At 40.3% G+C, this 43253-nt stretch carries 43 protein-coding genes (1 of these 43 cut by a window edge); 13 read left to right on the plus strand and 30 right to left on the minus strand.

Features of this window, described 5'->3' with window-relative positions:
• Positions 1 to 468 carry the 5' end (the start) of a hypothetical protein gene (locus AC1M87_RS10220; RefSeq protein WP_481593625.1) on the minus strand. The gene continues 564 nt to the left of window position 1, outside the view, so only the first 468 of its 1032 coding nucleotides appear in the window; its start codon is at positions 466 to 468; its stop codon lies off the left edge, out of view.
• 68 nt (positions 469 to 536) lie between these two features.
• On the opposite strand from AC1M87_RS10220, the gene AC1M87_RS10225 reads away from it, so the two are divergent.
• Both AC1M87_RS10225 and AC1M87_RS10230 read left to right on the plus strand, forming a co-directional pair.
• A complete protein-coding gene (locus AC1M87_RS10225) occupies positions 537 to 1508 on the plus strand; it encodes an MBL fold metallo-hydrolase (RefSeq protein WP_481593626.1) in 972 nt (323 codons plus the stop codon).
• A gap of 75 nt (positions 1509 to 1583) precedes the next feature.
• Complete coding sequence (locus AC1M87_RS10230; protein WP_035267298.1) at positions 1584 to 1940, plus strand: hypothetical protein; 357 nt, start codon at positions 1584 to 1586, stop codon at positions 1938 to 1940.
• Positions 1941 to 2001: 61 nt separating this feature from the next.
• Here the strand turns inward: AC1M87_RS10230 and AC1M87_RS10235 are convergent, their stop codons facing one another.
• The 3 genes from AC1M87_RS10235 to AC1M87_RS10245 all read right to left on the minus strand — a co-directional run bounded on the left by AC1M87_RS10235 (position 2002) and on the right by AC1M87_RS10245 (position 4260).
• A complete protein-coding gene (locus AC1M87_RS10235; RefSeq protein WP_481593627.1) occupies positions 2002 to 3120 on the minus strand; it encodes a DUF6670 family protein in 1119 nt (372 codons plus the stop codon).
• Between the two features lie 133 nt (positions 3121 to 3253).
• Positions 3254 to 3877: a LysE family translocator gene (locus AC1M87_RS10240; protein ID WP_481593628.1), complete on the minus strand. Its 624-nt coding sequence runs from the start codon at positions 3875 to 3877 to the stop codon at positions 3254 to 3256.
• A 188-nt stretch (positions 3878 to 4065) separates the two neighbouring features.
• Positions 4066 to 4260, minus strand: coding sequence for an NF038215 family lipoprotein (locus tag AC1M87_RS10245; RefSeq protein ID WP_481593629.1), 195 nt, complete (start codon positions 4258 to 4260; stop codon positions 4066 to 4068).
• A gap of 144 nt (positions 4261 to 4404) precedes the next feature.
• Between AC1M87_RS10245 and AC1M87_RS10250 the strand changes: the two genes are divergently transcribed.
• Both AC1M87_RS10250 and AC1M87_RS10255 read left to right on the plus strand, forming a co-directional pair.
• Complete coding sequence (locus AC1M87_RS10250) at positions 4405 to 5265, plus strand: 1-aminocyclopropane-1-carboxylate deaminase/D-cysteine desulfhydrase (protein WP_481593630.1); 861 nt, start codon at positions 4405 to 4407, stop codon at positions 5263 to 5265.
• A 102-nt stretch (positions 5266 to 5367) separates the two neighbouring features.
• Complete coding sequence (locus tag AC1M87_RS10255) at positions 5368 to 6567, plus strand: BaiN/RdsA family NAD(P)/FAD-dependent oxidoreductase (RefSeq protein WP_092766957.1); 1200 nt, start codon at positions 5368 to 5370, stop codon at positions 6565 to 6567.
• Between the two features lie 118 nt (positions 6568 to 6685).
• On the opposite strand, the gene AC1M87_RS10260 is transcribed toward AC1M87_RS10255, so the two are convergent.
• The 3 genes from AC1M87_RS10260 to AC1M87_RS10270 form a co-directional block, all read right to left on the minus strand.
• A complete protein-coding gene (locus tag AC1M87_RS10260) occupies positions 6686 to 6895 on the minus strand; it encodes a hypothetical protein (RefSeq protein ID WP_092766956.1) in 210 nt (69 codons plus the stop codon).
• A gap of 66 nt (positions 6896 to 6961) precedes the next feature.
• On the minus strand, positions 6962 to 8641 hold the full coding sequence (locus AC1M87_RS10265; RefSeq protein ID WP_481593631.1) for a mechanosensitive ion channel: 1680 nt from the start codon (positions 8639 to 8641) through the stop codon (positions 6962 to 6964).
• 201 nt (positions 8642 to 8842) lie between these two features.
• The gene (locus AC1M87_RS10270) at positions 8843 to 9094 is read right to left on the minus strand and encodes a hypothetical protein (RefSeq protein ID WP_092766954.1); all 252 of its coding nucleotides are present in this window, start codon (positions 9092 to 9094) and stop codon (positions 8843 to 8845) included.
• Positions 9095 to 9252: 158 nt separating this feature from the next.
• Here AC1M87_RS10270 and AC1M87_RS10275 point away from each other — a divergent pair, with 158 nt between their 5' ends.
• On the plus strand, positions 9253 to 9675 hold the full coding sequence (locus AC1M87_RS10275; protein WP_035267287.1) for a hypothetical protein: 423 nt from the start codon (positions 9253 to 9255) through the stop codon (positions 9673 to 9675).
• A gap of 102 nt (positions 9676 to 9777) precedes the next feature.
• On the opposite strand, the gene AC1M87_RS10280 is transcribed toward AC1M87_RS10275, so the two are convergent.
• Positions 9778 to 10539, minus strand: a complete 762-nt coding sequence (locus AC1M87_RS10280; protein ID WP_035267285.1) for a ferredoxin--NADP reductase — start codon at positions 10537 to 10539, stop codon at positions 9778 to 9780.
• Positions 10540 to 10623: 84 nt separating this feature from the next.
• On the opposite strand from AC1M87_RS10280, the gene gigC reads away from it, so the two are divergent.
• Positions 10624 to 11502, plus strand: coding sequence for a LysR family transcriptional regulator GigC (gigC, locus tag AC1M87_RS10285; protein WP_481593632.1), 879 nt, complete (start codon positions 10624 to 10626; stop codon positions 11500 to 11502).
• A 28-nt stretch (positions 11503 to 11530) separates the two neighbouring features.
• Here gigC and AC1M87_RS10290 read toward each other — a convergent pair whose 3' ends face one another.
• The 15 genes from AC1M87_RS10290 to ndhC form a co-directional block, all read right to left on the minus strand.
• Positions 11531 to 12520, minus strand: coding sequence for a hypothetical protein (locus AC1M87_RS10290; RefSeq protein ID WP_481593633.1), 990 nt, complete (start codon positions 12518 to 12520; stop codon positions 11531 to 11533).
• Positions 12521 to 12637: 117 nt separating this feature from the next.
• Complete coding sequence (upp, locus tag AC1M87_RS10295; protein ID WP_035267277.1) at positions 12638 to 13273, minus strand: uracil phosphoribosyltransferase; 636 nt, start codon at positions 13271 to 13273, stop codon at positions 12638 to 12640.
• 132 nt (positions 13274 to 13405) lie between these two features.
• Positions 13406 to 14962, minus strand: coding sequence for an NADH-quinone oxidoreductase subunit NuoN (gene nuoN / locus AC1M87_RS10300; RefSeq protein ID WP_035267275.1), 1557 nt, complete (start codon positions 14960 to 14962; stop codon positions 13406 to 13408).
• 3 nt (positions 14963 to 14965) lie between these two features.
• Positions 14966 to 16585 (minus strand): NADH-quinone oxidoreductase subunit M, encoded by a 1620-nt coding sequence (gene nuoM / locus AC1M87_RS10305; RefSeq protein ID WP_179999421.1) that lies wholly within the window; start codon positions 16583 to 16585, stop codon positions 14966 to 14968.
• A gap of 1 nt (position 16586) precedes the next feature.
• Positions 16587 to 18482, minus strand: coding sequence for an NADH-quinone oxidoreductase subunit L (nuoL, locus tag AC1M87_RS10310; protein ID WP_481593634.1), 1896 nt, complete (start codon positions 18480 to 18482; stop codon positions 16587 to 16589).
• Positions 18479 to 18787, minus strand: coding sequence for an NADH-quinone oxidoreductase subunit NuoK (gene nuoK, locus AC1M87_RS10315; RefSeq protein ID WP_004695395.1), 309 nt, complete (start codon positions 18785 to 18787; stop codon positions 18479 to 18481). Before nuoK ends, nuoL begins: the two co-directional genes overlap by 4 nt.
• Positions 18787 to 19305 carry an NADH-quinone oxidoreductase subunit J gene (gene nuoJ / locus AC1M87_RS10320; protein ID WP_171076777.1) on the minus strand — a complete coding sequence of 173 codons (519 nt, stop codon included), beginning with the start codon at positions 19303 to 19305 and terminating at the stop codon, positions 18787 to 18789. The genes nuoK and nuoJ overlap by 1 nt, the downstream gene beginning before the upstream one ends.
• On the minus strand, positions 19305 to 19847 hold the full coding sequence (nuoI, locus tag AC1M87_RS10325; RefSeq protein ID WP_035267267.1) for an NADH-quinone oxidoreductase subunit NuoI: 543 nt from the start codon (positions 19845 to 19847) through the stop codon (positions 19305 to 19307). Before nuoI ends, nuoJ begins: the two co-directional genes overlap by 1 nt.
• Positions 19848 to 19865: 18 nt before the next feature.
• A complete protein-coding gene (gene nuoH, locus AC1M87_RS10330) occupies positions 19866 to 20876 on the minus strand; it encodes an NADH-quinone oxidoreductase subunit NuoH (protein ID WP_035267266.1) in 1011 nt (336 codons plus the stop codon).
• Between the two features lie 3 nt (positions 20877 to 20879).
• Entirely contained in the window at positions 20880 to 23558 is a 2679-nt protein-coding gene (nuoG, locus tag AC1M87_RS10335) for an NADH-quinone oxidoreductase subunit NuoG (RefSeq protein ID WP_035267264.1), read from the minus strand.
• Between the two features lie 11 nt (positions 23559 to 23569).
• Complete coding sequence (gene nuoF, locus AC1M87_RS10340; RefSeq protein ID WP_481589066.1) at positions 23570 to 24901, minus strand: NADH-quinone oxidoreductase subunit NuoF; 1332 nt, start codon at positions 24899 to 24901, stop codon at positions 23570 to 23572.
• Complete coding sequence (gene nuoE / locus AC1M87_RS10345) at positions 24898 to 25407, minus strand: NADH-quinone oxidoreductase subunit NuoE (protein ID WP_035267260.1); 510 nt, start codon at positions 25405 to 25407, stop codon at positions 24898 to 24900. The genes nuoF and nuoE overlap by 4 nt, the downstream gene beginning before the upstream one ends.
• 12 nt (positions 25408 to 25419) lie before the next feature.
• Entirely contained in the window at positions 25420 to 27207 is a 1788-nt protein-coding gene (gene nuoC / locus AC1M87_RS10350; protein ID WP_035267259.1) for an NADH-quinone oxidoreductase subunit C/D, read from the minus strand.
• Positions 27208 to 27295: 88 nt separating this feature from the next.
• Positions 27296 to 27976, minus strand: a complete 681-nt coding sequence (locus AC1M87_RS10355) for a NuoB/complex I 20 kDa subunit family protein (RefSeq protein WP_035267257.1) — start codon at positions 27974 to 27976, stop codon at positions 27296 to 27298.
• A 6-nt stretch (positions 27977 to 27982) separates the two neighbouring features.
• A complete protein-coding gene (gene ndhC, locus AC1M87_RS10360; protein ID WP_035267255.1) occupies positions 27983 to 28531 on the minus strand; it encodes an NADH-quinone oxidoreductase subunit A in 549 nt (182 codons plus the stop codon).
• 469 nt (positions 28532 to 29000) lie between these two features.
• On the opposite strand from ndhC, the gene AC1M87_RS10365 reads away from it, so the two are divergent.
• Positions 29001 to 29357, plus strand: coding sequence for a hypothetical protein (locus AC1M87_RS10365; protein ID WP_035267254.1), 357 nt, complete (start codon positions 29001 to 29003; stop codon positions 29355 to 29357).
• Between the two features lie 55 nt (positions 29358 to 29412).
• On the opposite strand, the gene bfmS is transcribed toward AC1M87_RS10365, so the two are convergent.
• Both bfmS and bfmR read right to left on the minus strand, forming a co-directional pair.
• Entirely contained in the window at positions 29413 to 31062 is a 1650-nt protein-coding gene (gene bfmS, locus AC1M87_RS10370; RefSeq protein ID WP_481593635.1) for a sensor histidine kinase BfmS, read from the minus strand.
• Positions 31063 to 31109: 47 nt separating this feature from the next.
• Positions 31110 to 31826, minus strand: a complete 717-nt coding sequence (gene bfmR / locus AC1M87_RS10375; protein WP_035267251.1) for a response regulator transcription factor BfmR — start codon at positions 31824 to 31826, stop codon at positions 31110 to 31112.
• Positions 31827 to 32429: 603 nt separating this feature from the next.
• Between bfmR and AC1M87_RS10380 the strand changes: the two genes are divergently transcribed.
• The 4 genes from AC1M87_RS10380 to AC1M87_RS10395 all read left to right on the plus strand — a co-directional run bounded on the left by AC1M87_RS10380 (position 32430) and on the right by AC1M87_RS10395 (position 37313).
• Positions 32430 to 35255 (plus strand): ribonucleoside-diphosphate reductase subunit alpha, encoded by a 2826-nt coding sequence (locus tag AC1M87_RS10380; protein WP_092766945.1) that lies wholly within the window; start codon positions 32430 to 32432, stop codon positions 35253 to 35255.
• Between the two features lie 316 nt (positions 35256 to 35571).
• Positions 35572 to 35694: a hypothetical protein gene (locus tag AC1M87_RS10385; protein ID WP_481593636.1), complete on the plus strand. Its 123-nt coding sequence runs from the start codon at positions 35572 to 35574 to the stop codon at positions 35692 to 35694.
• A gap of 58 nt (positions 35695 to 35752) precedes the next feature.
• Entirely contained in the window at positions 35753 to 35884 is a 132-nt protein-coding gene (locus tag AC1M87_RS10390; RefSeq protein ID WP_481587302.1) for a preprotein translocase subunit YajC, read from the plus strand.
• Between the two features lie 145 nt (positions 35885 to 36029).
• Entirely contained in the window at positions 36030 to 37313 is a 1284-nt protein-coding gene (locus tag AC1M87_RS10395) for a ribonucleotide-diphosphate reductase subunit beta (protein WP_035267248.1), read from the plus strand.
• 714 nt (positions 37314 to 38027) lie between these two features.
• On the opposite strand, the gene AC1M87_RS10400 is transcribed toward AC1M87_RS10395, so the two are convergent.
• On the minus strand, positions 38028 to 38210 hold the full coding sequence (locus tag AC1M87_RS10400; RefSeq protein WP_481593637.1) for a transposase: 183 nt from the start codon (positions 38208 to 38210) through the stop codon (positions 38028 to 38030).
• 699 nt (positions 38211 to 38909) lie between these two features.
• On the opposite strand from AC1M87_RS10400, the gene AC1M87_RS10405 reads away from it, so the two are divergent.
• Positions 38910 to 39320 (plus strand): hypothetical protein, encoded by a 411-nt coding sequence (locus AC1M87_RS10405; RefSeq protein ID WP_481593638.1) that lies wholly within the window; start codon positions 38910 to 38912, stop codon positions 39318 to 39320.
• A 265-nt stretch (positions 39321 to 39585) separates the two neighbouring features.
• Positions 39586 to 40671: a GlxA family transcriptional regulator gene (locus tag AC1M87_RS10410; RefSeq protein WP_481593639.1), complete on the plus strand. Its 1086-nt coding sequence runs from the start codon at positions 39586 to 39588 to the stop codon at positions 40669 to 40671.
• A gap of 4 nt (positions 40672 to 40675) precedes the next feature.
• Here AC1M87_RS10410 and AC1M87_RS10415 read toward each other — a convergent pair whose 3' ends face one another.
• From AC1M87_RS10415 to AC1M87_RS10430, 4 genes are all read right to left on the minus strand, one after another.
• Positions 40676 to 41029: a RidA family protein gene (locus AC1M87_RS10415; protein WP_411686627.1), complete on the minus strand. Its 354-nt coding sequence runs from the start codon at positions 41027 to 41029 to the stop codon at positions 40676 to 40678.
• A 12-nt stretch (positions 41030 to 41041) separates the two neighbouring features.
• Positions 41042 to 41392 carry a cupin domain-containing protein gene (locus AC1M87_RS10420; protein ID WP_481593640.1) on the minus strand — a complete coding sequence of 117 codons (351 nt, stop codon included), beginning with the start codon at positions 41390 to 41392 and terminating at the stop codon, positions 41042 to 41044.
• Between the two features lie 22 nt (positions 41393 to 41414).
• Positions 41415 to 42527 (minus strand): MFS transporter, encoded by a 1113-nt coding sequence (locus tag AC1M87_RS10425; RefSeq protein ID WP_481593641.1) that lies wholly within the window; start codon positions 42525 to 42527, stop codon positions 41415 to 41417.
• 39 nt (positions 42528 to 42566) lie between these two features.
• Positions 42567 to 43253: IS5 family transposase (locus AC1M87_RS10430; protein ID WP_481593642.1), on the minus strand; the 687-nt coding region annotated here is incomplete at its 5' end.

The raw sequence follows: 43253 nt of genomic DNA on the forward strand, positions 1-43253 counted from the left end.
CTCTAGCACATTAGATATTTTTTTATTAATAAGTTCTATTGATATAGTACTCAAGTTGCTTAAATTTATGAGATCACTATATATAAATAATATGTTTTGATCTATTTTAAAGAGATATGGAATTTCTCCTCCGCTTTTTTTCCAATCTTTAAACTCCTCGGGAATATAAATAGCAAAACTACGGAAACAATTATTTAATCTATGAGTGGCATTTGAACTCATAGAGAAAAAAAAATTCTTAGAGTCCTCGCTTAGAGAGCTGATATTTTTTCTTAAAAAATCATCTTTTTCTTGTATTATTTTAAAATTTTCTTTAATTCTTTTACCAGTCTCCTCATGGCTAACAGGTATGTCATATTCATAATGTTTACTGAAAATTTCACCAATTTCAGTATTACTTTTGGTATCTAGATAACCATTAATACGCTGTATATTGCTACTAATCTGTTCTATATTTAATTGATTCATATTTTTTTATGAAATAGAAAATTAATTAAATTATATTTTATTAATTTTTAAATTTATAGGTGATCTGAATGAAAAATCTAAAACCAATCCTCCTTACAATAAGCCTTTTAACAGCATCATTTACACAAGCAGTGATTCCTGCATCATCACCCGCAGCCAAACCCCAAGTGGCAGGCTATTATCATTACGACTTTTATGGTCATCAGATCACTGCTTTATTAGATGGAACAAACTACCTCAATCCATCTATGTTTAAAGGCTTAAATGACAGTGAAAAAACTGAGATTCTTAAAAAATACGCAGCGATCAATGACAAAGGCATCCAAACCTCAGTCAATGCATTTTTGATTAATACAGGCAATCAGCTTTTAATGGTCGATAGCGGTGCGGCAAGCTGCTTTGGTACACATTTAGGCTCAATCTATAACAACCTCAAAGCATCAGGTTATCAGCCTACACAAGTGAATGGCATTTTCCTGACCCACTTACACCCTGACCATGTCTGTGGTATTTCAAACAATGGCGTGGCGAATTATCCAAATGCGATATTGCATATTTCAAAAACCGAATATGACTATTGGCTGAGTCCAAACACCGTAAAAAAACTGCCAAAAGATAAGCAAGCAGGCTTTTTAGGAACAGTTGAAAAAATCAAAGCAGCACTTGCGCCATATGAAAAAGCTAAAAAGATTAAAGTCTTTTCAGACAAATCTTTACGCTTCGGCGATGTCGAATTTAAACCATCCTTTGGTCATACCCCAGGACATTACAGTTTTAAACTGAAAGCTGATGGACAAGAAGTGGTGTTTATTGGTGACATCGTACATTCACATACCTTGCAGTTCGACAAACCTGAAACCGCGATTGAGTTCGATATCGATCCACAAACAGCAATCCAAACACGTTTAAAACATTTTGCTGAATATGCCAAAGAAGGTCAGCTTATTGCAGCACCACATTTACCATTCCCGGGGCTTGGGCACATTTATTCCAAAGATGGACAAAGCTATCAGTGGGTGCCAGTTCACTTTAAAGATTAAACTAAAGTCACGTAATGGTTGAAATTTCAAGTATTTTTATTTAAAGTTCCCTCGCTTAAAAACGGGGGTAAACTAATGAAAAAATTATTAATTTCAATTATCGCAGCAACTTCAGTATTGGCGACAGGCTGTTCAGTTCGTATGGCTGATATGACAGTTGCTTCAACTAAAAACTATAATCTCAACTCTAATCAGTTCGTGAAAGGTGAACGTGTAACAGGTGAAGATAAGGTCCCAGTTGTCTTGTTCCCTTTAGGGGTTCCAAACTTTAAAACTGCTGTAGATCGTGCTATTGAAAAAAACCGTTGCGCTGTGGCTCTTTCTGATGTGGTGATCACTCAATTGAATCAAGCATTCATTGTTGGTCAAATTGGTTATCGTGTAGAAGGTACACAAGTAATTGACCGTTCACAGCCTGAATGTAAGAAATAAGATTTTAAAAAAGCCTCTAATACGTTTAGAGGCTTTTTTATGGGCATATTTAAATCAAAAATTAGGTGTCTAAATTTACGTTCTGTCTTCGGTCGATATATTCAACATAACCTCGCCCCTTACGTTCAGTTCCATTCAGCAAACCACTCCACTGATAAGAACTCACATAACCTGCAGCTAAACCATAACAATATTCCGTATCTGCCACCGCAAGAATATCTAACACTTTCTCACCTTGATGATGTGCAATCCATCTGAAAGACTGAGGCACCTCCATTTCAAAACCGTCAGGTGTTATTTTCGGATCAGGCTTTAATGCGATCACTTGAAAAGCAACCTCACCATCATATTGAATAGAAGTACCATCAATATGGCGATAAGACACCGCGGTATAAGTAGGTTCACCTGCAAAACCGATATAGGCCAAGACCAATTGTGACTCATCATCTATGTTGATGACTTGATAACTAAAACTGTCTAAAGGCACCAATCCTGTGGTCGGTTTATTGGGAGTCGGCAACATTGAGCTTGAGACTGCTTTCCAATGTTCCAGTGTACATAACCCTTTAACTTCAACACGTTTTCCATGTTGGGTCAAATGACCGTCATATTGCATCAATACACTAAAGTGCTGATATAACATGCTATGTGCAAACCACGTAATGGCAGGCGTCGGGGTTAACCAAATATCAACTTGCAGATCATCACGTTCAGATACTAGATGATAACTCCCTTCAATTTCAGCAAGGAAAGATTCTCGACCAAACTCAACCTTAAATGGCTTTTGATGGAATACAATTTCGTCTTGAATATTATAAATGCGAAAGGCTTCTTCATCTGTCGATAAGGCTGTTCCATGAACCAAAGTAGCGGTATTTTCAGGACTAAGACCAGAAATCGACTTGGGTAAATGCGTTATCTTCGCACCAACATCACCAATGACAGAAGCATAGGACAGATATCGAAAAGGCTCAGGCAAATCTGGAATCATAACTCCATAATGCGTACTCGCGAATTGACGATGAAAAACATGCGCGTCTAAATTATATTCGCGTGGTAAAAGTGCTTGTTCTTCTGGCTCTACTGCACCCAAAAGGTTTTTGGCCATTTGACCCAATTGATAGTAGAACTTTTGTTGTAGACTTTTATTTTTTGAATGACTACTGAGGAGAGAATACATAACAAACTCACAAACAATGAGAGATGTTTACACCCTAAACAACCTCTCCTCAGTTCTTTATAGCTGATCAGGACTGGCAAATGTGAATTCAGGTCAGATCATAAAAATTGTTAGACAAGATTAAAAATGTGATCTACTTCACACCAAAAATCAACTTCAATCCGAGCACAGACATCACAATGCCCGCACCACGATCAAATACTTTCTTAAATTTTAAATACACCGCACGCGGTTTTTCCGCTGATAATGCAACCGCCACCAACGAGCACCAACCAGCATCGATAAAAAAGCACAGCATTGGTAACACAAAGTAAAAATACAACGGAATCTCTTTGGGTAATAAAGCTGTGAAAATACTGGCAAGTACAATCGCAATTTTAGGATTCGACAATTGAGTAATTAAGCCTGTGGTAAATGCACGTCGTAAACTCATCGGATGCAATGCAGAATGATCAGCTTCGATTGGATCTTTGGCATGTTTAATAATTTTATAAGCCAAAAACAATAAATATAATCCACCGCAGATTTTCAAAGCCAAATATGCTGAAGGCACTGCAACTAAGAATGCCTGTAAGCCTAATACTGCCAATAAACCAAAAATCGCAGCACCGAGACCAGTTCCCAGTGCAGTAAATAAACCATGTTTACGCGAAATAGCGATTGAATTTTTAGCGACATAGATTGAAGTCGGCCCCGGACTCATTGCGCCCAGTAAAAGTGCTGCTGCAATCGAACCTAAAATCCAAATTGATTCCACATTAATTCCATAGTAGATGATTGATTTATCGCGTTATTCTACTTGGAAGCCTTATGAATATTTCCCTAATTATTTGAGTGATTTTTTTAAATATTAAAATTATTCACTATTTATTTCATTATTTTTAGCGAATTAATTTACTGTATAAATTAAATACAATTGATTTTATAAAAAATATCCAAGTCATGCTAATCATCATCTGACAGTGCTTCATTATATGCAGTTTCATGTGGAGACAGACGATAGTCCCTTTCCTGTACAGGTACGCCAGCAATAACCATACTTCGAGCTTCTGTTTTAGGTTTGTTTAGAAAATCCTGCTCACAGCCTAAGGCCGTTAAAACGAACAAACCCAATAATAAAATGGATAGAGATTGCTTCATGCCACCCTCCCAAAATTCCGTTTTCTTTCAGATTAGCACTTCTGATTATTTTTTAAACATATTTTTTCACTGTTTTTCAATTTCTCCGAGTAAGAGCTAAGATTCGAAATCCGCTATACTCTTAAAAAACCAAATGCTCGCACTATGTTTGATACGATTGCCCAACAGGTTCAAGATCAGGAAATTTCTTTAAATGGTTTAAACATCACAGTTCGCCGTTTAGACCAAATTCATCCACATATCTCTGGAAATAAGTTTTATAAACTGAAATACAATTTTATTGAGGCAAAACGTCAAGGCTTTCAAAATGTAATGACCTTTGGTGGGGCTTATTCAAATCATATTGCCGCCACAGCGTTTGCTGCGCATCAATTTGGCTTTCAGTCTATTGGGATCATTCGTGGTGAGGAACTCAAAAACTCAGCCCGCAATCACACCCTCGCCACCGCAGAACGTTTTGGTATGGCGCTGCATTTTATCTCACGAGAAGCATATCGACACAAAAATGATCCTGAGTTTTTAGCTCACTTAGCGCAACGCTTTCCTGAAAGTTATTTAATTCCAGAAGGTGGCACCAACTCGCTTGCCATTCAGGGCACTCAAGAAATTTTAAAAGATGCTGATCAGACCTTTGACTTCATTTGTTGTGCTGTCGGAACAGGCGGTACGATTTCAGGATTGATTGAGCGCAGTTTAAACCGTCAAAGAATTATTGGATTTTCTGCATTAAAAGGCAATTTTCTGAATGATGAAGTAAAACTACTGACGGGTAAAAACAACTGGCATATCACTGATGATTATTGCTTCGGAGGCTATGCCAAAACCCGACCTGAACTGATTCAATTTATTGAAAAGTTTGAATATGAATACCGTATTCCACTTGAACAAGTCTATACCGGAAAAATGATGTTTGGCATTCATGATCTTATACAACAAAACTATTTCCCCAAAAACGCTAAAGTTTTAGTCATTCATTCGGGCGGGCTTCAAGGTCGAACGATTTAGTTGATCTTGCTTCTGCTTCTGTTCGCTTGAATTAATCCGATAATGCTCAGTTCATCGTAATTTACCGTTATAATTGCGCTGTTTCGTTTTTTGATTATTTTCATGTCTTCCAAGCAATACGATGTTTTAGTAATAGGTGCGGGTGCATCTGGTTTAATGACCGCATATATGGCTGCTCAACGTGGGCGTCGTGTCGTGGTGGTTGAAAAAGCCAATAAAGTGGGGAAAAAAATTCTCATGTCAGGTGGAGGTAAATGTAACTTTACCAATCTGTATGTTGAGCCTGACAACTATATTTCTCATAACCCGCATTTTGTTATCTCAGCACTCACCCGTTATACCAATTGGGATTTCATTGGCTTGGTCTGCGAATATGGCATTGAATACGAAGAACGTAAACACGGTCAGCTCTTTACCCTTAACGGCGCGAAAGAAATCTTAGCCATGTTACTTGCTGAGTGTGACAAAACTGGTCTAGTCGACATCAAAACCAGTTGCGAGGTGAAAGCCGTCAACGCCCTTGAGGAGCACGGTTTTCAGGTGGCAACCAATTTAGGTTTTTTTGAAGTTGAATCTGTCGTGGTCGCATCTGGTGGTCTCTCAATTCCGACGCTTGGTGGCTCAGGCATTGGCTATGAGATTGCTAAACAATTTGGACACTATGTTTATCCAACTCGTGCAGGTCTAGTCCCCTTTACTTTTTCTGATGGTTTCAAAGAAGTGACGACACGACTTAGTGGCAATGCTGTTGAAGTGACATTAAGCAATCATCTCAATAGCTTTACTGAAGCACTCTTGTTTACGCACCGTGGTTTAAGTGGTCCAAGTTCTTTACAGCTCTCAAACTATTGGGATGTGGGTCAAAGTTTTAAAGTCGACTTTTTACCAAGTATCGATCTCTTGAATTTTTTTAAAACTAAAAAACAAAATCAACCTAAAGTGTTACTTCGCACCTTACTCGCTGAACACTTACCGAAGAGTGTCGTAGTTGAATTACAACAGTTGATTTGGATGGATCAAGCTGAAATATCAATCGGGAATATCAGTGATGAGAAGCTAGAGGCGATTGCCCAGCGCCTTCACGCATTTGAAGTTAAACCTTCTGGGACTGAAGGTTACCGTACGGCTGAGGTGACTTTAGGTGGAGTTGATACCACTGAAGTTTCCTCAAAAACAATGGAAAGTAAAAAGCAAAAAGGGCTTTTCTTCGTCGGAGAAATACTCGATGTAACGGGCCATTTAGGTGGATTTAACTTTCAATGGGCTTGGTCATCTGCACATGCTGCATCTGAGTATGTCTAATTAACAACAAGTATTGTTCATTTTGTAATTAAAGGGGCATCCTTCGCCCTCTTTGACTATCATCCCTATTGATCAATCGAATGCTTCATTATTCATTTATCTTTTCTAAAAGCAGAATTTATGAGGGTCTTTGGGCATTGGTATCAGTTGAATCAAGCATTTGTGTGGTTGGATCTGTTACTGCATCATCAATAGATGGTGTATTGAGTCTGTTGTTTTCAGTAGCTTTTGAATTTGCAAAAACAAAGCGGTAAGCGCTTGCTAAAAAACCCACGGTGATACCTGCAATCACTATTGGGGCGAATAATTTATTAAATTTCTTACTCATAATTTTTACTCTTTTTCATGAGGATCAGCCAAACCATGCTGACTGATCCCGACACAAATTTACATGTTATTTAAGGTCATTTTTAGGCTGTGTATTTTGATCTGACTCTCCTGTAGATCCATAAGGATTATTCAATGGTTGAGTTGGCGCTTCTACATCAATTTGCGTTGGTGGAATATCTTCATCTTGATATTCTTCCGCAACAGTTGAAGCATCCATTTGCTCAGTAAGTGGTGGCGTGACTTGTTCAGGCTGATTTGGTCTTGGCTTATTCGCGTCAGATTTCGCTTTATCGATTAAGTCAGTCAACAATCGCTCTGCAGGTTGGCGACCACCTAGACCAAATGCAAGTGCAAAAGCGACAGCAACCGCTCCAAGTGTTAATCCAAAGGCTAAATTTACGATCGAGTCAGCGATTCCCATTGCACGCAAGCCCATTGCCACAACTAAACCAATGATCAGTACTCGGACAAGATTCGCTAACCAATGTGCGCTATTGGTCTCACCACGTTTCACCACATTGGCAACTAGATTTGCTAGCCAGAAACCAATGACGAGGATAACTGCACCTAAAAGTACATTCGCTCCGAAATAAATGAACATCGCAATCAAATCACTAATTTGATCGAAGCCCAAACGATTCGCAGCTTCAGACACCGCAAAGAGCATGGTGAAGAATACAATCAAATGACCGACAACTTTTGATATTTTGGTTTGACCCAAAAATCGTTGCATATCGAGCTTTTGAGGAATGTTATCAACACCTGTCCCAGCGATCACTTCAACCACAAGATTAGATACGAAACGTGAGACCACATAAGCAATGATCAGGATTAAACCTGCTGCGATGATATGTGGAATTGCATTCATGATTTCATACAACATAGCCGTTGCTGGTTGTGAAATCGCGTCTACACCCAAAGCCTCAAACGCAATAATCAGTGAAGTAATGATGACTAAGGCAAATACAAATGATCCTAATAGCTTAGGCAGATTAGAATTTTTAAAAACTCCGACTTTTTCAGCTTGCTGTTGGACATTCAAACTTGAAAGTAGCCCTTCGACAATACCGCGTACAATTTTTGCCAAAATGTAACCAACAAATAAAATCACACCTGCCATAAAGATATTCGGCAAGTAGGCAACGGCTTCAGTCACCATATTCTGAACTGGATATAACAAACCATTTAAGCCCAAAATAGACAGCACGATCGGTAAGAACAGCAATAAAATGAGCCAATAAACAATTTCACTGATATTTTGGCTAAATGAGCTCACACCAACGTCTTGACTGAGCTTTTCATCCAATTGTGTACGACTGAGTAGTCGAGTTAATCCAACTTTGACCAAATTGGCTACGATCCATCCAATAAAACCAACTGCTACTGCAGCCAATAATTGTGGGATAAATAGTAAGAATTGTTGAACCATATTACTAAAAGGACCACTCACACTGGTCAGGTTTAAAACGTTGAGTGAACCGATAACAGCAATAATGAGGATCAGCCAGAAAACGACTCTGGAGATGATATTTTCTATATTTGAGCGATGTCCTGTCGCGCTACTTAATTTTTGATTGGTATTTAATTTTGCAAGTACCTTCTTAACCCCTGCGGCAACGATTAAAGCGATGATCCATCCTATGAGTAAAATGGCCACTGCAGCAATAATTGGTTGGAATTGCTCCCAATAATACATTGCATCAAAGCCCCCAGTTCGAGTGAAGTCGTTATATTCATCATTCATTGGTTACGCCTCTTCTTATGTTAAGTGTTCTGAATTACGATTGATTTAATTCTTTTCCCTAGATCATTTTTCGATCGCGTCATCACACCATAAATTTCGAATATTTTTTAATCAACTCAAAGCATCATAAATACAACACATTGTTGCAAATCAAGAAAAAACCCAGCCGAAGCTGGGTTTAAACGTGAAAAGTGTAGTGGTTTATTGATCGTTTGCGACCGCAGTAACGGTATTATCCACTGCTGAATCTGTTGCCGTTGCTGTATCTGCATTATCTTGAGTTGCAGGAATAGTCGTATCAGCAGGAATTTGACCTGGTGTTGGATCACGATCAGCGAGCATATAGAAAATGAAGGCTGCTAAAAAAATACCAACGATAATCAGAATATACACTGGGATCTTACTTTTCTTCTTTTGATCATTATGGGTCGGATGATTGGATTGATCTACCATGATGCCCCTCTTATGTATTTTGATGATTTTTTATACTAGCAATCTATCATGTTGTTTTGTGTGAAAAAACATTATCAATTCGTACCGATCAAAGCACATGAGCTGTGATGCAAAATAGAGTATAATATGCACCCTCCTCATTTTTATTGTCGATCTGTATGACCTATCGCCGACAAAGTGTCTCTTTAGATTTAGACACAGATGTCACTCATGCCTGTTCTTTGCATCATACCCGTGATGGGCATTTGATTGGAATTATTGAGTTTACGAAACCAAGCTATGTGCTGAAGTGGGGTGACTTAGAGTATTTCCGCCGTCGCACTGAAGAATTTTCGGTGATGCCCTTTCCTGAATGTGTCAACGGCATGATCATCGACATTCGTAACATCGCTTGCTTCTTAGATAATGAAGTGCCCATTATTCCTTGGCGTTTACTCGAGGAAGAATGCCCAATTCGTTTAGTGGTTCCACACGATCGTTTGGAACATTATGCAGGTTTATTTGAACCGACTTGGCTCACGAGCGATGTCGATACTGCGATTCAAGAGATTCGTCAATTTATGGATATGTTTGTCCATTAAGTATGTCGCATAGTATTCCTATGTAATTTAGAAAAAAACCTCCGAGATGGAGGTTTTTTTGTGCCTCAATTCCCTCTCCTCGTAGGATAGGATGATTTGGACTTACCAATAGTTCTCTACCGCAATATTTCCTTCACCACGACGATTCATGGTCAGGCCACGTGCTTTCAGAGCCTCTTTTGTATCTTCAACCATTTGGGGATTCCCACACAGCATGATATGTGACGTTTGCGGATTAAAATCGACACCTACGGTTTTCTCTAACGCTCTATTTTCGATTAATACTGGCAATCGATCATGCAATGGCGCATTTGGATCACGTGTAATAATTGGCACAAATTTAAATCCTGTATGACCTTCACCAAAGGTATCCGCGACTTCCTGAATTCGGTCTACGTAAGCCAATTCGCTTGCTGTCCTCACACTGTAAACCAAATGAATATTTTTATATTTTTGCCATACTTCAAAGTCTTGCAACATAGAAATAAATGGTGCGAGCCCCGTGCCTGTCGCCAATAACCACAGGTCATTTGGCATAGGTAATTGGTAACGTGCTAAAGTCAAAAATCCATAAGGAATCTTTTCCAAATAAAGTTCATCGCCGACTTTGAGATGTTGTAAATTTGATGTAAAAGCACCATCTGGTACAACAATTGAAAAGAATTCTAAGGTTTCATCAAAAGGCGATGAAACGACAGAATACGCACGTACCACTAAATCATCGCCAACTTTCAAACCAATACGCGCGAACTGCCCTGCGGTAAATTTAAAATGTGCGGGACGCGTCATGGTAAAGCTAAATAAAGTGTTGGTCCAACGATGTACAGAAAGGACTTTTTCTACGCTAAATTTTTCAATTGACATAATTTCTACGTGGCATGACAGACTGCGCTCATGGTAGCATGACAATATAATTTATTAATATTTTTTCACATTAAGGCTTCATTCATGCGCATGACATTACGCCAACTGGCTGTTTTCGTAGCTGTCGCTCAAGAGGGTACAGTAACTAAAGCAAGTGATGCTGTACGACTCACACAAAGTGCTGCAAGTATGGCGTTAGCAGATCTTGAAGATGGTCTCGGTGCACCATTATTTGATCGCTTAGGAAAACGACTTCAACTGAATGACTTGGGTCGTTTTTTACTCCCACAGGCGCTTGAAATTTTAGGTCGATGTGAATCATTTGAACAAGCAGCTAAAGGCGAGCTTCAAAGTATTGATCTTCGTATTGGGGCGACTTTGACCATTAGCGATTATTTGATGCCTGATTTAATGGCTGATTTTCTTCAATTACAACCACAAGCACATTTGCAACTTCAAGTGGGCAATACGCGTCAAATGATTGAAGCTGTTAATCAGTTCCAACTTGATTTAGCACTTATCGAAGGTTCATGTCACTTACCTCAATTACAATCGATCCACTGGCGTGATGATGAGCTTGCTGTGTGTTGCTCACCAGATCATCCCTTGGCGAAATTAGACCGCCCTCTGACCATTGAAGACTTTAAACAGGCTGAATGGATTTTACGTGAAGAAGGTTCAGGGACTCGTGAAGTCTTTGACAACGCAATCCTGCAAGACTTACCGAATGCCAATATTCGTTTAACTTTGGGTCATAATGAAGCTATTTTGAAAATTGTTGCTGGTGGTTTAGGCATGTCATGTATTTCAAAATTAGCCATTGAACCATTAAGAGAAAAACAGCAACTGGTGATTTTAGAAACGCCGTTCTGGCAACTCACACGTCCTTTATTTATGTTAGTACACCGTCAAAAATATCAAGGACCTGGTTTAAAAGCCTTTATGAAATTCTGTAATGCTTAATAAAAAAAGCTCCTCATAGGAGCTTTTTTTATTTCTCAGCTTCTTTCTTTTGTTCTTTGATAATATGTTCTTGTTCTACCGCATAAATTTTTGCTTTTGCATCTTGCTCTTCTCTGTATTGCTCATATTTTTGAAATCCCCAAACACCCAGATTAATGAACACTAAAATAGGGACAATACTTGCAAATATCCATGGATTAAATTGCTTGTTTGGATCTTTTATCTTCTTGGCTTTTTTCTTGGATTTTTTATCAGTTCCGAATTCATCAACACGCGAACTCGTGATGAATTTTTGCGCATTAAACTTTAATTGAAAATGCGTTTTGACATCAGGGACTTCTTTACGTACAACTTTTGGTGGGCGCCCTTTTGCATGGGTTGGCTCGGGTAAATGATCATCTACGTTCTCTTCAGGCACAATCTCATTCAAAGGTTGAACTTTCGTGAGTGGTACGACAGCTGACTCATCTAAGACTGGCACACGGCGACTTGGCTTTGATTCGAGCATTTCTTTAATTTGCTCTTCCTCAAGAGGTTCACCTAAGGAAATTTTAGTTGCTGGATCTGAAACTTGATCTGCAAGATGTTCCGAGCTAGAACCATCTAGCACGATTGATTCTTTGCTCAACGTATTGAAATTTAGTTCAAAATCTTGGATTTGTTTTGGTGAGTCCAGCGTATTTCCCTGATCTGCAAGGCGCTTTTCGATCAGCTCATCTAGCTCTTGTTCAAACTTCTGAGACTTACCTTCTAAATCTTCGTGCGCACGATAAAAAAGTTGATTCAAGGGTTGCTCGACCCGTGCATGTTTATTGTCTAACCGCACGATAAATTTTGCATGACGTTGGTCGTCTTTATCGACCACGATACATTTCACACGCTCACCAATTTGAGGCGTGATACTGGAATTTGCCATGTCATTCAATACGAAATGTACATCAAAATCATGATCATTGATTTTGATAATTCCTGCTTTCAATGCAGGGTCGTACGAATGTAAAACACCCCTGTAAAACATGTTATTTCCCCAGCATAAAAAAGATTGATTCTTAGTAATTAGTTTTTTAAATTTATCGATGAATCAAAATCTTAATAAAAAAGGAGGCCTTAGCCTCCTCTATAATTTAATCAAATTTTAATCTTTTTGTACAGAACCAAAAATTTTATCGCCAGCATCTCCAAGACCCGGAACGATATAACCATTCTCGTTTAAACCGTTGTCTACAGCTGCGGTAAAAATGACAACATCAGGGTGTGCTTCTTCCACACGTTTAATGCCTTCTGGTGCTGCAACCAAAACCATCACTCGGATATCTTTACAACCACTCGCTTTAAGGACATCAATAGCAGCAACCAATGATGAACCAGTCGCAAGCATTGGATCAATAATCATCGCTATACGGTTTTGTACGTCAGGTACCAATTTCTTATAGTAAGTACGTGCTTCTAATGTTTCCTCATCACGCTCTAAACCAAGAACAGAAACTTTTGCACTAGGAATAAGATTTAAGAAACCATCAAGCATACCAATGCCAGCACGTAAAATTGGTACAACAGTAATTTTTTTACCTGCAATACGCTGTGTTGTCACCGGGCCATTCCAGCCATTAATTTCGTGATCTACAACAGGTAAATCTTTGGTTGCTTCGTAAGTCAGTAACATTGTGACTTCTTGCGCTAACTCACGGAAGTTCTTCGTGCTGATATCTGCACGGCGTAATAAACCTAATTTATGACGAATGAGCGGATGACGAATTTCTTGGATTGGCACGGGAGAACACCTGAAGCATAAATGTAAATTCTGTCTATTATAAATGTTTTTAATATAAGAAATAAGAAAAGCCCTCAATGAATGAGGGCTTTTTTTGTTAACAACAATAGTTTTTTTAGATTAATCGATCAACTATTGAAGAACGATATGTAATGGCGCGATCAATTGTGCTTGATTTGCCATCGCAATGACTGGATCTGGATATACACCGATTACAAGCACTGCAAGCGCAGCAAGCAATACCATAATACCACCCACTTTTTGCCCCCAATGTTTATCAGCATCAATACGTGGAGTGTCTGGTGGCGTCATATACATGACGATCATGACACGTAGGTAATAGTATAGACCAATACCAGAACCCACAATGATCATCGCAGCGAAGAACCAATGTGCTTCAGACACAACTGTCATGATCAGCATGAATTTACCGATGAAGCCTGCAGTTAACGGAATACCTGCAAGAGATAGCATCATCACAGTCAGTGTTGCCGTCAATACTGGACGACGCCAGAATAGACCACGGTAGTCTGCAAGTGATTCTGCTTCGTCATTGTTGTTGTATGGGCTAGACATCAATGCTACAGCACCAAACGCACCAATCGTCGTTAATACATACGTTAATACATATAAACTTACTGACGTTAAGCTTAAGAAAGATGTCGTAACAACAGCAAGGAATAAGTAACCAAAATGCGCAATTGACGAGTATGCCAAAATACGTTTTAAGTTCACTTGTTTCACTGCAAGCATGTTACCAATCAAGATTGATAACACTGCAATGACGATCAAAATCGTTTTGATCGATTCGATACCAATTACACCTGAAGACAGTAAGTAACGTACGAATAAACCAATCATTGCAACTTTAGCTACAGTAGCAAGGAATGTTGCAATTGGTGCTGGAGCACCTGCATACACATCTGGCGTCCATTTATGGAATGGCGCTAAAGACAATTTAAATGCAACAGCTGCGATGATTAAACCAAGACCTAAGATTCCAAATACAGTGGTAAGTTTCTCACCAAATTGAGGAATATAAGCTTGCAGCGCCATCATCAATTGAGGATCTTGAGACTTAGTTAACGCCCAGAACATATCATCCACTTGACCCGCAAATGATAATGAACCTAGAACTGAGTAAACATAAGCCATACCCATCAACAACATTGCAGAAGCAGTTGCTGAAAGTACAAGATATTTAATACCCGCTTCGAGTGACTTACCGCGTTGGTAGGTATAAGCAATCAGACCGTACACTGGAATCGACATTAACTCTAAGCTAATGAAGAATGATGCAAAGTGTGAACTTGTTACCATTAACATTGCCCCTGAAACAGAGATCAACATTAATAGATAAAGTTCTTCACGATTATCTTTATAGGTTTCGATATATGCATGTGACAGTGTGCAACAAGCCAATGCAGCAATCAAAATAATCACTTGATAGAACAGACCAAAAGCATCAACCATAAATAGGTTCATGACATTTGGTGAGATCTGAGAACCTGTAAACAACGTGAATAGAATATTCAACAATGCAAGGTTAAGACCGATAACAGAGACTGTCGCAATCAAATTATGATTACGTTTGATTGCAGTCAAAATCATTACGATGATTGCTGTTAAAGCAACAATCATCACAGGAGCTAATGGCATTAGCTCAGAAAATGATAGTGTGAAGTTCATGACTTATTGCATCTCCACATTTTCGAGTTGAGTTGTGGCTTGTTCAACCACTTCAACTACTTCTTGTACTGGAATGTAGCTATTCGCAATCCAAGCCAAACTTGATTCTGAAATATCAAGGAAGCTTTGTGGATACAAACCAAGCCATAACAGACCGAACGCACAAATTAACAAAATACCAAGCTCACGCGCATTAAGATCTTTTAATGGATTCGCATAGTGTTGTTTTTGCTCTTCGTTTGGCACACCAAATAACGCTTTATGAATCAGGATTAAACCATATAGACCCGCAAATACTAAGCTGATCGCAGCAATAATCGTGAATGTAGGGAATTGAGCAAATGCACCCATCAAGATGAGGAACTCACCAATGAAGTTACCTAAGCCAGGGATACCTACAAGCGCAGCAATAAAGAACATCAAGAAGAATGGTAAATACTGGAATTGACCACGAATACCACCCATCAAGCGTAAATCACGTGTGTGAAGACGCTCATACACTTGACCACACATAATGAATAATGCTGCTGACGATAAACCGTGAGCCAACATCATGACCATCAGACCTTGGAAGGTCAGGATGTTACCTGCGTAGATTGCAAGTAAAACAAAGCCCATGTGTGAAATCGACGTATACGCCAACAAACGTTTCATATCGGTTTGCTGGAAAGCACACCAAGCACCGTAGAAGATACCGATTAAACCGAAAATGATTGCTACATCAGCAAACTGCGCTGAAGCAACTGGGAAGAATGGAATGACGAAACGAAGTAAACCGTAAGCCGCTGTCTTAATTAAGATACCCGCAAGGTCTACAGAACCTGCTGTAGGTGCTTGTGCGTGCGCGTCTGGTAACCAACCATGCAATGGGAAAACAGGAAGTTTGACTGCAAAACCAATAAACAAACAAATCATAAATGCAAAGGCAATTGATGACGTTTGTGGGTTAGCATCCAATGTATTCGCAACAGCGAGTAAATGGTTATAACTGAAGCTGATTGTATCTGTCATCATGAAACCGTAGATCACAAGACCTAAGATACCAATCAACATGATCAGACCAGCCACCTGCGTGTAAATAAAGAATTTAGTCGCAGCGTAAACACGAGATTTACCAGAAGCACCTTTGTGGCCCCAGAGTGCAATCAAGAAGTAGATTGGAACGAGCATCATCTCCCAGAAGAAGAAGAACAAGAACAAATCAACAGCCAAGAATACACCGATCACGCCACCTAAAGACCATAAAAGGTTTAAGTGGAAGAAACCAACGTTCTTCTGAATTTCACCCCAAGAACAGCCAACCGCCAATACACCTAGTAAAGCAGTTAAACCGACCATGAGAAGTGAAAGACCATCCACCGCTAAGTGGATGTTAATGCCAAGGGTTTGAATCCAAGGTACATAGAACTCTGCAGACCAAGTCGGTACAGTTTCACCAATTTGGTAGCTGTAGGTACCGGATTGCCATAAAGCAACGGTGATGCCCAAAGTAATGAGCATACCCACAAGTGCGATATAACGTGGTAGGTGTTGATCTAATTTATCAACGACCCAACAAATAAAACCAGCAATGAACGGAATGAGGATCAGCGCGGGTAAATACCAGTTATTGATGTTTTCCATCTTATTTCCCCACGATCTGAGTCACGATCAGAATCATGATAATCACCACGATACCGAACGCCATGCTCGATGCGTACTCACGCAAAGAACCTGTTTGACGTGAACTAGTGAAGCTATGACCACCTTTAACAATCGCTGGCAATACAAGCCATACGCCATCAATCGGGTCACGACCAATCATTTTTGCAATAAATAAGTAAGGTTTTACAAACACGAGGTCATATAACGCATCGAAACCTAGCGCATTACGACAGATATTTGCAAGTCCAGCACCCAATGAAGTGCGAGCAAAACCTTGAACTGCTTTATAAGCAAAAGCAAATAAGACAACACCAACCGCTAAACCAGCAAGTGCGATTGCAATAGCGACATATTCTGCACCATGCGCACCAGCCTCTAGCGCTTCAGGAATAACAAATGCAGGAATTTGTGCTGCATCAAGAATACTCATGACTGGCGCTTTAAGTACGATTGCCAAACCTGTAGAAAGGACAGCAAGAATCGCTAAAGGAGCCCAGTAAGTTGCACCTTTGATTTCGTGATATGGCGTTTTCTCTTCGCCAAAGAACACAATCCAAATTAAACGGAACGTATAGACTGATGTTAAGAATGCACCAGCAACACCGACCCAATACAATGTATTGAATACAGGTAAACCTGCGATATGACTTTGTGTCCACACAGCCGCCAAGATTGCGTCTTTTGAGAAGAAACCAATCGTTAAGAATGGAATCGCTGCTAAGGCACCGCCACCGATCGCGAAACAAGCAAATAAGAATTTATTACGCTTGAACAAACCACCCATTTTGAAAATGTTTTGTTCGTGATGGTATGCAAGAATCACCGCACCTGATGACAAGAACAACAACGCTTTGAAGAATGCGTGAGTGAGCATGTGGAACAAGCCTGCTTGGTATGCTTCAGCACCTACAGCCATAAACATATAACCCAACTGACTCATGGTTGAGTAAGCAAGAATACGTTTGATGTCTGTTTGAACCAGTGCAGCAAAACCTGCAACTAATAATGTCACCGCACCTGTGATTGAGATAAACACCATGACTTCTGGTGCCATTTCAAATACAGAGAACATACGGCAGCATAGGTAAACACCTGCTGTTACCATTGTTGCAGCATGGATTAATGCAGATACTGGTGTAGGACCCGCCATCGCATCTGCTAACCATGTTTGTAATGGGATTTGCGCAGATTTACCTGCAGCACCCAAGAACAACATTAATGCAGTCCAAATGGTTAACGATGAGCTTTGTGTCATTACCACAGGCGCAGCAGCAACGATTTCAGCAATATTCAATGTTCCAAATTGTTGGAAAATTAAGAATAATGCAATGAGTAAGAAAACGTCACCAATACGTGTCACGGTGAATGCTTTAATTGCAGCAGCACCATTTGCTGGATTTTGGTAGTAATAACCAATCAGCAAGTATGAGCACAGACCAACACCTTCCCAACCTAAGAATAACAACGCAAGGTTATCACCCAACACAAGCAATAACATGCTTGCTACGAATAAGTTGAAGTAAGAGAAGAAACGTGCAAAGTCTTCTTCACCACGCATATACCATGATGCAAAGATATGAATTAAGAAACCCACACCCGTAATCATGCCAAGCATAAGTAAAGATAAACCATCTAAGTGCAAGCTAATACCTGGCTCAAAACCACCCACACTGAACCAAGTCCAAAGGTGAGTCACTTGAGATGTTTCACCGCTGTTGATGAAATTCATACCAGCCAATAATGCACATAGTGCTGAAAGACCAACTGAACCCACACCAATAATGGCAGCTACAATTTCAGGAAGCTTATTACGCCCTGCCGCTAAAAGGATAAAACCAATGAGCGGAAATAATATGGTTAATGCTAATAAACTCATCCGCGCATCTCACTAGCAGCATCTACATCCAAATGATGGAAGCGATGATAGAACTGAAGGACGATCGCAAGCCCGATACACGCCTCTGCCGCAGCAAGCGTTAAGATCAAGATAAACATGATCTGACCATCTGGTTGCACCCATGCACTACCAGCGAGGACGAATGCAAGCGCTGCTGCATTCATCATGATCTCAAGGCTCATTAACATAAATAGAAGGTTGCGTCGCACCATTACACCGTAGAAACCGAGTGCAAAAAGAATGGTTGCAACAATCAAACCATGCTCTAAAGGGATATTACCCATTATTCTTTTTCCTCTTCTGCACTTGGTTCACGTTTGCCTAAGTGGAATGCAGCGACTAACGCAGCAAGCAATAACATTGCGGCAACTTCAACCAATAATAAATATTGTGTAAAGAGTGCTTGACCAACTTCTTTAGGGCCTACAACTTCTGTACCCATTAAAGGACCAGAAATGCTGTGCTCTGAAGTCATTGTCCAAACTAAAACCAGACCCATTAAAAAGCTCATCAATGCAGGGTAAGCCCAAGCATCAGATGTTAACCATTTACGTTCTTGTTCAACAGTTTGAGAACCAAGGTTCAACATCATCACAACGAAGACGAAAAGAACCATAATGGCACCAGCGTAAACAATAATCTCAAGCGCACCTGCAAATGGTGCACCCACGATCATGAACATACCAGCAACTGCAAGTAACGAAACGATTAAGCTTAAAAGTGCGTGTACCGGATTCGCATTAGTCACAACACGAACCGTAGAAACGATGGCCACAAGTGCCATCAAATAAAATGGCCACATCATGGTAATAAGCTCCGTACATCGACAGGTGCGCTTTCACGCTGAGCCTGACCTTTGTCTTTACCAGCTACAGCCATACCCGTTACACGGTAGAAGTTATAGTCTGGATATTTACCAGGACCAGAAATGAGCAAGTTTTCTTTCTCATAAACTAAGTCTTGACGAACGTATTCACTGAGTTCGAAATCAGGTGTCATCTGAATAGCAGTTGTAGGACATGCTTCTTCACACATACCGCAGAAAATACAACGAGAGAAGTTGATACGGAAAAATTCCGGATACCAACGACCATCTTCTTTTTCAGCTTTCTGTAATGAAATACAGCCAACAGGGCAAGCTACAGCACACAAGTTACAAGCTACACAACGCTCTTCACCATCTGGGTCACGTGTCAATACGATACGGCCACGGAATCGTGGTGGAACGATTTCTTCAGCTTTAACTTCAGGGTATAAAATAGTGTCACGTTTACGTGTTGCGTGGCTAAATACCATCCACAACGAACGTACAATTGACCCAAACCCAGCTAGAATTTTATACATAATGTTCTCCCTGCTGTCCTAGGCCTGATTCATCAGAATCACAGCACCAGTCACCAACAAGTTGACCAACGCTAAAGGCAAACAAATCTTCCAACCAAAGTTCATCACTTGGTCATAACGTGGACGCATTAATGAACCACGTGCCAAGACAAACATCATCACAAAGAATGCTGTTTTAATCATGAACCAGAATGCTGGAGGTAGGAAATCTAGACCAAATGGTGCTAACCAACCACCGAAGAATAAGGTTACGATCAAAGCTGAGATCAGGACAACGTTGACGTATTCCGCAACGAAGAACATCCCCCACTTCATACCACCATATTCGACATGGTAACCTTCCGCCAATTCTTGTTCCGCTTCTGGTTGGTCAAATGGATGACGATGCGTTACCGCAACACCTGCGACCACGAAGATTAAGAAACCTAAGAACTGTGGAATAACAAACCATACATCTTTTTGAGCTTCTACGATTTCACGCATGTTGAATGAGCCTGCAATCGCAACCACACCCATCAAAGAAATACCTAAGAAGACTTCATAAGAAATCGTTTGCGCTGCTGAACGAAGACCACCGAGTAATGCATATTTGTTATTTGATGACCAACCACCAAATAAAACTGCATACACTGCAATACCCGCCATTGCCATAAAGAACAATAGACCGATACTCATGTCTGCAACACCTAAATAAGGTGATACAGGGATAACCATGAACGATAGCACCGCAGTTGCCATCGCAACTGCTGGAGCTAAACGGAAAGTCAATTTATCTGCAAACTTTGGTGTCCAGTCTTCTTTGAACATGATTTTCAGCATGTCGGCAACAATCTGGAACATCCCCCCAGGACCTACACGGTTTGGACCGTAACGGTCTTGCCACAAGCCAAGTAAACGACGCTCAATGAAAGACATCAACGCAGCAATCAAAACTACAACGAGCAAGATCACAATCGCTTGAACTACAGAGTAGGCAATTGGCCAGTTCTCAGCCCAAAGCGGCGTTTGACGGATTAATTCTTGTTCCATGAATTATGCTCCTACCGCGACTGATACAGGCTCAGCTAACGATACCGTTGGCGCGAGACCAATTGGGTAACCAATATAACCTGTAGGTAAATATTCAATGACTTGAACAGGAAGAACGATCGAAGCCTCACCTGCTTTCACAGTAATGTTTTGGCCGTCTTTCACATTCAAGCGCGCTGCATCTTGCTCACCCACTGCAAATACCGCTTCTGGAATACGAGACTCCATTGCAGGTGTTTTCACTGTGAATTCACCAGAACCAAAAATATGATGCATTGGAACAAGGCGGAAACTCTCAGCATTTACAAGAACTGGTGCTGGTGCAACGTATGTGCGTGCTGGTAATTTCGCAAGGCGATCAAATAAACGAATACCTGAATCACCACCTTTTAAAGAACCGCCCACTGATTCTTGGAACTTATTCCAAGCTTGTGGCGAGTTCCAACCTGCTGACCATGCAAATGGAACTAACGCTGACGGCGTTTGGTTCCCGACATAACCTTCCATAGAGAATGTTAATGCAGAGTCTTGATCAGTTGGTTGTTTAGGCTCATGGACAGATAACGGCGCACGAAGTGAAGTACGACCAGAGTAACGACGTGGTTCACGTGCCACTTTAAGACCATGGACACGGAATCCTGCATCTGGTGCTACATCTTGAATCGCTTCAAGCGCAGGTACATTCTTGGCAACTGATTCGATGACATCATCAAGCACAGTCCAAGAAATTGCTTTGCCTTTCACGCCAGTTTCAATGGCATGTAACCAACGCCAAGATTCTTTGATCGCAAGTTCTGGTTTGTAGTAACTTGGGTCATATACTTGATAGAAACGTTGTGCACGACCTTCTTGAGATACCACAGTACCATCACCTTCAGCAAAGCTCGCTGCAGAAAGAACGATATTCGCTCTTTTCACCGTTTCAGTTTCTGAATGGTCAAGCACGATCACGTCTTTACCAGACAAAGCAGCATCTACTTGCACTGCAGGTAAACGACGATAAAGGTCGTTTTCTACAATCACGACAGTGTCATAGTCTTGTGCAAATGCTTGCTCAAGGCTGTTACCGCCAAAGATTGCTAAGCCCATTGAGTTCACTTCAGGAACAGTCAAAGTTAGACCCGCATTACCCAGATTCTGTGCAACTTGTGCAGCAGCTTCCATAATTGCAGCTTCTTGCAAGCTTGTACCAGAGATAATCAATGGTTTTTTTGCAGCTTTTAAAGTGTCAGCAATGGTTTGAGCAAATGCTTTTGCATCTTCTTCTAAACCGGTAATACTTTCACCTTTCACCGCCGCAGCAACAGCAAAACCTAAACGTGCGATATCATTTGGAGAAGCAACGACTTCACCAGTAGCTACGTCAGATAAACGTGTTTGAGTCGCAGCCAAGATATAAATTGGTGATTTTTCGTCTTGAGCAATACGTTGTACTGGCTCAGCCAACCATTCTTGTGTACGGCGTTCTGCAGCCATTTCTTTGGCTTTGTTCTTCGCAGCTTGACGTACTGACAATGCCATACGTGGTGCAGTTTGTGTTAAATCTTCACCGAGAATTAAGACAGCATCATAGCTTTCAATTTCACGCATACCTGGGTTATATACACCCTCGGTTTGCATAATTGATGCAGCAAGTTCAACCAAGTTTTGCTCTTTTTGAGACATACCTGTTGAATAGTTTGCTTGTCCAACCAATTCACGAAGCGCAAAGTTAGACTCAAGAGATGCACGTGGAGAACCAATACCCAATACTTTTTTGCCTTGGATTTTCTCAATCACGGTGTCTAACGCTGTATCAACTGAAACAGTCTCTACATTGCTACCTGAACGGAATTGCGGTTGACGTGGACGGTCTTCACGGTTCACATAACCCGTACCGAAACGGCCTTTATCGCACAGGAAGTATTGGTTGACTTCACCGTTAAAACGGTTTTCTACACGGCGTAATTCACCATAACGCTCACCCGGAGAGATGTTACAACCTGAAGAACAGCCTTGGCAGACGCTTGGCGCATACTGCATGTCCCATTTACGGTTATAACGTGCAGAGTGTGTTTTGTCTGTGAATACGCCCGTCGGACATACTTCAGTTAAGTTACCCGAGAACTCAGACTCTAAAGTACCTGATTCTGGACGACCAAAATAAACACGTGAAGCGTTTGCATACACACCGAAGTCTGTACCACCTGCGTAGTCTTTATAGTAACGAACACAACGGTAACATGCGATACAACGGTTCATCTCGTGTGCAATGAACGAACCAAGTTCTTGGTTGTAATGTGTACGTTTCGTGAAACGGTAACGACGACGGTCATGTTGTGTCATCACCGTCATATCTTGAAGGTGACAGTGACCACCTTCCTCACAGACTGGACAGTCATGTGGGTGGTTCGTCATCAAGAATTCAACAATAGATGCACGGAAATCTTTTGCTTCTTTGTCTTCAATCGAGATGTAGGTATTGTCAGCTGCAGGTGTCATACATGACATAACTAAACGACCGCGAGTATCTTCTGGATTCGCGTATTGAGTTACAGCACATTGACGGCAAGAGCCGACAGAACCTAAGGATGGATGCCAACAAAAGTACGGGATATCAATACCCAAAGACAAGCATGCTTGAAGCAAGTTCTCTGAGCCATTGACTTCATACGATTTGCCATCGACATGAATTGTAGCCATAGTCGAATTCCTTAAGCTTGTTCTACGTTGCTAACTTGAGCAGCGGCATTCACCACTTTCGCTTCAAATTCGCCACGGAAATATTTGAGTGCACCCATGAGTGGTTCCATAGCACCAGGAGCGTGAGCACAGAAAGTCTTACCAATCCAAAGCTTACGTGTAAGCTCTTGCAAATGATCGATGTCTTCTTTCTTGCCTGTACCATCTTCAAGTGCTTTAAGCGCTTTCACCGCCCAAGGTAAACCATCACGACATGGTGTACAGAAACCACATGATTCACGCGCAAAGAATTCTTCTAAGTTACGTGTTGCTGAAACCATACATTGAGTTTCATCAACCACCATGAGCAAACACGTACCTAAACGCGAACCTGCTTTCATGATGCTTTCCGCATCCATTGGAAGATCGATGTGTTCAGCTGCTAAAAAGTCAGTTGATGCACCACCTGGTAACCATGCTTTAAGCTTTAAGCCATCACGCATACCACCCGCATGTTCTTCAATCACTTCACGTGCAGTTGTACCGAATGGAAGCTCCCAAAGACCAGGGAATTTCACTTTACCTGATGCACCATAAATTTTAGTGCCTGGATCTTTCGACTTACCTGCAGATAAATTGATATACCACTCAGGACCACGCAGCATAATTGCAGGTAAGTTATTGTAGGTCTCTACGTTGTTCACAATCGTAGGACGACCCCAAGCACCTGCAACTTGTGGGAATGGTGGTTTTGTACGTGGATTTGCACGGCGACCTTCAAGCGAGTTAATCAATGCAGTTTCTTCACCACAGATATAACGACCCGCACCAGTATGCACATGTAACTCAAAGTTCCAGCCAGAACCAAGGATGTTTTCACCCAAGTAGCCTTTGGCACGAATTTGTTCTAAAGCTTGGTTCAAATACTTCGCAGCTTCGATGTATTCACCACGGATAAAAATATAACCATGGGTTGCTTCAAGTGTATAACCTGCAATTAACATCCCTTCGATCAATTGATGAGGAAGCTTTTCCATCAACAAACGGTCTTTGAATGTACCTGGTTCCATCTCATCGGCATTACAAATCAAGTAACGAGGACCTGAATTGTCATTTGGCGCCATGAGCGACCATTTAATCCCTGCAGGGAAACCAGCACCACCACGACCTTTCACAGTCGCTGCTTTAATGATTTCCAATACATCTTTAGGCGGCATTGTGAGTGCTTTCTTGAAACCCTCATACCCGTCAAGAGATTCATAGTCTTCTACACTATGAACAAATTCTTGCTTGCTCAAACGCCATGTTAATGGGTGAGTTTCTGGGTTACCGTCGCCATAAATCGGTTTTGGTTCAGTATTCATACATACTTCTCCAATAACTGTTTCACTGAAGAAACTTCTACTAGGCCGTGAGTATCTTCATTAATCATCAAGGTTGGACCCTTATCACAGTTTCCTAAACAGCAAATCGGGAGCAAAGTAAAACGACCATCAGCAGTCGTTTGACCAAATGAAATCCCGAGTTCGCGTTGGAATGCTTCTGCTAAAGTTTCTGCACCCATCAAGAAGCAAGCTATAGAATCACAAAGCAAAATTACGTTGCGACCTACTGGCTGGCGGTAAATACGGTTATAGAATGTTGCCACACCTTCCAAATCAGCAAGGCTCATTGACAACATCTGCGCAATCGCATTCATTTGCGCATCATCCACCCAACCATTACGACGTTGAACGCATTTAAGCGCATCTAAACATGCCGCACGTGGGTATGGGTAATGACCAATGTGATGCTCGATTTCGTGGATTTCTTCCGCAGTTAAAATCCCTTCGACATTCACACGTGGCTTTTTATCAGTCAAAATCATCATAATGCGTACCCCTTAGCGATCCACGTCAGCCATTACGACATCAATCGTCGCTAAATAAATGATTAAGTCAGATACAAGACTGCCGTTAATTACAGAAGGAATTTGCTGTAAGTGCGTGAAGGTTGGTGTACGAATACGGGTACGGTAACTCATCGTTGACTTGTCTGAAGTCAAGTAGTAGTTCGATGCACCTTTTACCACTTCCGCCATAACAGATGCTTCACCTGCTGGCATGACAGGACCCCATGACACGCTTAAGAAGTGCGTAATCAAAGTTTCAATGTCTTGTAGTGTCTTATCTTTCGGTGGTGGAACAGCCAATGGGTGATCCGCTTTATAAGGACCAGATGGCATGTTATCCAAGCACTGTTTGATGATTTTTAAAGATTGTTCGATTTCACGGTAGTGAACGATCACACGTGCATATGCATCGCCTTCGTATTCTACAGGCACTTCGAAGTCGTAATTTTCATAACCGCTATATGGACGATATTTACGTACGTCAAAATCAATACCTGTTGCACGTAAACCTGTACCTGTTACACCCCATGCCAATGCAGATTTTGCATCGTATTGCGCAACATTACGGGTACGACCTTCAAATACCGAGTTTTTAAGTGCTGCAGTATGATATTCCTTCAAACGTTTAGGCATCCAATCCAAAATTTCACGGATCAAATGTTGCCAGTTGTTTGGAAGATCGTGTGCAGTACCACCGATACGGAACCATGCTGGGTGCATACGGTAACCAGTGATTGCTTCAATCGCGTCATAGATCTTTTGACGATCGGCGAACATATAGAATACTGGGGTCATACCGCCGGCATCCTGAATCGCTGTACCGATATAAAGCAAGTGGTTATTAATACGGAATAGTTCCGACATCATGACACGAATACATTGCGCACGTTCTGGCACAGTGATCCCTGCCATCTGCTCCACACCCATCACATAAGGCATGTTCTGCGCACAACCACCTAAGTAGTCAACGCGGTCAGTATACGGAATGAATGAATGCCAAGTTTGACGTTCAGCCATCTTTTCCACACCACGGTGGTGATAACCGATATCAGGCACACAGTCTTTCACTTCTTCGCCATCTAACTGCAAGATCACACGGAATGCACCATGCGCAGATGGATGGTTAGGACCCAAGTTCAAGAACATGAAGTCTTCATCAGCATTACCGCGTTTTAGACCCCAATCTTCAGGTACAAAACGTAAATGCTCTTGTTCGAAATCTTGTTTCGCTTGGTTCTGACGATAAGGTGTGTATTCAGTCGCACGTGCAGAATATTCTTTACGCAACGGATGACCTTCCCAATACGTTGGCAATAAAATACGACGGAGCATTGGATGCCCTTCGAAGTTAATGCCGAACATATCGTAAGCTTCACGTTCGTACCAGTTGGCATTTGGCCAAATGTTGGTTGCTGTTGGAATATTGAGATCAGACTCATTCAACGCAACTTTAATACGAATATCCGTATTACGCTCTAGTGACAACAAGTGATAGAACACAGTGAAGTCAGACGCAGGTAACCCATCGCGGTGAGTACGTAAACGCTCATCTACCGCTGACAAGTCAAACAACATCACGTAAGGACGTGACACTGTACGCAAGAACATTAATACGTCTTGTACACGTGAGCGCTCAACCCAGACTGTTGGAAAGTCTTCAAAAGTCGTTTGCACGTAGAAATTCTCACCAAACTTGGTTTTGAGCTCTTCTACAATTGCAAATGCTGGGCGTGAATCAACTGGAGTTGATTCTGGCATAGCAATGTCAGTTTCAGCCATTGGCTTGGCTTCCTATTTAATACAAATTCATTCAACCAAAACGACAATTACACCCAAGCGGGTGCATCAATATTATTTGCCGTTAAGATTATTTAATTTCATCCATAGAGCGTAAGTGTTTTACTGCAATACGTTCAGCATTCTTACGGTCACGTTCAGGCTGCATCTTTGGCTTATAAACTGGCTTAAGATCATCACCGATCACCGCAGAAAGCGGACGACGCTCTAATTGAATTTGGTCTTGCAATAACATCAACGCTTGGATTAATGCTTCAGGACGCGGTGGGCAACCTGGAATATACACATCCACTGGAATGATTTTATCGACACCTTGTACAACCGAGTAAATGTCATACATACCGCCAGAGTTTGCGCATGCACCCATTGAGATCACCCATTTAGGTTCTAACATTTGCTCATAAAGGCGTTGAATTACAGGTGCCATCTTCACGAAGCATGTACCCGCAACAATCATCAAGTCCGCTTGACGTGGTGAAGCACGAATTACTTCGGCACCAAAACGTGACAAGTCATGCACGCCTGTTAAAGTCGTTGCATACTCTACGTAGCAGCAAGATGTACCAAAGTTGAACGGCCAAACTGAGTTTTTACGACCCCAGTTTACTGCTGTATGCGCCAAATCCTCTAAACGAGTCATGAACACATTCTTATTCACTTCTTCTTGTAGAAGCGGATCTTCTACAACGATACGCTCTTGAAGTGGATACTGATCAGCATCCGGATTCGCACGGGTTAATGTATATTTCATCCCGTATTACTCCTTATCAGATGATGTAGTCGTTGGCGAAGCTTTTACACGACCAGATGATTGCGCTGGAATTTGACCTGTAGGGTCAACCACCAACTCCTCAATTGAGTTGAAGCGAGTAATTTCTGCGAGATCCATATTTGGCGAACCAATTTTAGGTTTAATCCCTGCTGCTTTACGCTTATCAGATGGCGCCCAATTTAATGCACCAGTAGACAACTCATAAATCAAGCCAACGAGTAAAACTAAAATAAATACAGCTGCTGCTGCAAAACCGATCCAACCCACTTCACGAACTGACGCAGCCCATGCATAGAGATAGAGCGCTTCTAAGTCAAACACAACGAAGAAGATTGCAACCAAATAGAATTTTGCAGATAGACGAATTCGTGCTCCACCAGCACTAACTACGCCTGACTCGAACTGCTCTTGCTTAGCACGTCCCCACGATTTACCCCCTAGGAGTAGCGGGACAGTGAGCATAAAGACGCATAAAAATGTAACGCCGATCACGAAGGCAATTATTGCCCAATCGTATGGAGTAATGGCACTCATGCGGGGATAACTCCTGGCAGGCCTATTTATTAACAAAGAATGTATGTATTGGCCTTCAAATACACCAAACACAAAATTAATCCCGCCAATTGTACCTGATTTATGATTTCTGTTGCTAGCCAATCCCTCTAAGTCTTTAGGATGAATTTTGCCCTTTTTCCAGATTTCATGGTGATTAAAGTCAATAAAACCTTATTTAATCGTAGAAAGTTATCAAGGTGATAAAACTGATTATTTTTTCCGAATAATCATTCAAAAAATTCAAGCGGCGTCAATCCACACACTATCACTTTTTTAGTTTTACCATTCGTGTTAGGTCAGCTTTTTTTGCACCAATATGGCTCAATTAATTTTGATTTATTCTATTTTAAAAGTTTTAAATTTTAATTGCTTACAATGTTTTAATTAACTTTATACAAATCGTGCTGATTTTCGTTATATGCTCAATTAAATAATAAGGAGAAGATCTATGAGTCTAGAATTCACACACAAACCTAACTATTTTTTATTTGCTCAGTTGATCGTCCATCATTTAGACAGCTATATCAAAAAACATCCTGATGCAACGAATGCTATTTTTGATTTACGCGATATTTATCAAATTTTCCGCCAAGACCTCGCCTCTACAACCACTAATCTTGATGCTATTCTCAACATCGCAGATGAATATACAGTTGAGACCATTCACGGCGATCAAAAACTGATTAGCAATTATCATGTTGATGCAACCAATAACAGTTTACTGATCGATTTCAATGCCGATGCCTTAAATGCACTTAAGGAAGGAAAACGCATCATTGAACCGAATGCCAATAATTACCAATAAAAGGCAATATAAATTATAAGAAAAGCGCTTAATCGCGCTTTTTTTAATTCTTGTTTTACTCTGATGTTTGACTGGTTTGAACAATCTTCTTCTTTTTAAATCTTTTGGCTGGCCACTGCATGGTGAATCTTGCACCACCCATTTTAGGACTTTGATCCACTTGAATCGTACCACCAAACCAATAGGCAATTCGACTTACAATAGACAAGCCCAAACCATATCCACCTGAGGCACGTGTACGACTATCATCCAAGCGAGCAAAAGCCTCGAACACGCGCTTACGATCCTCTTCTGGAATCCCCGGACCATCATCTTCAACTGAAATATACGCCATTCCCTGAGCATCAATTCCACCAGTGATCAGCACTGTATCATCGCAGTATCGGATCGCATTTCCGACTAAGTTTTGTACTACACGATGTAAATAACGGCGTTCCGCATCCACCACCAAAGCTTGTGATGGCAAGTGTAATTGAATATTTTTATTGGTTTTTAATGCTTTAGTTTCAATAGCGACTTGCTCAAGCACTTCGTATAGTCGAATTTCCTCAAAATCAATAGAGGGCATGCCTTGCTCAAGTTTAGCATAGGTCATAATTTCATCAATGAGCGTGTTTAAAGCCTCAATGTCTTTATCAATCATTTCTACTTGTTGCTGACGATACTCATAATCCTCTTCATCAACCAACATTTCCATACCAAAGCGAATACGTGCGACTGGCGTTCGCAGCTCATGTGATACAGCTCTCATTAACTCTCGCTGAGCTTCGATCAAACGCTGTATATGATCTGACATACTGTTATAGCTGGCTGCCAAATGTGCTAACTCATCATATCCTTCGACAGGAACGCGAACGGACATATCCCCTTTTTGCATAACATTTAAGGCTGAGTTAACTTGCTTCAACTTGCGTTGCATTGGGACAATCAGACCATACACACCAAGCGACAAAATAAACATACTCAGCAAAGTAATCCCTGCTGCCAATTGGAATGGCATCCAATTGAACATTGGTACTGGCCCCATCACCAAGACATCACCAGACGAATTCGTCATTGGAGAAATGACAGAAATCGTAGTACCACGAATGCTAGCGCTATCCTGATACAGGATAACCCCTTGATCCGCACGTAAACGACCAATTTGCTCGGAATCTAAATTGAGATCAGACAGATTTTGAATGCTTAAATCATAAGAAAAGTGTTGCTTAATTTTTGCAAGATATTCCCTTTCCTGCCCTGGATAATAAACCAAGTATTCCCATACAAAGATTGGTAAGGCCTTCATTTGACGCTCACCGATATTATCCACTTTTACATAAAGTAAATGCTCAGGGTCATCTATTAAACCAATAATGACATAAGCAATACTTTCTTTGGCGTCATACCGCACAACTGCTTTGCGCTTTTCTAAACGATATTTTTCGGTGCGTGAAAGTTCGACTTTATCAGATTCTAGATAATAGATTGGAAGTTCGAGCAAATCAGATGCATCTGATATCCAATCCATTCTTTGTTGCATGGTTTGTTGTCTTGAAACACCCTCGCTAATGACGTACGAAATCCCATCAGTCAATGACTCACGGTATTCCTGCGCGCGTTGATAGTTGATGATTTGCACAAGCAAATAACCAAATATGGCAACCAGCACCACCAAAATGACGAGACCTGCGTAGATACGCAGGAATATACTGTGTTTAGACACTAAGGTATGACCTTCTGAGGAGTGAGGGCATTACCGCGGGGATGTGATTACATCCCGTTGGTTTCTTTAACGAATAAATATCCTTTACTACGCACGGTTTTAATACGTTTAGGATTTTCAGGATCATCACCAATTTTTGGACGGATACGAGAAATACGAACATCAATTGAGCGGTCTTGACCATCATATTCAATACCACGTAGACGCTCAAAAATGTCTTCACGTGAAAGGATACGACCAGCATTAGATGCCAACAACCATAATAAGTCATATTCTGCACTTGTGAAATCTACAAGCTCACCGTTTAAGGTTACAGAACGACCACCATTATCAATCACTAAATCATCAAATTCGATACGTTGAGCAACTTCATCCTCTGGTGTTTTGTCTGTACGACGAAGCAAAGCACGAATACGCGCTAATAGAACACGTGGCTGAACTGGTTTCGCAACATAATCGTCTGCACCCATTTCAAGACCCAATACTTGATCCATGTCTTCAGTACGAGCAGTCAACATTAAAATCGGTTGATGATAATGTGGACGAACCTCACGACAAACAGTTAGACCATCAGCACCAGGAAGCATAACATCCAGCACCACCATATCCGGTTGCTCTGCGATAATACGACGGATTGCACGATTACCGTCTGGTTCTACCCCAACTTCTAATCCATTACGAATTAAATACTCTTGCGTTAAACGCGCAAGACGCTCGTCATCTTCAACGATCAAAATCTTTGGTAACTTTTCTTCTTGGCTCATAGAATGCCCCTATATTGTTACGATATCTGCTGATTAAACTTCACAGATTTACATCGATATGTTTTGCAATATACACACGTTTACATTGTAAACAAGAGCCTGTTCACGAAACTGATACACGAGCGTAGTCTTTTGTTATCTTTTTATTAACTATTGATAAATAGATAGTTTTGCCAAGTCGATCAATATTTGCAATCAACTTTAAACTTTCAAACACAAATCAATTTGATGATATTTTAAACAAAATATTTCAAAAAAATTATTTTCGAGAAGCAATTTGCACTTTCAGAGTTATCCACAAACTTATCTATAAGCACTCTAAAAAGTCTCTGTTATGCTTGCACCCTGTGACGCTGACTACATAACAAAAATGGCGGAACGTGGAAAAAGTATAGGGAAATTTGAGTGTTAAACTCAGAAAAAAAATTATCAAAATGTCAATATTGATCTACCCTGAAATTTACCGTATCTTGTGTCTTAATTTACATTAAACCACTAAGTCTTGTGTTTACCCTCAAATATCGCGATAGCTCATTTTTTGAGTTTTTATCCGATTCAAATGGTCCATAAGCATAAAAATGATGAGAATGGAGCGACGCTGAAATGAGCGCTAATACAACCCCTGGTCAACTTCAAGTGATTAAACGCACTGGTGATGTTGCCACTTTTGATGCAGATAAAATCTCTGTAGCAATTGGTAAAGCATTTTTGGCTGTTGAAGGTCAACCAAGTGCAGATTCGAGCAGAATTCATGATCGTATTACTCAGCTGACTGAGATGGTGATGAATACATTTAAGCGTCGTTTACCTTCTGGTGGCACGATTCATATTGAAGAAATTCAAGATCAAGTTGAATTAGCTTTAATGCGCACAGGTGAACAAAAAGTAGCGCGTGCATACGTGATCTATCGTGAACAACGTGCTGAAGCGCGTAAAGAGTTAGGTGCTCATCATCACCCTACTCTTCAGATCACAGGTCAAAATGGTCAGCTCCAACCATTAGATTTGAGTCGTTTACAAGCGAAGATTGAAAAAGCTAGCGAAGGCTTAGAAGGCATTGATGTTCAAGCGATCATCGATGAAACTGTAAAAAACTTATACAACGGTGTTAAAGCATCAGACATCTCTACAACGATGATGATGGCGACACGTACACGCATTGAACAAGAACCAAACTATACGTATGTCACTGCACGTTTATTGCGTGACAACTTAGTTGCAACCGGTCTTGAGTTTCTTGGTCTATCTAAAGACACGCTTGAAAATGATGCGCTTGAAACCTTCTTGAAAAAAGGTGTTGAGCTAGAGCTGCTTTCTCCAGAATTATTAAGTTTTGACCTTGTAAAATTAGCGGCTGCGATTAAACCAGAACGCTCTAATCAATTTACATATTTAGGTCTTCAAACATTATTTGACCGTTACTTCATCCACTCTGATGGCGTACGCTTCGAATTACCACAATTATTCTTCATGCGTGTTTCTATGGGCTTGTCGCTCAATGAAGACAACCGTGAAGATCGTGCAATCGAATTCTATAACTTACTTTCTAGCTTCGATTACATGGCATCTACGCCAACCCTATTTAACTCAGGTACATTACGTCCTCAATTATCAAGCTGTTATTTAACAACGATTGATGACGACTTGTTCGATATTTATGGCGCTATGCGTGATAACGCAATGTTGTCTAAATGGGCAGGCGGTTTAGGTAATGACTGGACACCAGTTCGTGCCTTGAACTCATACATCAAAGGTACTAACGGTAAATCGCAAGGTGTTGTTCCGTTCCTCAAAGTAGCGAACGATACAGCAGTTGCAGTTAACCAAGGTGGTAAGCGTAAAGGTGCGGTATGTGCTTATCTCGAGACTTGGCACTTGGATATCGAAGAATTCCTAGAGCTTCGTAAAAACACGGGTGATGACCGCCGTCGTACACACGATATGAACACTGCAAACTGGGTTCCAGATTTGTTCATGCAACGTGTATTTGAAGATGCTGAATGGACACTCTTCACCCCGTCTGAAACACCAGATCTTCACGATTTAACGGGTGCTGAATTCGCAGAACGTTATGCTTACTACGAAAGCATTGCGAAAGAAACAGACATGCTGCATAAGAAAGTCCGTGCGAAAGACTTATGGCGCAAAATGTTATCAATGTTATTTGAAACAGGTCACCCGTGGATCACATTTAAAGACGTATGTAACTTACGTTCACCGCAACAACACGTAGGTGTGGTGCACTCTTCTAACTTGTGTACTGAAATTACGTTGAACACAAGCAAGGATGAAATTGCGGTATGTAACTTAGGTTCAATCAACCTTGTTCAACACGTTCAAGGTGGTCAATTAGACCGTGAGAAACTTGCTCGCACGATTAAAACTGCAGTTCGTATGCTCGATAACGTTATCGACATTAACTACTATGCAGTTCCACAAGCGCGTAATTCAAACTTGAAACACCGTCCAGTGGGTATGGGTATCATGGGCTTCCAAGATGCACTATACGAAATGAAAATTGCTTACGGTTCTGATGCTGCGGTTGAGTTTGCGGATGAGTCTATGGAAGTGATTTCTTACTACGCGATCCAAACTTCAAGTGATTTGGCGGTTGAACGTGGTACGTATGAAACATTTAAAGGCTCATTGTGGGATCAAGGTATTTTACCAATTGACTCTCTTGAGCTGGTTGCGAAATCTCGCCCAGAACGTATGTTTGAAGTCGATCGCACACAACGTTTGGATTGGGACACGTTACGTGCCAAGGTTCAAAAAGATGGTATGCGTAACTCGAACGTGATGGCAATTGCACCGACTGCAACCATTTCAAATATTTGTGGTGTATCTCAATCTATTGAGCCTACATTCCAAAACTTGTATGTGAAATCGAACTTGTCTGGTGAGTTCACTGTCATCAACCCTTACCTCGTTCGCGCATTAAAAGAACGTGGTCTTTGGGATTCTGTGATGGTCAATGACCTGAAACATTTCGAAGGTTCAGTACAAAAAATTGCGCGTATTCCTGAAGAGTTAAAAGCCATTTTCGCGACAGCATTTGAAGTTGAAGCACGCTGGATTGTTGATGCTGCATCACGTCGTCAAAAATGGATCGACCAAGCACAATCTCTTAACCTTTACATCTCTGGTGCAAACGGTAAGAAATTGGACATCACGTATAAGATGGCATGGTTACGTGGTCTTAAGACAACTTATTACCTCCGTGCATTGGGTGCGACATCTGCTGAGAAATCTACGATTAACACAGGTGCATTAAACGCAGTTAAACCTGCGACAGTGGCAGCACCAGTAGCAGCAGTTGCTCAAGAAGCTAAACCTGAAGCAGCAGCGTCAGAAGAAGGCTTTGAACAAGCAGCACCAGTGCCAATGGCATGTTCAATTGACAATCCTGATTGCGAGGCTTGTCAGTAATCTGACAGGTTTTAAATCCTCCCCCTTGTGAAGCTTTGCTTCTCACCTTTAATAAAGGAGGGAGATTCCTCGAAGCAAATAGCGGGATGTAAGTCTCCCTTTGCAAAAGGGGGATTTAGGAGGATTAAAAAAATTTAGGCAATAAAAAAGCCCTCTAGCGTCCGTCAAAACTAACTAGAAGGCTTTCAATCTCGATGTGATACCAAGATGGTCACAAAGAGGCTGGCATAAGTAAATGCGTTTTCGATTGTAACATCGATTCGAGAAACGAGCCAGTAAGAGTCATCTTGATTTTGTACTAGTGAGGTACTGAGTCATGACTAATAAAGTCGCTCGTAGTGCTATTACAGGTCAATACGTAACTTTGGAATATGCTAAAAAGCACCCAAAAACTACTGTTGTTGAAACTGTGAAGCCGACTAAATCACCTAAAAAGTGATTTAATTTCGAATTCTAGCGTCTGCTAGAATTCGTACAAACAAACAAAGGAAACCACCATGCACCATATGACTCATAACTATATGTTAGGACTTGCTGTATTGGTCTTTGCCTTTATTTTCTTTTACACGCCGATGGTCTATGCATTTTTAGCCATTCGCAAACAACAGAAGCGTAAGCAAAATAAGTAGTGCGGAAATTCAATCTACTCAAACGAACAAATTGAGTACATTCATCGGCAAAACTTAATTTTGCTTACACAATATAAGCGTATAGTAGGATGTCTCACGTTGAGATGTCTGAATTAAAGATATAAGCAACGTAGAGAGAATTGATATGTCTATCCTCAGTTGGGACGATTTCGAAGATGATGAACCGAAACAAACTGCACAAGCACAGCAGTCTGCGCCCATCGAACCGCAAAAAGCGCCTAATCCACAAGTGGTATCTGATGCACGCAACGAACCGACGCGTGTGGCAGCTGCACAACCCGCTCGAACCAGTTCAAACGGAACAACAAATTCAGCCGATCCGTTGGCAAGAGCATCTAACGCCTTAGAACATTTGGACGTTGCTCCAGGTCTTGAAGAGTTAGAAATGGGCGCTCAACGTGTTCAAGTTGATGATAAAGCAATGATCAACTGTCGCGCTGACTTGAACCAACTTGTACCATTCAAATATGAATGGGCTTGGCAAAAATATCTAGATGGTTGTGCAAACCACTGGATGCCACAAGAAGTTAACATGAATCACGATATCGCACTTTGGAAGTCAGAGGATGGCTTAACTGAAGATGAGCGTACCATCGTGATGCGTTCTTTAGGCTTCTTCTCTACTGCCGATTCGTTGGTTGCAAATAATTTGGTTCTTGCGATTTACCGACACATTACTAACCCTGAATGCCGTCAGTACATCTTGCGTCAATCATTTGAAGAAGCGATTCACACGCATGCTTATCAATACTGCATCGAATCTTTAGGTATGGATGAAGGCGAAGTCTTCAACATGTACCGCGAAGTTCCATCAGTTGCGCGTAAAGCTGCATGGGGCTTGAAGTACACTCAAGAATTGAGTGATCCAACATTCAAAACAGGCACCCCTGAAACAGATCAAATCTTGCTTCGCAACTTGATCGCATTCTACTGTGTTCTTGAAGGTATTTTCTTCTACTGTGGTTTCTCTCAAATCTTGTCAATGGGTCGTCGTAACAAGATGAATGGTGTTGCTGAGCAATTCCAGTACATCTTACGTGATGAGTCAATGCACTTGAACTTTGGTATCGATATGATTAACCAAATCAAGATTGAGAACCCTCATTTGTGGACTGCTGAGTTCCAAGAAGAAATCATTCAGATGATTCTTGAAGGTACAATGCTTGAAATCGAATATGCACGTGACACCATGCCACGCGGTGTATTAGGTATGAATGCTGCAATGATGGAAGAATACTTGAAGTTCATTGCAAACCGTCGTTTAGCTCAATTAGGTTTACCTGAGCAATTTGCTGGTGTGAACAACCCATTCCAGTGGATGTCAGAAATGATGGACTTACGTAAAGAGAAGAATTTCTTCGAAACTCGCGTAACAGACTATCAAACTGGTGGTGCGTTAAGCTGGTAATAGCTTTTTACGTTATGCGACACAAGGTTTGTCAAAAACGACACAAGGTTTGTCATAAGACGACGCATGGTTTGTCAAAAAAATCGCTTGATAACAGATAATGTGAAATTATTAATAGATAGTTATTTGTCACAATGAATGCTATCAATAAAAATATAAAAGGAGCCTATTAATAGGCTCCTTTTATATTTCGTAAGACGACACATAAAATTTCGTTAGCGACATATAAAATTTTCTTGTAAAAAAAGCCCGTCTATATGGATGGGCTTTTTTACAATTAGTGCAAATCATTAAATGACAAAAATATAAAAACTAAACTATGTCATCTCTTAACATATATCCTAACATTGATTCTTGGAAAACTAAGAAATTCAATAGGCTGGATACAGCTTTTTTCAATCTTACAGTTGTCTTAATTTTCTCTCTATTTTTCAGACAAAACCTCCTCAATAGATTTTCTAATCTAATTATTAGTCAATTAAAATCTCTATATTTAGAAATTTTTTCTTCATGTTCTTTAATAGGATGAGTAAGCCAATATATAGAATCCTCTTGCTATATCTCTCCTATACCAGTAACAAGATCTATTAAATTATTTAAATATCGCCAAATATGAAACATAAGCTACATCATCTTAAATACGATATCCAGAGCTTCCTTAATGGTTTTATTGTTCTGAGCAATAATGTGCCTGACTTTACTTTTTAAGACAGACTAGGCTTTTTCAATAGGATTGAAATCGGGACTATAAGCAGGTAGATAAACGATTCTTGTCTTATATTTTGCTACTAAATCATCAATCGCTTGACCTTTATGAATTGAGGCATTATCGAGAATCAGCAAATAACTTTTTGTCTGAATATCCTTTTTCTGTAAGTCCTTTAACAAATACTCCAACTAACAGAGAAAAATACTCCGATCACATGAGCCTTGAAACACTAAAGGTATAATAAATTTGAATGGTGCATTTGATCTGACAGCATTGATCATGCAGAGACTGATGCCATGTCCACCTGACTTTAAGAAATGACATCACTGTCCTATTGGAAACCAACCATATGCTGCTATTTCATTGGTATTGATGCATGATTCATCAATATAAAGGATATGATCCTCGCCATAATGCTTCTTCCATTCAGGTAGGAACCATTCAAATACGGCACGACTTAATTTACAGGCTTGTCTGTAAAGAAAACTCTTTTTTTATGCGTCCATCCCATCTTATTAAGGGCTTTTAAAATGACATGATAACCAACTGTATAACTAAATTGTTGTTCAAACAAAGGGACAAGATCTTTCGCCTTAGTAAACGGTGTATTTTTTTCGAAGTGCTCAAAGGCTTGAAGATCTCAAATCAAAGGCGTCCTGCATTTTGAGATTTAGGCTGTTTGAGCTGACCAGTATGCTGTTCGAGTACGATCCAATCATCTAGGGTGGTTATTGTAATATTAAACAATTCACACATTTTGGATTTATACTGTGATTATTTATAAAACTGCACGACTTTTTCGCATAGATCGACGGTATATGTTTTTGGCATGATCCTAAATCTTAGTGCTTTTTCTATTGTAGCTCATATTAAATTTTTAGCTATACATGAGCACTTCAGTGATTTTAAAGTCATGCATACTCGTTTTAGTCGGTGGGCTAGTAGGTATATGGCAGAGAGTTTTTGAAGTGCTGTCACATGACAGTAACAATGAATATGCCATTTTAGATTCAACCATTGTACGCGCTCATCAACATAGCGCTGGGGGGGGAAATCATGCGATTGGACGCAGTAAAGTTTGCTTAAGTACGAATATTAATGCCCATGACTTAAACGGTTCAGATGTGTTGCTGGACTTATCCTTGAGCAAGACTTGGGTTATAGATAAAGCCTACAACTCTAGGGGTCGGGCGATTGATCCAATTTTACATGTGAAAGTTCAAGTTGTAATGGCTGCGAAAAGAATTCTATTGATCAGTGTGATTATGACTGACATCTCTACAAAGCAATACATCTGATCAAAAACTTTTTTGCCAAGCTCAAGAAATATCGTGTATTACCAAACACTATGATAAATTGGCTCAAAACTTCTTATCAGCGATTTATGTGGCTTAATTGATGATAAGACCTAATCAATTATCATTAAATATTAAAAAAACTTATAATAATCAATTTAAAATTAAAGCTCAAATAAAACTAAAATCTAGTATTTTATTTATACAAAATAATAATTTACTTATCTCAAATCAAGATTTAATATAAGTTTTAAATAAAAAACTTTGGATGGCTAAAGCTTATTCAATTTCTTTTATAATGGAGTATTTAAGAAGGATGAATTTTTTTTCTGGAGAAGGAGATTTTATAGATGTTCGATCTTTATCGAATATCAGGCCTGACATAAGAGTGGGGTTTATTCTCTTGAATAATTTCACTTTAGCACCAGTTGCAGGTTTTGTTGAGTCCTTACGTTTTGCTGCTGATAAATCATTTAGAAGCCAGCAGGTTTATTGTCAGTGGGATTGGATGACCTTGGATAATGAACCAGTATACGCCAGTTGTGGTCTATACATCAGCCCGACTGCTAATTTTAATCCATTCAATAACTATGATTACATTGTCATTGCTGGAGGGCTACTATCAGAAACACGAGAACCTCCCATAGCTTTATTGAACATTATCAAAAAGATTTATAATACTGGAATAAAAATTATTACCTTATGCTCTTCCTCTTTTGTTCTCGGTAAAGCTGGGATTTTGGATGGTCGAAAATGTGCAGTCCATTGGGCAATTAAAGATGAGTTTAAAACACGTTTTCCAAATGCAATTGCTTTAATTGATCGAAATTTTGTAGAAGATAATGGTATCTTTACATGTCCAGGTGGTACAGCAATTGATTTAGCTACACATATTATTCGTAAGAATTGTGGCAACATCAGAGCACATAAAGGACTTGAGTTCTTACTTATTGATGACCCGATAAATATTGGGAATAGTCCTGAATCCCCTCCTATAGCAAACACTCAAACCTACGAAAATACAATTGTTTCGCGCGCTATTGAATACATGAAAAAAAATCTTGGAGCTCATATGACATTGAAACAAGTTGCAGAGCATGTAAATACCAACCCTCGTCAGTTACATCGAGCATTTGTAGCAAATGCTAATGAACCACCAGCAATTTATTGGCGTCGCATACGCCTCGAACACGCCAGAAAATTATTAGCCAATACAAGCCTATACGTCACTAACATTGCAATGGATTGTGGGTTTTCTGATGCGTCACATTTTATTTTATGGTTTAAAAAACAATATGGTGAAACGCCTTTTGCTTACCGCAAAAGACGTCAGAATGTTAATAAAGTGGATTAATTGATTATAAGGCTGCGCTGGCTTGTATTTCGATTCGATAGTGTAAGTCAGCTAAATTTGCCCCAACACATGCTCTAGCTGGTTTATAAAATCCATCAAACCATTGCTCATAAATAAGATTCATATCATCAAAATCATTCATATCTGCTAACCAAATTTGTATTTTGAGTATACTGTTTTTATCTGCTCCTACCATTTTTAATCGTTGCTCAAGTTGATCTAATACAGATTGAGTTTGATGTATAATATCCTTTTGTTTACATTCAGCGACAATACCTGAGGTTTCTATATAGTTATCTAATTTAACAATTTGACTCAATCGGTTATTACTTACATAACGTTTAATATTATTAGACATAAAAACTTTCCCTTAAAATAAGCAATAAGTTTTTTTAAAATTTTCCTTTATATCCCATTCACCTTTGCAATCGGCAGGAAACAAAATTGCATCACCCTCTTTCAATTCAATTGGTTCCCCTCCTTCAGGAGTAAAAGTACAGCATCCTTTAACAATATGACTAAACTCCCGGTTCATTAAATATCTCTTAAACTTGCCAGGAGAAGACTCCCACACACCGATACTTGCTTTTATAGTTTCTGAGCTCTGTTCTTGTGCCGAACTCTGCATTGCAATTAATTCTCCAACTGGAAATCGAGCAGGTTGAGCATTGTCCATTTGAGCATCTAAAGCTTGTCTTACTACATAAACTATATTATTCACTCTTCTAATACTCCTTTATGAATCAAGTTTTCATTCTTTTCGTAATATTGATTTTTTTTACATTACTCTGTTCATTTTCTAATGATGCTGCTTCACCCAAGCTCATTGCATCAATATTAGGTGCAAGCATCCAAGTCGCTACCGCACCCACCCAACAAATACCCGCAGCAATAATCATTGTTGCTGAAATACCTAAGTCTGTGAGCGCTAGTGGAACTAGATATGTACCTATTGCTGCACCAATCCTCGATATAGATGTTCCTAGTCCTACTGCAGTTGCACGAATCTCTGTCGGAAAAAGTTCATTTGGATATAAGTACTGCAGTACTTGAGACCCCCCTACAGCAATCGCGTAACCAGCAAACATCAGCATAATCATATTAGCAGAAGCATCTGGATATATACCAAGCAATAAAAGAGCTAAACCAGACCAGAAAAAACTATGTAATAATAATCTCTTACGACCAATCTTATTAATAATAAAAGCGACTAATACACAACCAAGAATAAAAAGTACTGTAATTGCTGCTGCCCCAAAGGATGCTTGATCATCACTAAGACTCATAGCTTTAAGTACAGTCGGTGCAAATGCATATATAGCAAAAATAGGAATAATCGAACAAGTCCAAAATAAACAAACGAATAGCATTCGTTTACCATATCCTGAATGGAATAAGCTCCAAACTGTAGCTTTAGAACCAGATGATTGATGTGTTTCTTTCAGATCAATATAAGAATATTGCGAACCATATACTCTCTTTACAATTTGATCGGCTTCTGTAACTCTTCCTTTACTCAATAACCAGCGTGGTGATTCCGGTGTTCCACTTCGTGCAATTAAAAAGAAAACACCTGGAACAGCAGCACTTGCTAAAATCCATCTCCAAGCATCATCTCCAGCATATCTAAGCGCTATTTCACCTACAATATATGCAGAGGCTGCACCTATAAACCAAATTACAATCATTACAGAAATTAATATTCCACGATATTTTCTTGGTAAAAACTCTGTTAGAAAAGATGTTGCTATGGGATAATCAGCACCTACTGCAATCCCAAGTAATAATCTCCAAATAAAGAGCATTAACGCTGACTCTACCCACAACTGTGCTACTGAAAACCGGCTTTGTTGCACAAAGATTTGAAATGCAAAGCGCCCCTAATTGAGCCAAATTTAAGGCGTAACTTGGGTAAGTGGTCGACCTAATTCCGTAAATCTGTTGAGGACTGCTACACGTGCATGAATTTCATTCACCTGACTAGGAAAGCTTCTTGCCATTAATTTATCGCCTAATAATTTGATGCAATGCATCTTGGTTTCCACCAAACTGCGGCGATGATAGCCTGACCATTTTTTCCATAATGTCCTGCCTAAACGTTTAACTGTTCGAAGTAATTCATTTCGCTCTAGCGAGCAACTCTTTGTATCTTTCCATGGTTTCGCATTTTTTCTAGGTGGAATCACCGCATGTGCTTGCCGATCTGCAATGACCTGACGGCATTGCTTGGTGTCATAAGCTCCATCGGTATAAACAGAGTCAATCTGCTCATCTTGTGGAATCTGATTAAGTAAATCACCAAGCACCTGTGAATCACTGACATTATTGGTTGTGAGCTGAATAGCGCGTATTTGTAGGGTTTTGGCATCTATAGCAATATGTAGCTTACGCCATTGGCGACGATATTCAGGTCCATGTTTCTTGCGTTTCCATTCACCCTCACCTAGAAACTTCAAGCCTGTAGAGTCCATGAGTAGATGCAGCCCATAGTTACTTTTTTGGTAGCTGATTGCAATATCAATATACTTTTGTCTTCTACAAAGCGTACTGTAATCTGGCGCTGTCCAATTTAATCCGCAAAG

Source organism: Acinetobacter sp. 24-47-62 (genome assembly GCF_056779765.1).

Excerpts from the sequence above, each read along its gene's own strand:
- AC1M87_RS10225 (WP_481593626.1), top strand. The coding sequence starts at position 537 with ATGAAAAATCTAAAACCAATCCTCCTTACAATAAGCCTTTTAACAGCA.
- AC1M87_RS10230 (WP_035267298.1), top strand. The coding sequence starts at position 1,584 with ATGAAAAAATTATTAATTTCAATTATCGCAGCAACTTCAGTATTGGCG.
- AC1M87_RS10235 (WP_481593627.1), bottom strand. The coding sequence starts at position 3,120 with ATGTATTCTCTCCTCAGTAGTCATTCAAAAAATAAAAGTCTACAACAA.
- AC1M87_RS10245 (WP_481593629.1), bottom strand. The coding sequence starts at position 4,260 with ATGAAGCAATCTCTATCCATTTTATTATTGGGTTTGTTCGTTTTAACG.
- AC1M87_RS10250 (WP_481593630.1), top strand. The coding sequence starts at position 4,405 with ATGTTTGATACGATTGCCCAACAGGTTCAAGATCAGGAAATTTCTTTA.
- AC1M87_RS10255 (WP_092766957.1), top strand. The coding sequence starts at position 5,368 with ATGTCTTCCAAGCAATACGATGTTTTAGTAATAGGTGCGGGTGCATCT.
- AC1M87_RS10260 (WP_092766956.1), bottom strand. The coding sequence starts at position 6,895 with ATGAGTAAGAAATTTAATAAATTATTCGCCCCAATAGTGATTGCAGGT.
- AC1M87_RS10265 (WP_481593631.1), bottom strand. The coding sequence starts at position 8,641 with ATGAATGATGAATATAACGACTTCACTCGAACTGGGGGCTTTGATGCA.
- AC1M87_RS10270 (WP_092766954.1), bottom strand. The coding sequence starts at position 9,094 with ATGGTAGATCAATCCAATCATCCGACCCATAATGATCAAAAGAAGAAA.
- AC1M87_RS10275 (WP_035267287.1), top strand. The coding sequence starts at position 9,253 with ATGACCTATCGCCGACAAAGTGTCTCTTTAGATTTAGACACAGATGTC.
- AC1M87_RS10280 (WP_035267285.1), bottom strand. The coding sequence starts at position 10,539 with ATGTCAATTGAAAAATTTAGCGTAGAAAAAGTCCTTTCTGTACATCGT.
- gigC (WP_481593632.1), top strand. The coding sequence starts at position 10,624 with ATGCGCATGACATTACGCCAACTGGCTGTTTTCGTAGCTGTCGCTCAA.
- AC1M87_RS10290 (WP_481593633.1), bottom strand. The coding sequence starts at position 12,520 with ATGTTTTACAGGGGTGTTTTACATTCGTACGACCCTGCATTGAAAGCA.
- nuoN (WP_035267275.1), bottom strand. The coding sequence starts at position 14,962 with ATGAACTTCACACTATCATTTTCTGAGCTAATGCCATTAGCTCCTGTG.
- nuoM (WP_179999421.1), bottom strand. The coding sequence starts at position 16,585 with ATGGAAAACATCAATAACTGGTATTTACCCGCGCTGATCCTCATTCCG.
- nuoL (WP_481593634.1), bottom strand. The coding sequence starts at position 18,482 with ATGAGTTTATTAGCATTAACCATATTATTTCCGCTCATTGGTTTTATC.
- nuoK (WP_004695395.1), bottom strand. The coding sequence starts at position 18,787 with ATGGGTAATATCCCTTTAGAGCATGGTTTGATTGTTGCAACCATTCTT.
- nuoJ (WP_171076777.1), bottom strand. The coding sequence starts at position 19,305 with ATGTGGCCATTTTATTTGATGGCACTTGTGGCCATCGTTTCTACGGTT.
- nuoI (WP_035267267.1), bottom strand. The coding sequence starts at position 19,847 with ATGTATAAAATTCTAGCTGGGTTTGGGTCAATTGTACGTTCGTTGTGG.
- nuoH (WP_035267266.1), bottom strand. The coding sequence starts at position 20,876 with ATGGAACAAGAATTAATCCGTCAAACGCCGCTTTGGGCTGAGAACTGG.
- nuoG (WP_035267264.1), bottom strand. The coding sequence starts at position 23,558 with ATGGCTACAATTCATGTCGATGGCAAATCGTATGAAGTCAATGGCTCA.
- nuoF (WP_481589066.1), bottom strand. The coding sequence starts at position 24,901 with ATGAATACTGAACCAAAACCGATTTATGGCGACGGTAACCCAGAAACT.
- nuoE (WP_035267260.1), bottom strand. The coding sequence starts at position 25,407 with ATGATGATTTTGACTGATAAAAAGCCACGTGTGAATGTCGAAGGGATT.
- nuoC (WP_035267259.1), bottom strand. The coding sequence starts at position 27,207 with ATGGCTGAAACTGACATTGCTATGCCAGAATCAACTCCAGTTGATTCA.
- AC1M87_RS10355 (WP_035267257.1), bottom strand. The coding sequence starts at position 27,976 with ATGAAATATACATTAACCCGTGCGAATCCGGATGCTGATCAGTATCCA.
- ndhC (WP_035267255.1), bottom strand. The coding sequence starts at position 28,531 with ATGAGTGCCATTACTCCATACGATTGGGCAATAATTGCCTTCGTGATC.
- AC1M87_RS10365 (WP_035267254.1), top strand. The coding sequence starts at position 29,001 with ATGAGTCTAGAATTCACACACAAACCTAACTATTTTTTATTTGCTCAG.
- bfmR (WP_035267251.1), bottom strand. The coding sequence starts at position 31,826 with ATGAGCCAAGAAGAAAAGTTACCAAAGATTTTGATCGTTGAAGATGAC.
- AC1M87_RS10380 (WP_092766945.1), top strand. The coding sequence starts at position 32,430 with ATGAGCGCTAATACAACCCCTGGTCAACTTCAAGTGATTAAACGCACT.
- AC1M87_RS10385 (WP_481593636.1), top strand. The coding sequence starts at position 35,572 with ATGACTAATAAAGTCGCTCGTAGTGCTATTACAGGTCAATACGTAACT.
- AC1M87_RS10390 (WP_481587302.1), top strand. The coding sequence starts at position 35,753 with ATGCACCATATGACTCATAACTATATGTTAGGACTTGCTGTATTGGTC.
- AC1M87_RS10395 (WP_035267248.1), top strand. The coding sequence starts at position 36,030 with ATGTCTATCCTCAGTTGGGACGATTTCGAAGATGATGAACCGAAACAA.
- AC1M87_RS10405 (WP_481593638.1), top strand. The coding sequence starts at position 38,910 with ATGAGCACTTCAGTGATTTTAAAGTCATGCATACTCGTTTTAGTCGGT.
- AC1M87_RS10410 (WP_481593639.1), top strand. The coding sequence starts at position 39,586 with ATGGCTAAAGCTTATTCAATTTCTTTTATAATGGAGTATTTAAGAAGG.
- AC1M87_RS10415 (WP_411686627.1), bottom strand. The coding sequence starts at position 41,029 with ATGTCTAATAATATTAAACGTTATGTAAGTAATAACCGATTGAGTCAA.